General features: G+C 48.9%; 58 protein-coding genes, 3 pseudogenes and 1 other annotated feature (2 of these 62 only partly in view). Of the genes and pseudogenes, 27 read left to right on the top strand and 34 right to left on the bottom strand.

The genetic code is table 11. The features are described from left to right. On the top strand, positions 1–853 hold the final stretch of the coding sequence (rnb, locus tag ACJHX4_RS13850) for an exoribonuclease II (RefSeq protein WP_000485012.1). It extends 1082 nt beyond the left edge of the window; 853 of the gene's 1935 nt are visible here — the last part of the coding sequence; its start codon lies beyond the left edge, outside the window; it ends in the stop codon at positions 851–853. 76 nt (positions 854–929) lie between these two features. On the opposite strand, the pseudogene ACJHX4_RS13845 reads toward rnb, so the two are convergent. Further along, positions 930–1033: pseudogene (locus ACJHX4_RS13845) on the bottom strand (hypothetical protein). A gap of 53 nt (positions 1034–1086) precedes the next feature. On the opposite strand from ACJHX4_RS13845, the gene pdeR reads away from it, so the two are divergent. Then, positions 1087–3072, top strand: a complete 1986-nt coding sequence (gene pdeR, locus ACJHX4_RS13840; RefSeq protein WP_000859936.1) for a cyclic di-GMP phosphodiesterase — start codon at positions 1087–1089, stop codon at positions 3070–3072. Here pdeR and ymiD read toward each other — a convergent pair. Further along, positions 3054–3182, bottom strand: coding sequence for a protein YmiD (gene ymiD / locus ACJHX4_RS13835; protein ID WP_023156862.1), 129 nt, complete (start codon positions 3180–3182; stop codon positions 3054–3056). The two genes, pdeR and ymiD, sit on opposite strands and share 19 nt — an antisense overlap. Positions 3183–3219: 37 nt before the next feature. Between ymiD and yciZ the strand changes: the two genes are divergently transcribed. The 3 genes from yciZ to osmB all read left to right on the top strand — a co-directional run bounded on the left by yciZ (position 3220) and on the right by osmB (position 4718). Beyond that, positions 3220–3393: a protein YciZ gene (gene yciZ, locus ACJHX4_RS13830; RefSeq protein WP_001288368.1), complete on the top strand. Its 174-nt coding sequence runs from the start codon at positions 3220–3222 to the stop codon at positions 3391–3393. 88 nt (positions 3394–3481) lie between these two features. Continuing rightward, entirely contained in the window at positions 3482–4231 is a 750-nt protein-coding gene (locus ACJHX4_RS13825; protein ID WP_332279030.1) for a DNA-binding transcriptional regulator YciT, read from the top strand. Positions 4232–4499: 268 nt separating this feature from the next. Beyond that, positions 4500–4718 carry an osmotically-inducible lipoprotein OsmB gene (gene osmB, locus ACJHX4_RS13820; protein ID WP_000498253.1) on the top strand — a complete coding sequence of 73 codons (219 nt, stop codon included), beginning with the start codon at positions 4500–4502 and terminating at the stop codon, positions 4716–4718. Positions 4719–4843: 125 nt separating this feature from the next. Here the strand turns inward: osmB and yciH are convergent, their stop codons facing one another. The 5 genes from yciH to pgpB form a co-directional block, all read right to left on the bottom strand. Next, a complete protein-coding gene (gene yciH / locus ACJHX4_RS13815; protein WP_001443123.1) occupies positions 4844–5170 on the bottom strand; it encodes a stress response translation initiation inhibitor YciH in 327 nt (108 codons plus the stop codon). Beyond that, positions 5170–5907 (bottom strand): orotidine-5'-phosphate decarboxylase, encoded by a 738-nt coding sequence (gene pyrF, locus ACJHX4_RS13810; protein ID WP_000176263.1) that lies wholly within the window; start codon positions 5905–5907, stop codon positions 5170–5172. Before pyrF ends, yciH begins: the two co-directional genes overlap by 1 nt. Before the next feature lie 191 nt (positions 5908–6098). Then, on the bottom strand, positions 6099–7268 hold the full coding sequence (gene lapB, locus ACJHX4_RS13805) for a lipopolysaccharide assembly protein LapB (RefSeq protein ID WP_000891345.1): 1170 nt from the start codon (positions 7266–7268) through the stop codon (positions 6099–6101). A gap of 6 nt (positions 7269–7274) precedes the next feature. Continuing rightward, the gene (gene lapA, locus ACJHX4_RS13800; protein ID WP_000876284.1) at positions 7275–7583 is read right to left on the bottom strand and encodes a lipopolysaccharide assembly protein LapA; all 309 of its coding nucleotides are present in this window, start codon (positions 7581–7583) and stop codon (positions 7275–7277) included. A 148-nt stretch (positions 7584–7731) separates the two neighbouring features. Next, a complete protein-coding gene (gene pgpB, locus ACJHX4_RS13795; RefSeq protein WP_001256547.1) occupies positions 7732–8496 on the bottom strand; it encodes a phosphatidylglycerophosphatase B in 765 nt (254 codons plus the stop codon). 169 nt (positions 8497–8665) lie between these two features. Between pgpB and ribA the strand changes: the two genes are divergently transcribed. Next, on the top strand, positions 8666–9256 hold the full coding sequence (ribA, locus tag ACJHX4_RS13790; protein ID WP_001176294.1) for a GTP cyclohydrolase II: 591 nt from the start codon (positions 8666–8668) through the stop codon (positions 9254–9256). A 63-nt stretch (positions 9257–9319) separates the two neighbouring features. On the opposite strand, the gene acnA is transcribed toward ribA, so the two are convergent. From acnA to topA, 6 genes are all read right to left on the bottom strand, one after another. Next, positions 9320–11995, bottom strand: a complete 2676-nt coding sequence (gene acnA / locus ACJHX4_RS13785) for an aconitate hydratase AcnA (RefSeq protein WP_000099483.1) — start codon at positions 11993–11995, stop codon at positions 9320–9322. Positions 11996–12144: 149 nt separating this feature from the next. After that, positions 12145–12240, bottom strand: a complete 96-nt coding sequence (gene ymiC / locus ACJHX4_RS13780; RefSeq protein ID WP_001310756.1) for a small membrane protein YmiC — start codon at positions 12238–12240, stop codon at positions 12145–12147. Between the two features lie 113 nt (positions 12241–12353). Beyond that, the gene (gene yciX / locus ACJHX4_RS13775; protein ID WP_001296035.1) at positions 12354–12521 is read right to left on the bottom strand and encodes a protein YciX; all 168 of its coding nucleotides are present in this window, start codon (positions 12519–12521) and stop codon (positions 12354–12356) included. Positions 12522–12523: 2 nt separating this feature from the next. Then, the gene (locus ACJHX4_RS13770; protein ID WP_001815854.1) at positions 12524–12664 is read right to left on the bottom strand and encodes a YmiA family putative membrane protein; all 141 of its coding nucleotides are present in this window, start codon (positions 12662–12664) and stop codon (positions 12524–12526) included. A gap of 318 nt (positions 12665–12982) precedes the next feature. Next, entirely contained in the window at positions 12983–13957 is a 975-nt protein-coding gene (gene cysB, locus ACJHX4_RS13765; RefSeq protein WP_000776253.1) for an HTH-type transcriptional regulator CysB, read from the bottom strand. A gap of 209 nt (positions 13958–14166) precedes the next feature. After that, positions 14167–16764, bottom strand: coding sequence for a type I DNA topoisomerase (gene topA, locus ACJHX4_RS13760; protein ID WP_001304419.1), 2598 nt, complete (start codon positions 16762–16764; stop codon positions 14167–14169). 379 nt (positions 16765–17143) lie between these two features. Between topA and ACJHX4_RS13755 the strand changes: the two genes are divergently transcribed. Next, positions 17144–17395 carry a YciN family protein gene (locus ACJHX4_RS13755; RefSeq protein ID WP_001031530.1) on the top strand — a complete coding sequence of 84 codons (252 nt, stop codon included), beginning with the start codon at positions 17144–17146 and terminating at the stop codon, positions 17393–17395. 35 nt (positions 17396–17430) lie between these two features. On the opposite strand, the gene sohB is transcribed toward ACJHX4_RS13755, so the two are convergent. Continuing rightward, on the bottom strand, positions 17431–18480 hold the full coding sequence (sohB, locus tag ACJHX4_RS13750) for a protease SohB (RefSeq protein WP_000422062.1): 1050 nt from the start codon (positions 18478–18480) through the stop codon (positions 17431–17433). Between the two features lie 219 nt (positions 18481–18699). Here sohB and ACJHX4_RS13745 point away from each other — a divergent pair, with 219 nt between their 5' ends. Next, positions 18700–19458: a YciK family oxidoreductase gene (locus ACJHX4_RS13745; protein WP_000559273.1), complete on the top strand. Its 759-nt coding sequence runs from the start codon at positions 18700–18702 to the stop codon at positions 19456–19458. Then, positions 19455–20045, top strand: coding sequence for a cob(I)yrinic acid a,c-diamide adenosyltransferase (cobO, locus tag ACJHX4_RS13740; protein WP_001278898.1), 591 nt, complete (start codon positions 19455–19457; stop codon positions 20043–20045). The genes ACJHX4_RS13745 and cobO overlap by 4 nt, the downstream gene beginning before the upstream one ends. 56 nt (positions 20046–20101) lie before the next feature. Here the strand turns inward: cobO and ACJHX4_RS13735 are convergent, their stop codons facing one another. The 6 genes from ACJHX4_RS13735 to rnm form a co-directional block, all read right to left on the bottom strand. Then, positions 20102–20410, bottom strand: coding sequence for a hypothetical protein (locus tag ACJHX4_RS13735; RefSeq protein ID WP_001000715.1), 309 nt, complete (start codon positions 20408–20410; stop codon positions 20102–20104). A gap of 9 nt (positions 20411–20419) precedes the next feature. Beyond that, positions 20420–21442, bottom strand: a complete 1023-nt coding sequence (locus ACJHX4_RS13730; protein WP_000622024.1) for a hypothetical protein — start codon at positions 21440–21442, stop codon at positions 20420–20422. A gap of 169 nt (positions 21443–21611) precedes the next feature. Continuing rightward, positions 21612–22487, bottom strand: coding sequence for a 23S rRNA pseudouridine(2605) synthase RluB (rluB, locus tag ACJHX4_RS13725; RefSeq protein ID WP_001291206.1), 876 nt, complete (start codon positions 22485–22487; stop codon positions 21612–21614). Between the two features lie 212 nt (positions 22488–22699). Next, a complete protein-coding gene (locus ACJHX4_RS13720) occupies positions 22700–24595 on the bottom strand; it encodes a DUF2207 domain-containing protein (protein WP_001531642.1) in 1896 nt (631 codons plus the stop codon). Positions 24596–24622: 27 nt separating this feature from the next. Then, positions 24623–25243 (bottom strand): L-threonylcarbamoyladenylate synthase, encoded by a 621-nt coding sequence (locus ACJHX4_RS13715; RefSeq protein WP_001295575.1) that lies wholly within the window; start codon positions 25241–25243, stop codon positions 24623–24625. Continuing rightward, the gene (gene rnm / locus ACJHX4_RS13710; protein ID WP_001285702.1) at positions 25240–26121 is read right to left on the bottom strand and encodes an RNase RNM; all 882 of its coding nucleotides are present in this window, start codon (positions 26119–26121) and stop codon (positions 25240–25242) included. Before rnm ends, ACJHX4_RS13715 begins: the two co-directional genes overlap by 4 nt. 137 nt (positions 26122–26258) lie before the next feature. Between rnm and trpL the strand changes: the two genes are divergently transcribed. The 6 genes from trpL (at position 26259) to trpA (ending at position 32925) form a co-directional block, all read left to right on the top strand. Beyond that, positions 26259–26303 (top strand): trp operon leader peptide, encoded by a 45-nt coding sequence (gene trpL / locus ACJHX4_RS13705; RefSeq protein ID WP_001700591.1) that lies wholly within the window; start codon positions 26259–26261, stop codon positions 26301–26303. Then, positions 26280–26373 (top strand) — a sequence feature (Trp leader region). (Overlaps the previous gene by 24 nt.) A gap of 21 nt (positions 26374–26394) precedes the next feature. After that, the gene (gene trpE, locus ACJHX4_RS13700) at positions 26395–27957 is read left to right on the top strand and encodes an anthranilate synthase component I (protein ID WP_001194644.1); all 1563 of its coding nucleotides are present in this window, start codon (positions 26395–26397) and stop codon (positions 27955–27957) included. Continuing rightward, positions 27957–29552, top strand: a complete 1596-nt coding sequence (gene trpD / locus ACJHX4_RS13695) for a bifunctional anthranilate synthase glutamate amidotransferase component TrpG/anthranilate phosphoribosyltransferase TrpD (RefSeq protein WP_000763536.1) — start codon at positions 27957–27959, stop codon at positions 29550–29552. Before trpE ends, trpD begins: the two co-directional genes overlap by 1 nt. A gap of 3 nt (positions 29553–29555) precedes the next feature. Further along, positions 29556–30914 (top strand): bifunctional indole-3-glycerol-phosphate synthase TrpC/phosphoribosylanthranilate isomerase TrpF, encoded by a 1359-nt coding sequence (gene trpCF / locus ACJHX4_RS13690; protein ID WP_001195273.1) that lies wholly within the window; start codon positions 29556–29558, stop codon positions 30912–30914. Positions 30915–30925: 11 nt separating this feature from the next. Beyond that, the gene (gene trpB / locus ACJHX4_RS13685; protein ID WP_000209513.1) at positions 30926–32119 is read left to right on the top strand and encodes a tryptophan synthase subunit beta; all 1194 of its coding nucleotides are present in this window, start codon (positions 30926–30928) and stop codon (positions 32117–32119) included. Continuing rightward, entirely contained in the window at positions 32119–32925 is an 807-nt protein-coding gene (gene trpA / locus ACJHX4_RS13680; protein WP_000443082.1) for a tryptophan synthase subunit alpha, read from the top strand. Before trpB ends, trpA begins: the two co-directional genes overlap by 1 nt. Before the next feature lie 50 nt (positions 32926–32975). On the opposite strand, the gene ompW is transcribed toward trpA, so the two are convergent. Continuing rightward, complete coding sequence (ompW, locus tag ACJHX4_RS13675) at positions 32976–33629, bottom strand: outer membrane protein OmpW (RefSeq protein WP_001531640.1); 654 nt, start codon at positions 33627–33629, stop codon at positions 32976–32978. A 238-nt stretch (positions 33630–33867) separates the two neighbouring features. Here ompW and ACJHX4_RS13670 point away from each other — a divergent pair. The 4 genes and pseudogenes from ACJHX4_RS13670 to yciA form a co-directional block, all read left to right on the top strand. Beyond that, a pseudogene (locus tag ACJHX4_RS13670) lies at positions 33868–33957 on the top strand (YkgJ family cysteine cluster protein); the annotation flags it as partial. A 27-nt stretch (positions 33958–33984) separates the two neighbouring features. Continuing rightward, positions 33985–34728, top strand: a complete 744-nt coding sequence (locus tag ACJHX4_RS13665) for a YciC family protein (protein ID WP_000028546.1) — start codon at positions 33985–33987, stop codon at positions 34726–34728. Positions 34729–34757: 29 nt separating this feature from the next. Continuing rightward, the gene (locus ACJHX4_RS13660) at positions 34758–35297 is read left to right on the top strand and encodes a septation protein A (RefSeq protein ID WP_000808672.1); all 540 of its coding nucleotides are present in this window, start codon (positions 34758–34760) and stop codon (positions 35295–35297) included. A 104-nt stretch (positions 35298–35401) separates the two neighbouring features. Continuing rightward, positions 35402–35800 carry an acyl-CoA thioester hydrolase YciA gene (yciA, locus tag ACJHX4_RS13655; RefSeq protein WP_000100751.1) on the top strand — a complete coding sequence of 133 codons (399 nt, stop codon included), beginning with the start codon at positions 35402–35404 and terminating at the stop codon, positions 35798–35800. A gap of 39 nt (positions 35801–35839) precedes the next feature. Here yciA and tonB read toward each other — a convergent pair whose 3' ends face one another. Beyond that, the gene (tonB, locus tag ACJHX4_RS13650; RefSeq protein WP_001357407.1) at positions 35840–36556 is read right to left on the bottom strand and encodes a TonB system transport protein TonB; all 717 of its coding nucleotides are present in this window, start codon (positions 36554–36556) and stop codon (positions 35840–35842) included. Between the two features lie 223 nt (positions 36557–36779). Between tonB and ACJHX4_RS13645 the strand changes: the two genes are divergently transcribed. Both ACJHX4_RS13645 and kch read left to right on the top strand, forming a co-directional pair. Next, on the top strand, positions 36780–37076 hold the full coding sequence (locus ACJHX4_RS13645) for a YciI family protein (protein ID WP_000967595.1): 297 nt from the start codon (positions 36780–36782) through the stop codon (positions 37074–37076). A 299-nt stretch (positions 37077–37375) separates the two neighbouring features. Next, the gene (kch, locus tag ACJHX4_RS13640) at positions 37376–38629 is read left to right on the top strand and encodes a voltage-gated potassium channel protein (protein WP_001531639.1); all 1254 of its coding nucleotides are present in this window, start codon (positions 37376–37378) and stop codon (positions 38627–38629) included. Between the two features lie 54 nt (positions 38630–38683). Here kch and ACJHX4_RS13635 read toward each other — a convergent pair whose 3' ends face one another. Further along, positions 38684–38857, bottom strand: a complete 174-nt coding sequence (locus ACJHX4_RS13635; RefSeq protein ID WP_001309467.1) for a YciY family protein — start codon at positions 38855–38857, stop codon at positions 38684–38686. Positions 38858–38999: 142 nt separating this feature from the next. Between ACJHX4_RS13635 and cls the strand changes: the two genes are divergently transcribed. After that, positions 39000–40460, top strand: coding sequence for a cardiolipin synthase (gene cls, locus ACJHX4_RS13630; RefSeq protein ID WP_000214516.1), 1461 nt, complete (start codon positions 39000–39002; stop codon positions 40458–40460). A gap of 34 nt (positions 40461–40494) precedes the next feature. Beyond that, positions 40495–40824, top strand: coding sequence for an HI1450 family dsDNA-mimic protein (locus ACJHX4_RS13625; RefSeq protein ID WP_000366959.1), 330 nt, complete (start codon positions 40495–40497; stop codon positions 40822–40824). 52 nt (positions 40825–40876) lie between these two features. Here the strand turns inward: ACJHX4_RS13625 and oppF are convergent, their stop codons facing one another. The 5 genes from oppF to oppA form a co-directional block, all read right to left on the bottom strand. Continuing rightward, positions 40877–41881 (bottom strand): murein tripeptide/oligopeptide ABC transporter ATP-binding protein OppF, encoded by a 1005-nt coding sequence (gene oppF, locus ACJHX4_RS13620; protein WP_000994905.1) that lies wholly within the window; start codon positions 41879–41881, stop codon positions 40877–40879. Continuing rightward, the gene (gene oppD / locus ACJHX4_RS13615; RefSeq protein ID WP_000110940.1) at positions 41878–42891 is read right to left on the bottom strand and encodes a murein tripeptide/oligopeptide ABC transporter ATP-binding protein OppD; all 1014 of its coding nucleotides are present in this window, start codon (positions 42889–42891) and stop codon (positions 41878–41880) included. The genes oppF and oppD overlap by 4 nt, the downstream gene beginning before the upstream one ends. Before the next feature lie 11 nt (positions 42892–42902). After that, positions 42903–43811, bottom strand: coding sequence for an oligopeptide ABC transporter permease OppC (gene oppC / locus ACJHX4_RS13610; protein ID WP_000979659.1), 909 nt, complete (start codon positions 43809–43811; stop codon positions 42903–42905). A 14-nt stretch (positions 43812–43825) separates the two neighbouring features. Continuing rightward, complete coding sequence (gene oppB / locus ACJHX4_RS13605; RefSeq protein WP_000911112.1) at positions 43826–44746, bottom strand: oligopeptide ABC transporter permease OppB; 921 nt, start codon at positions 44744–44746, stop codon at positions 43826–43828. Between the two features lie 85 nt (positions 44747–44831). Then, positions 44832–46463: an oligopeptide ABC transporter substrate-binding protein OppA gene (oppA, locus tag ACJHX4_RS13600; RefSeq protein WP_012896789.1), complete on the bottom strand. Its 1632-nt coding sequence runs from the start codon at positions 46461–46463 to the stop codon at positions 44832–44834. A 418-nt stretch (positions 46464–46881) separates the two neighbouring features. Between oppA and ACJHX4_RS13595 the strand changes: the two genes are divergently transcribed. After that, entirely contained in the window at positions 46882–47043 is a 162-nt protein-coding gene (locus ACJHX4_RS13595; protein ID WP_000051910.1) for a hypothetical protein, read from the top strand. 157 nt (positions 47044–47200) lie between these two features. On the opposite strand, the gene ychE (ACJHX4_RS13590) is transcribed toward ACJHX4_RS13595, so the two are convergent. Continuing rightward, positions 47201–47848 carry an NAAT family transporter YchE gene (ychE, locus tag ACJHX4_RS13590; protein ID WP_000616554.1) on the bottom strand — a complete coding sequence of 216 codons (648 nt, stop codon included), beginning with the start codon at positions 47846–47848 and terminating at the stop codon, positions 47201–47203. Positions 47849–47878: 30 nt separating this feature from the next. Beyond that, complete coding sequence (gene ychE, locus ACJHX4_RS13585; RefSeq protein WP_211180492.1) at positions 47879–47932, bottom strand: protein YchT; 54 nt, start codon at positions 47930–47932, stop codon at positions 47879–47881. Between the two features lie 392 nt (positions 47933–48324). Between ychE (ACJHX4_RS13585) and adhE the strand changes: the two genes are divergently transcribed. Together adhE and ACJHX4_RS13575 are read left to right on the top strand one after the other, a co-directional pair. Further along, the gene (gene adhE, locus ACJHX4_RS13580) at positions 48325–51000 is read left to right on the top strand and encodes a bifunctional acetaldehyde-CoA/alcohol dehydrogenase (RefSeq protein ID WP_000301660.1); all 2676 of its coding nucleotides are present in this window, start codon (positions 48325–48327) and stop codon (positions 50998–51000) included. A gap of 124 nt (positions 51001–51124) precedes the next feature. After that, positions 51125–52172 (top strand): annotated as a pseudogene (locus ACJHX4_RS13575) (IS4 family transposase). Positions 52173–52457: 285 nt separating this feature from the next. Here the strand turns inward: ACJHX4_RS13575 and tdk are convergent. Further along, positions 52458–53075 carry a thymidine kinase gene (gene tdk, locus ACJHX4_RS13570; RefSeq protein ID WP_000068069.1) on the bottom strand — a complete coding sequence of 206 codons (618 nt, stop codon included), beginning with the start codon at positions 53073–53075 and terminating at the stop codon, positions 52458–52460. Between the two features lie 603 nt (positions 53076–53678). Here tdk and hns point away from each other — a divergent pair. Next, positions 53679–54092 (top strand): histone-like nucleoid-structuring protein H-NS, encoded by a 414-nt coding sequence (hns, locus tag ACJHX4_RS13565; RefSeq protein ID WP_001287378.1) that lies wholly within the window; start codon positions 53679–53681, stop codon positions 54090–54092. Positions 54093–54236: 144 nt separating this feature from the next. Here hns and galU read toward each other — a convergent pair whose 3' ends face one another. The 3 genes from galU to rssA form a co-directional block, all read right to left on the bottom strand. Further along, positions 54237–55145, bottom strand: a complete 909-nt coding sequence (gene galU, locus ACJHX4_RS13560) for a UTP--glucose-1-phosphate uridylyltransferase GalU (RefSeq protein WP_000718995.1) — start codon at positions 55143–55145, stop codon at positions 54237–54239. Between the two features lie 201 nt (positions 55146–55346). Beyond that, positions 55347–56360 carry a two-component system response regulator RssB gene (gene rssB, locus ACJHX4_RS13555; protein ID WP_000193451.1) on the bottom strand — a complete coding sequence of 338 codons (1014 nt, stop codon included), beginning with the start codon at positions 56358–56360 and terminating at the stop codon, positions 55347–55349. A 91-nt stretch (positions 56361–56451) separates the two neighbouring features. Beyond that, positions 56452–56462, bottom strand: the 3' end of a protein-coding gene (rssA, locus tag ACJHX4_RS13550; RefSeq protein WP_001226476.1) for a patatin-like phospholipase RssA. 895 nt of this gene lie beyond the right edge of the window; 11 of the gene's 906 nt are visible here — the last part of the coding sequence; the start codon falls outside the window, past its right edge — the gene reads right to left on this strand; the stop codon is at positions 56452–56454.

Here is a 56462-nt window from a genome sequence, read left to right as displayed (position 1 = left end):
CCCGGATTACCGCTTTATTCTCGGTGAAAAAGGTGAAGTGCTGGATATCGTCGCCGAGCCTCGTCGCATTGCCAACCGTATCGTCGAAGAAGCGATGATTGCCGCTAACATTTGTGCGGCCCGCGTACTGCGCGATAAGCTCGGTTTTGGCATCTATAACGTGCATATGGGCTTTGATCCGGCGAATGCCGACGCGCTGGCAGCGTTGCTGAAAACGCACGGTCTGCATGTCGATGCTGAAGAAGTGCTCACGCTGGACGGTTTCTGCAAACTGCGTCGTGAACTGGATGCGCAACCAACTGGTTTCCTCGACAGCCGCATTCGTCGCTTCCAGTCATTTGCTGAAATTAGCACTGAACCCGGTCCTCACTTTGGCCTCGGTCTGGAAGCATACGCCACTTGGACTTCGCCGATCCGTAAATATGGCGACATGATCAACCACCGTCTGCTGAAAGCGGTTATCAAAGGCGAAACTGCGACGCGTCCACAGGATGAAATCACTGTCCAAATGGCCGAGCGTCGCCGTCTCAACCGGATGGCAGAACGTGATGTTGGCGACTGGTTATACGCACGCTTCCTGAAAGACAAAGCCGGGACCGACACCCGTTTCGCGGCGGAAATTGTCGATATCAGCCGTGGCGGCATGCGTGTTCGTTTGGTTGATAACGGCGCTATCGCCTTTATTCCAGCACCTTTCTTACACGCTGTGCGCGATGAACTGGTTTGCAGCCAGGAAAACGGCACTGTACAAATTAAAGGTGAAACGGCTTACAAAGTGACTGACGTTATTGACGTCACCATTGCCGAAGTCCGCATGGAAACCCGCAGCATTATTGCGCGCCCAGTCGCGTAATCTCCTTTCACGGCCCATTCCTCATGGATGGGCCGTTTATTTCCCCGCTCAACCTTCGTCATATCCCGGCAGATTTTTAACTGACTTTCGTTTGAAAACTGGCGTTTTTCCAAAACTGGATTACAAATAAATATATAAAAAAACAATGTGTTTAGCCGCCGTTAATTTCATGTAAGTCATGTTGTTCCTTTTATTTAACTGCGGACTCCGCTGTTAACCGGAGGATATGCATCATGAAAACCGTTAGGGAGTCCACAACGTTGTACAACTTTCTCGGATCGCACAATCCATACTGGCGGTTGACGGAAAGCAGCGATGTTTTGCGCTTTTCTACCACCGAAATCACAGAACCCGATCGTATTTTGCAACTATCTGCCGAACAGGCTGCTCGCATCAGGGAAATGACGGTCATCACCTCCAGCCTGATGATGAGTCTGACCGTCGATGAAAGCGATCTTTCTGTGCATCTGGTAGGACGAAAAATCAATAAACGAGAATGGGGAGGCAACGCGTCTGCATGGCATGACACACCGGCGGTTGCTCGTGATTTATCACATGGGCTTTCCTTTGCTGAGCAGGTAGTTTCTGAAGCACATTCCGCAATAGTGATTCTCGACAGCCGGGGGAATATCCAGCGCTTTAATCGGTTATGTGAAGATTACACAGGCTTGAAAGAACACGACGTCATTGGGCAAAGCGTGTTTAAACTGTTTATGAGTCGTCGTGAAGCTGCGGCATCCAGGCGCAATAACCGTGTATTTTTTCGAAGCGGCAATGCATATGAAGTCGAACTGTGGATACCAACACGTAAAGGCCAGCGGCTGTTTCTGTTTCGCAATAAATTTGTCCACAGCGGCAGTGGCAAAAACGAGATTTTTTTAATCTGTTCCGGCACCGACATTACCGAAGAGCGCCGCGCTCAGGAGCGACTGCGTATTCTGGCAAATACCGACAGTATCACCGGACTGCCGAATCGTAACGCAATGCAGGAGTTAATCGATCACGCTATTAATCAGGCAGATAACAATAAAGTTGGGGTTGTGTATCTTGATTTGGATAATTTTAAAAAGGTCAACGACGCCTATGGGCATTTGTTTGGTGACCAGTTATTACGCGACGTGTCATTGGCTATTTTAAGCTGTCTCGAACATGACCAGGTATTGGCGCGTCCAGGTGGCGATGAGTTTCTGGTACTGGCATCCAATACCTCACAAAGCGCGCTGGAAGCAATGGCATCACGAATTTTGACCCGCTTACGGCTCCCCTTTCGCATTGGTTTAATTGAAGTTTATACCAGCTGTTCAGTAGGTATTTCACTCTCTCCCGAACATGGTTCGGACAGCGCGGCTATTATTCGTCACGCCGACACAGCAATGTACACAGCGAAGGAAGGCGGACGAGGACAATTTTGCGTTTTTACCCCAGAAATGAATCAGAGGGTATTTGAATATCTCTGGCTGGATACCAACTTGCGTAAAGCACTGGAAAACGATCAGTTGGTTATTCACTATCAACCGAAAATCACCTGGCGTGGTGAAGTGCGCAGTCTGGAAGCACTAGTACGTTGGCAGTCACCTGAACGTGGGTTGATTCCACCGTTGGACTTCATTTCCTACGCCGAAGAATCAGGGCTAATTGTGCCTTTAGGCCGTTGGGTGATTCTCGATGTCGTACGCCAGGTAGCGAAGTGGCGGGATAAAGGCATTAACCTGCGAGTAGCGGTAAATATTTCTGCACGTCAGCTCGCCGATCAAACCATTTTCACCGCCCTGAAACAGGTTCTCCAGGAACTCAATTTTGAATACTGCCCTATAGATGTTGAACTGACGGAGAGCTGCCTGATTGAGAATGATGAACTGGCACTGTCTGTTATTCAACAATTTAGCCGATTAGGTGCGCAAGTTCATCTGGACGATTTTGGTACCGGCTACTCTTCACTTTCGCAACTGGCGCGCTTTCCGATCGATGCCATCAAACTTGACCAGGTTTTTGTTCGGGATATTCACAAACAGCCTGTCTCGCAATCACTGGTCCGGGCGATCGTCGCTGTGGCCCAGGCATTGAATCTTCAGGTGATCGCCGAAGGTGTAGAAAGTGCAAAGGAAGATGCTTTTTTAACCAAGAACGGGATCAATGAGCGACAAGGATTTTTGTTTGCCAAACCGATGCCCGCCGTCGCCTTCGAACGCTGGTATAAACGCTATCTGAAGCGCGCATAAGTAGATGAATATATATACTTAGCGCTATATTCCGTCATTATATATCGTATTCCCGGATGATAATTAGCCGTTGCTGTTAAACCCTTCTCTTTTAGCGGCAATTTTTGCATTATTCATTTTCCCCCTTTTGCTATAAGGATGTCCTTGATGTCTGAATTTGATGCCCAGCGCGTTGCCGAACGTATTGATATTGTGTTAGATATCCTTGTGGCAGGCGATTACCACTCTGCGATCCATAATCTCGAGATACTTAAAGCAGAACTCTTGCGCCAGGTTGCTGAATCTACGCCAGACATCCCGAAGGCACCGTGGGAGATTTAACAATCGTGCCTTCAGGTTTTCCTATTTGAGGATGCCGGCGCGTCAGTATTTTTTTATTTAGTATTATAACGTTATAAGAATTACAGCGATGAATTCCCGACAACAAACTATTCTACAGATGGTCATTGACCAGGGTCAGGTTAGCGTAACCGATCTGGCAAAAGCCACTGGAGTTTCTGAAGTTACCATTCGCCAGGATCTCAACACCCTCGAAAAACTGAGTTACCTCCGACGTGCACATGGTTTTGCAGTTTCGCTTGATAGTGATGACGTCGAAACCCGTATGATGAGCAACTATACGCTGAAGCGTGAACTCGCCGAGTTTGCCGCGTCACTGGTTCAACCGGGCGAAACCATCTTTATCGAAAATGGTAGCAGCAATGCCCTGCTCGCCCGGACTCTGGGCGAGCAGAAGAAAAATGTCACTATCATCACGGTCAGCAGCTACATCGCGCATTTGCTGAAAGACGCGCCTTGTGAAGTCATTTTGCTCGGTGGCGTGTACCAGAAAAAAAGCGCAAGTATGGTTGGCCCTTTGACACGCCAGTGCATCCAACAGGTGCATTTCAGCAAAGCATTTATTGGTATTGATGGCTGGCAACCTGAAACTGGGTTTACCGGTCGCGATATGATGCGTACCGATGTGGTCAATGCCGTGCTGGAAAAAGAGTGCGAGGCGATAGTCCTGACCGACAGCTCGAAATTTGGTGCTGTACATTCATACTCCATCGGCCCCGTTGAGCGATTCAATCGCGTGATTACCGATTCGAAAATACGCGCCAGCGATCTGATGCATCTTGAACAAAGTAAACTCACCGTTCACGTCGTTGACATTTAACCATTTCCCTTCTCTACGGATGATTTGCAGTTTGGCAAATCATCCGCTCTAAGATGATTCCTGGTTGATAATTAAGACTATTTACCTGTTATTAACACTCTCAAGATATAAAATTATTATCAGCGATATAACAGGAAGTCATTATCACCTGCGTGATATAACCCTGCGCGCGAGCGGATTTCACGGAATAATTTCACCTGGCTTATTCTTAGCTATTATAGTTATAGAGAGCTTACTTCCGTGAATCATAAATTCAGGAGAGAGTATTATGTTTGTAACGAGCAAAAAAATGACCGCGGCTGTTCTGGCAATTACCCTGGCAATGTCTCTGAGTGCCTGTTCTAACTGGTCTAAACGGGACCGCAACACCGCAATCGGCGCAGGTGCAGGGGCATTAGGCGGTGCAGTACTGACCGATGGCAGTACGTTGGGTACATTAGGTGGTGCAGCCGTCGGTGGTGTTATTGGTCACCAGGTCGGTAAATAATCGTAAATAAATGTCGATTATCGACTCGCAATTATAATACGCTTGATTCTGTTCAGTACGAAATAACTGAATAATACACACAGTAAAATATTCGAAAGCCACGGATATATCCGTGGCTTTTTATGTTAGCCGCCTGCAAGTTTTACCTTCATCCCTTTCGCTTCAAGCATTGATTTTAATAAATCACGCTTATCGCCCTGGATTTCAATAATTCCATCTTTTACTGCTCCGCCGCAGCCGCATTTTTTCTTCAGTTCAGCTGCCAGTTTCGTCAGTTCGGCATCATCGAGATCGACACCGGTAATCAGGCAAACGCCCTTACCTTTGCGTCCACTGGTCTGACGCTGAATACGCACCACACCGTCGCCTTTAGGGCGTACAGGGGCCGCTTTTGGCTCATCAATACGTCCGGTTTCCGTTGAGTAGACCAGACGGCTGTTGGAATCACTCATCATGCACTCCGCTGTAAAGAGGCGTTGATCGCTTTCAGCGTCTGCGCTGGATCTACCGATTGCGTTACCGGGCGACCAATCACCATATAATCAACACCAGCCGCCAACGCCTGTTCTGGCGTCATAATGCGGCGCTGGTCGCCAGCATCACTCCCCTGCGGACGAATGCCCGGCGTAACCAGTTTGAACTCCTGACCGAATACCTGTTTAAAGCGCACAGCTTCCTGAGCAGAACACACCACACCATCAAGGCCACATTTTTGCGTCAGTGCCGCCAGACGTTCTGCATAATCTGCAGGTGACAGTGTCACGCCAAGATCGGCCAGGTCGCAGGCTTCCATGCTGGTCAACACTGTCACAGCAATCAAAAGCGGTGCATCTTTGCCAAACGGAACCAGTGCCTCACGCGCTGCGGCCATCATACGCGCCCCACCGGAGGCATGAACATTCACCATCCACACGCCTAAGTCAGCCGCAGCAGCGACAGCGTGCGCTGCAGTGTTGGGAATATCGTGGAATTTCAGGTCAAGAAAGATATCAAAATCACGCTGTTGAAGTTCGCGCACAAACTGTGGCCCAAACAATGTAAACATCTCTTTGCCGACCTTCAGACGACAATCGCGTGGGTCGATCTTGTCGACAAAGGCCAGCGCGGCATCGCGATTATGATAATCAAGGGCAACAACTACAGGAGAATTCGTAACAGCGCGGGAAGAAGATGAAGCAGTTAACGTCATGACCAGACCTTCTTGATGATGGGCACCGGAAGTGGCGCGAAACAGGTAAACGGCGAGCATTCTACCCGTGGAAATAAAAAATTAACAGTTGCGATTTCTCCTCTGGCAGGCTTTTCCGCGCCGTCGGTACCGGAACACAATAGAAGATCAATAATTAGTATGTTGTAACTAAAGTCGGATTTTTTTAAAAATTACAGGCCATCAAGACCGCGAATTGGTTTAATGGTTGACCAGGCCCGACAAGACGGACAATGCCAGTAGAGGGTGTATGCGGTAAAACCACATTTCTGGCAGCGATAACGAGGCTTACTACGTACCTTCTCGCCAACCATGTCACGCAGCACCATCAGACTCTCTTTGGCACGCCCTTCTTCTGCTTCATTTAAGTGGTAATCCATTAATTTATGGAACACACGCATGGTCGGATGACGCTGAAGCTGGCGCGTAATATAGACCTGTGCAGCCTCACTACCGTCGCGCGCTTCGATGATATCCGCAAGCATCAATTCAGCATCGGCACCGGTGTTCTCTTCCACCGCGCGCTGCAGGAATTCTGCCCATTCGGCAGTTTTACCCAACAGCTGATAGCATGTTTGCAGCATTTCCAGCGTTTCGCTGACCAGTTCTCTGTCCTGGGATATGACACGTTGCAAACTTTCGACGGCTTTGGCGTATTCTGCTTTCGCCATAAACACGCGTCCCATCATGATGGATACGCGGGCGCTGTTTTTATCTGCCGCCGCACCTTTTTTTAGCAAAGTCATGGCACGATCGAGATCGTCGCTGGCCATATGCTGCAGAGCTAACTCACAGTAGAAATGGGCAATTTCGACGCGCTGTTTATCTTTACCCAGCTTCACCAGGCGTTCGGCAACATCAATTGCTTTCTGCCACTCGCTGGTAGCCTGGTAAATTTGTAGCAGTTGTTGCAGCGCGCCGATGCGGAAGTCAGTTTCATCTGTCAGCTGATTGAACATGTCTTCCGCGCGGTCGTATAACCCGGCAGCCATGTAATCACGCCCCAGTTGTTGAATCGCCAAAAGCCGCTGTTCATAGGTCAGCGAGGCGCTTTCCATTAGGGTCTGATGGATGCGAATAGCGCGATCAACTTCGCCACGCGAACGGAACAGGTTTCCGAGCGTAAGGTGGGCTTCAACGGTACCTGTATCCTCTTTAAGCATATCGAGAAACAGGTCTACCGCTTTATCCTGTTGATTACTAAGCAGGAAGTTAACCCCCGCTACGTAATCACGCGACAAGCGGTTGGCTTCATCTTGCTTGTTTTGTTGCGCACTTCTGCGGCCCATATACCAGCCATAGGCAGCGGCTACAGGCAAAAGCAGAAACAACAACTCCAGCATAGAAAGTTATTCCTTCGCCGCAGACGAGTGCGGCGCTACAGCCACGTCAGTCGCGGGTGAAAGCTGGTTTTCCAGTCGCTTTATTTTACGTTCAGCGCGCGCCAGGGAAACACGAACTCGCAGCCAGAACAGGCCGCAAATCAACCAACCGATAGCAAACCCCGCAGCAAACAATACCGCCAGCAATGTGGAAATACGGTACTCCCCTTGCGCTAACAGATAATTAAACGTCACCTGTTGATCGTTCTGCGCACCCAACGTGACCGAAATCACGAAGATCGCTAACACCAGTAAGAAAATGAGTAAATATTTCACATTACTTCCCGTTATGTGGTTAGAGCGAATAAATTATGGTCAACTTACCGCAATAGCCCTTTAAAGTACCATTTTCGCGCCGTCTGCGAAATGGCATCCACGCGCATTGTTGATGATTTAAGGGCTAAATTCGGAAAATCAACCAGCGTTAACTTTCTTGTTCTCGTTGCGCTATTTCGCGATTTTCTTCCGCAGGTGGTGTTAATGGCCCACAAATTCGTTGCGCAAGCCACGTTGCCACCGCCACCAGCGCCCACGAAATCAACGTAGCTACAACCAGATCGCGTGGCCAATGCATCCCGAGCAGCAGGCGGCTTCCCATGACTCCCGTTGCCCAGACCAACAAGATAGCAATGGTTAACGTTCGCCGACGCGGCCACAGCAAACCAACGGCCAGCAGTGCCCAACTGGCAGCAAACATCGTGTGACCGGAAGGAAAGGCAAACCCCGTCTCTTTCTGCCAGTGTGAACGCAAATATTGTGGGATATTTTTCTCTTCAGCCAACTGTTCTTTCACCAGATTTCCGCGTTCTGCTCGCTTTAAAGTGTAGAACTCATCAACCGGAATATGATGTGTTTTTTCCAGCCAGATAACAAAAGGTCGTGGTTCCTGGACTTTGTCTTTGATCCAGGATTTAACGCCTTGTCCCATAAGGATTGCTGCCGCCAGAATGGCAAATAACATAATGGCAGCCTTAATGCGAAAACGCAGACACCAGAGAAACCAGCCGAATAAAATCAAATGTGTAATGACGCCCCAGGGCTGGGTGACAGTTTCAGTAACCCAAAAAGCCGCTTTTAGTAACCAACTTTGTTCTCCAGGTTGCCAACGCCAGCCAGAAATCCATACGGCTACTGGCATGACAAGCAATAGTGCAGCTCCCACTGCGGTACGTCTGGCAATCGAACGCATGGCCTCTCCTTTTTGATAAGTCCCACAATCATAACTGAAAATGCCAGTTCCAGGAAAAATTGACAGATTTGTGCCATTCCGTGAACGATCGACGCGTCGTGATTAGGTGAACCCCTTCTCGTTATGGCAAAATAAGCCAATACAGAACCAGCATTATCTGGAGAATTTCATGCAGCTTAAACGTGTGGCAGAAGCCAAACTGCCAACCCCATGGGGCGATTTCCTGATGGTGGGATTTGAAGAACTGGCAACCGGACACGATCATGTCGCGCTAGTCTATGGCGATATTTCCGGGCATACCCCGGTACTTGCGCGCGTCCATTCCGAATGTCTGACCGGTGACGCCCTGTTCAGCTTGCGCTGCGATTGTGGCTTCCAGCTCGAAGCGGCATTGACGCAAATTGCCGAGGAAGGCCGTGGTATTTTGCTGTATCACCGTCAGGAAGGTCGTAACATTGGTCTGCTGAATAAAATCCGCGCTTACGCACTGCAGGATCAAGGTTACGATACTGTAGAGGCTAACCACCAGTTAGGCTTCGCCGCTGATGAGCGCGACTTCACTCTTTGCGCTGATATGTTCAAACTCCTTGGCGTCAATGAAGTCCGCTTGTTAACCAATAACCCGAAAAAAGTCGAAATTCTGACCGAAGCAGGGATTAATATTATTGAACGCGTACCGTTGATTGTAGGTCGCAACCCCAATAACGAACATTATCTCGATACCAAAGCCGAGAAAATGGGTCATTTGCTGAACAAATAACCCTCTTGCATTGTGTAATTAATTTGCTTGCCGGAAGCAAAATAACCGGCAAGCAAATACTCGTTACTTCAACATATTACGAATGACATAATGCAAAATGCCGTCGTTCTGGTAGTAGGTCAACTCCGTCGCGGTGTCGATACGACAATGGCAGGGTACGACTTCCTGGCTACCATCCGCGCGCGTAAGCGTCACCGGAACCGTCGCGCCGGGTTGTAGATTTTGCAGATCACCAATATCAATCTTCTCTTCCCCGGTAAGCTCTAACGTTTTACGCGTCACACCTTGTGGAAATTCCAGCGGCAGGATGCCCATGCCTATTAAATTCGAACGGTGAATTCGTTCAAACGATTCGGCAATCACAACACGAATACCAAGCAGACGCGGACCTTTTGCCGCCCAGTCACGGCTGGAGCCTGATCCATACTCTTTCCCGGCAATCACCGCCAGCGGCGTTTGCTCCTGCTTATAGCGCATTGCGGCATCATAAATAGAGACGACATCGCTGTCAGGTAAATGGCGCGTCATCCCCCCTTCAACGCCAGGCACCATTTCATTACGGATGCGAATATTGGCGAAGGTGCCGCGCATCATCACTTCATGGTTACCACGCCGCGAACCATAGGAGTTAAAGTCTTTCCGCTCAACACCCCGACCTTGTAGATATCGACCCGCCGGGCTGTCGGGCTTAATACTGCCCGCCGGAGAGATATGGTCAGTGGTGACTGAATCCCCCAGCATTGCGAGGATCCGCGCACCGTGAATATCTTCCACAGGTGCTGGTGTTGCCTGCATTTCATCAAAGAAAGGCGATAAGCGAATATAGGTTGAATCCTCCTGCCAACCGTAGGTATCGGATCGTGTGACGTTAATTTCCTTCCACTCGGCTGTGCCTTCAAAAACTTCTGCGTACTCTTTGCGGAACATTTCTGTGGAGACTTGGTCTACCGCACGGGCAATTTCTTGTGCCGATGGCCAGATATCTTTCAGAAATACCGGCTCGCCTTTGCGATCATGGCCGATAGGCTCAGAAGCCAGATTGATATTCATATTTCCCGCCAGCGCATAGGCAACCACCAGCGGCGGCGAGGCCAGCCAGTTGGTTTTAACCAGCGGATGGATACGGCCTTCAAAGTTACGGTTGCCGGACAGCACTGCACCGACGGTTAAATCGCCTTTTTTGATTGCCGTTTCGATAGGATCGGGCAACGGTCCCGAGTTACCAATACAGGTGGTACAACCGTATCCCACAAGGTTAAATCCCAGTTCATCGAGATACGGTGTCAGTTTCGCTTTTGCCAGATAATCAGAAACGACTTTCGAACCCGGTGCCAGCGACGCTTTGACCCATGGTTGCCGCTTGAGGCCCAGAGTTACGGCTTTTTTCGCCAGCAAGCCTGCGGCCATCAGCACACTTGGGTTAGAGGTGTTGGTGCACGACGTTATCGCAGCAATGACCACAGCGCCATCAGGTAACTGATACTGATGTCCGTTCATAACATAATCGACCGGCAGGCGATCTTTATGCGTGGCATTCACTTCCAGTTCGCTACTGGCAGCAAATGCTTTTGGTACATCGGGCAGTGCAACGCGATCCTGCGGGCGTTTTGGCCCTGCCAGGCTCGCTTCAACGTCATTCATATCCAGTTCTAACACACTGGTAAAAATTGGTTCATCGCCCGGATTACGCCACATGCCCTGCGCTTTGGCATATTTTTCGACCAACTCGACCTGATCTTCACTGCGCCCGCTTAAACGCATGTAATCGAGGGTGACAGCATCGATTGGGAAGAAGCCACAGGTGGCACCATATTCTGGCGACATATTGGCAATGGTGGCGCGATCCGCCAGCGGTAGTGAATCCAGCCCATCACCATAAAATTCGACGAATTTCCCCACCACGCCATGTTTGCGCAACATTTGGGTAACAGTGAGAACCAGGTCTGTGGCGGTAATACCTTCACGTAATTTTCCGGTAAGTTTAAAGCCCACTACGTCCGGGATAAGCATGGAAACCGGCTGGCCTAACATTGCGGCTTCTGCTTCGATGCCACCAACGCCCCACCCCAGCACGCCAAGGCCGTTGATCATGGTGGTGTGCGAGTCAGTACCAACGAGTGTATCCGGATAAGCAATCCATTCACCGTCCTGCAATTCGCTCCACACTGCTTTGCCGAGATATTCGAGGTTAACCTGATGGCAAATGCCTGTGCCTGGCGGCACGACGCTAAACCGACTGAACGCCTGCTTTCCCCATTTCAGGAACACATAACGTTCGTGGTTGCGCTCCATTTCCAGGCGTACGTTTTCTTCAAATGCCTCATCATCACCAAAACGATCGACGGTCACCGAGTGGTCAATGACCAGGTCGACCGGTGAGAGCGGATTAACCTTTGCAGTATCGCCGCCGAGGCGTTTAACCGCTTCGCGCATTGCCGCCAGATCAACAACGGCAGGTACGCCGGTAAAGTCCTGCATCAGCACTCTTGCCGGGCGGTAGGCAATTTCACGGTCAGCATGGGCATTTTTCAGCCATCCCGCCAGCGCGTGGATATCCTCTTCGGTAACCGATTTACCATCCTGCCAACGCAGCAGGTTTTCGAGCAAAACTTTGAATGACTTGGGTAGACGGGTGATATCGCCCAGTGATTTGGCAGCAAGCGGCAAGCTGTAGTAGTGGTAAGTTTTATCTTTGGCCTGCAACGTGTCCTTACTGGCTTCTCGTAGGGTTGACGACATAGCTCCTCCTTAATGACAGGGTTGCGAAGCCCTGATTCTCTTCAGGGTGAATATTAAAGATAACACAAACATCGCGTAACGATTTGATAACAACCCAAATTGATAAAAGAGGAGAAACCTTGAGGCAAAGCAAACAGCGGGATCAGGGATCAGTGAGTAATGATCCAGAGGAGTTCGGCCCAGAAGAGCATCGACAGAGAAAATGCGCCCATCCAGGACCAATATTTCATATTTGTGTTGATCATAGGCTACACCCTTAACGGTTATTACTTTGTGTTGAGATAACTCAACCTGTTATTGCTGCGGTGTATTAAAAGCCCTGTAATTCATTAAAAATGGGTAATAAGAATGATGATAATTATTGTTTCGGCTGATCATCTTCAGCAAACAGTTCTATAAAGGCTTGTTGCTGCGATGTTAGTTGCCAGTCGTCTGGAATAACGACGGAACATTCCCGTTTTGCTTCTGGTTCATTGTCACTATGCTGACATAATGGTGACGACTCCAGTTGCTCCTGACCGACCATGGTTATCCCCACAATTTCCAAATAAGCAGTGCGACAACCACCCAGAAAAGTGCAGAACCAAGAAAAACCGCCAGCCAGGCTTTACGTTTTAATTCAGGATTGCGGCGGGGTTCCTGATTTCCAGAAGGCATTGCTAACCTCATATAATCGCCATCACTTATCAGCAAGACGTTGAACGATTGGTGTAATTAATCATACGATGAGACAAATCCTAAAGAAACTTTAGTCAAAAATCCAGCGAATTTACGAATCGTCTCCAGTGAATAATTCAATCTTTTGACCTGAAATAGATATTTGAAAACTGGAGTTTGCGAGGTGTGTAATTAGACACTACTTTACAGGTAATTTACCCTATAAATATGAGGGATAAAAATATTGTGCACCGGATACAAATAAGTAACAAAGGAGAATATATTCCGGCACCTTCGCTACATAAAAGGTGCCGAAAATAACGCAAGAAATTATTTTTCCGGCAGTTTTATATCTTTAAACATGACCTCAATTTCTTCATTAGAGCGCAATGCGACAGCCGCATCAACGACATCACGCGTTAAATGCGGTGCAAAACGCTGAATGAAATCATACATATAACTACGCAAAAAAGTACTACGGCGAAAACCAATTTTGGTTGTACTGTGGCTGAAGATGTCGTGAGCATCAACACGCACAAGGTCGGGATCGGCGACCGGATCCACCGCCATGCTGGCAATGACCCCTACCCCCAGCCCTAACCGGACGTAAGTTTTAATGACGTCAGCATCCGTTGCCGTGAAGACGATACGCGGCGTTAACCCTGCGCGGTTAAAGGCAGTATCCAGTTCTGAACGTCCGGTAAAGCCGAAGGTATATGTCACCAACGGATATTGCGCCAGTTCTTCAATGGTAATGGCTTTTTTACCTGCCAGCGGGTGATCCGGAGTGACTACTATAGCCCGATTCCAGTGGTAGCACGGTAGCATCACTAAATCTTCATACAGATGCAGCGCTTCCGTGGCGATAGCGAAATCGGCATTGCCTTTAGAGACGGCATCAGCAATTTGTGTCGGCGAGCCCTGGTGCATATGCAAAGAAACGCGAGGATAACGCTCAATAAAGCCTTTGATAACGTTTGGTAACGCATAGCGTGCCTGAGTATGCGTGGTGGCGATATACAGCGAGCCTTTATCCGGCCAGGTGTGCTCTCCGGCGACCGATTTTATGGCATCGACTTTCGACAGAACTTCACGAGCGATACGAATTATTTCTTGTCCTGCTGGCGTTACCTGCGTCAGGTGCTTGCCGCTTCGGGAAAAAATTTGAATGCCCAGCTCGTCTTCCAGCATTCTGACTTGTTTACTGATCCCGGGTTGTGATGTGTAAAGTCCTTCCGCCGTTGATGAGACATTCAGGTTATGATTGACCACCTCAACAATATAGCGAAGTTGTTGTAATTTCATGTTAAACCATCCACTTAGACGCCATCAGAACATCGTTTTTTCGCCACACCAGGCGGGTGACTAATACGATTTAATAATAAAAAAGGTGCTAACTATAACCACTATATCATTTATAGCCTTAGTGTATAGGTGTGAAGAAAAAATAATATGCAATAAAAAAGGGCCGCTTTCGCGACCCTTTGTTTATAAAAACCAGACGGAATTAAAGGTTATTTTTTCCCTTCAACCCATTTGCCATCAACATAAAATGCTGACCAACCAGTCGCCTTTCCGTCTTTTTCCGAAGAGACATATTGCTGTTTGGTTTTACGGCTAAAGCGAACCATGGTCTTATTACCTTCCGGATCCTGCTGTGGCGCATCGGCCAGATAACGCAGTTTTTCCGGCAGACGGTCGCGGAAGCGATAAAGCTCCTCCACCAGAGGCGCACGCGTTTCACGCGATTTCGGGAAGGTATTGGCCGCCAGGAACACACCGGCAGCACCGTCACGCAACACGAAATAGGCATCTGATTTTTCGCACGGCAGCTCCGGTAATGGCACCGGATCTTCTTTCGGTGGTGCCACTTCGCCGTTACGTAAAATCTTACGTGTGTTTTTACACTCTTCGTTGGTGCAGGCCATGTATTTACCGAAACGCCCCATTTTCAGGTGCATTTCAGAGCCACATTTTTCACACTCAACGATCGGGCCGTCATAACCTTTAATGCGGAATTCACCCTCTTCGATCTCGTAACCGTCGCAGGTTGGGTTATTACCACAGACATGCAACTTACGTTTCGGATCGATGAGATAGCTGTCCATCGCCGTGCCACATTTCGGGCAACGACGTTTTGCGCGCAACGCATTGGTTTCAGCGTCTTCACCTTCCAGCACGTTCAGCACTTCGTTTTCCGGCACCAGGTTAATGGTGGTTTTGCAACGCTCTTTCGGCGGCAGCGCATAGCCAGAACAGCCAAGGAATACCCCGGTGCTCGCTGTGCGAATCCCCATTTTGCGACCACAAGTCGGGCAGTCAATGCTGGTCAGAACCATCTGGTTCGGGCGCATACCACCCTCTTCCGGATCTTTTTCAGCTTTATCTAACTGCTGGGTGAAATCCGAGAAGAAGTGATCCAGTACAGCTTTCCACTCTGCTTCGTGATTTGCCACCTGGTCGAGGCTGTTTTCCATCTGCGCGGTGAAGTCGTAGTTCATTAACTCGCGGAAATTCTCTTCCAGGCGATCGGTGACGATTTCGCCCATTTTTTCCGCATAGAAACGACGATTTTCTACTCGCACATAGCCACGATCCTGAATGGTCGAAATGATCGACGCATAGGTAGAAGGACGACCGATACCGCGTTTTTCCAGCTCTTTGACCAGCGATGCTTCACTGAAACGGGCTGGAGGCTTGGTAAAGTGCTGGGCTGGTGTCAGTTCAACGAGCGTCAGAGCATCGCCTTTATCGACTGCCGGTAAGATACGATCTTCATCGCCTTTACGCAGTGCAGGCATCACTTTCGTCCAGCCATCAAAGCGCAAAATACGACCGCGTGCTTTCAGGCGGAAATCGCCCGCACCAACGGTCAGCGTCGTGGAGTCATATTTCGCTGGGGTCATCTGGCAGGCTACGAACTGACGCCAGATTAACTGGTACAGTTTCTGCGCATCTGCTTCCATATCCTTCAACGATTCCGCCATCACATTGACGTCAGAAGGACGAATCGCTTCGTGCGCTTCCTGTGAGTTTTCTTTGCTGGCGTACTGATTCGGACTTTCCGGCAGATATTTCTTACCAAAATTATCGCTGATATAACCGCGAACCATATTTACCGCGTCCTGACTCAGGTTGGTGGAGTCGGTACGCATGTAAGTGATATAGCCTGCTTCATACAAACGCTGCGCCATCATCATGGTTTTTTTCACGCCAAAACCAAGACGGGTGCTGGCAGCTTGTTGCAGCGTAGAGGTAATAAAAGGAGCGCCAGGTTTACTGGTTGTCGGTTTGTCTTCACGTTCCAGCACGCTGTAGCGCGCTTTTTCCAGCAGACTTACCGCAGCCTGAGTTTGTTCTTTGTTGACCGGACGGAACGGTTTGTCGTTCTGATGAGTCACCTGCAACGCCAACGCTTCACCAGATGGCGTGGTCGTGCTGGCATCGACTTCCCAGAACTCTTCCGGTACGAACGCTTTAATTTCACGCTCACGCTCGACCACCAGGCGGACCGCCACCGACTGCACACGACCGGCAGACAGACCACGAGCGATCTTTTTCCATAGAAGCGGCGAAACCATATACCCCACCACGCGGTCCATAAAGCGACGCGCCTGCTGGGCATTAACACGATCAATATTCAGCTCACCCGGTTTGTTAAATGCCTGGCGGATCGCGTTTTTAGTAATTTCGTTAAACACCACTCGGCTATAGCGCGCATCATCACCACCAATCACTTCCCGCAGGTGCCATGCAATGGCTTCCCCTTCGCGGTCAAGGTCGGTTGCGAGATAGATGTGGTCGGCTTTTTCAGCCAGTTGTTTCAGTTCAGAGACGACCTTCTCTTTACCAGGCAACACTTCATAGTGCGCCTCCCAATTGTGCCACGGGTCAACCCCCATACGGTTGACGAGAGCGCCACGTTCATCCTTTTTAGGCTTTTTAGCCGTCTTGGTGGAGGTAGAGTCGGCACTCTTTTTGGCAGTTGAGCCACTGGTCGGCAAATCGCGGATGTGACCGACGCTGGATTTCACCACGTAGTCACTACCCAGATACTTGTTGATCGTTTTGGCTTTTGCCGGGGACTCAACGATGACAAGAGCTTTACCCATATTCACCTTACCTAATTTGATTCTTCCAGGAATGCGTCGCACGTTGATAAACCTTCCACTGGCAACGAGTTACCGATATGGACTCGCTCTCTGCGGATATCAACCCCTTGTCGTGACTCTGCTCACGAAAATTCAGGTGACTGAGTTAACAGGTCTTGGCCTACAGGCGCTATAGCACGACGGAATTTTGGTCGAATGTCAAGCAAATCTATTGCCAGATTGACGAAAGCGTCACACTGTACCTGATAAAATCCGATACGCAACTTTATTAGCATGCAAAATCCAAAGTTGCCAGTAAGGCGCTCTTGCCACCAGCGTGGTATATTTGTCTGCAAGCCATGCCTGGCGTAGACTAATGTCCTTGTTTAAGGAGTAAATAATGAACAAAGAGACTCAACCCATCGACCGCGAAACGCTGTTGAAAGAGGCCAACAAAATCATTCGTGAGCATGAGGATACGCTCGCAGGGATTGAAGCCACCGGCGTCACGCAGCGTAATGGCGTGCTGGTATTTACCGGCGACTACTTTTTAGATGAACAAGGATTACCAACTGCCAAAAGCACCGCGGTGTTTAATATGTTCAAACACCTGGCCCATGTGCTTTCAGAAAAATATCACCTGGTTGATTAAAGCAAAACGCGAGGTCTTATCCTCGCGTTTGTCTTTTACATCAACGGCTTTTGCCCACGCTGCCACCAGCGTAACAACAATCGATCGGCGCTCTCTGCCGCGCTGCCGGTGAATCGGTCAATGAGTCGTTTACGCTGCATATAGCGTACATTGACCACTTCCCGGCCTTCCATCAGGCTAAGAATAACTTCATCACTGGTGTTGATTTCATCAACCAGGCCTTTCTCTACTGCCTGTTGTCCGTACCAGTGTTCACCCGTTGCCACCTGTTCAATATCCAGAGACGGACGCATACGCTTCACAAAATCTTTAAATAACTGATGCGTTTCGTTCAACTCTTCGCGGAATTTCTCCCGCCCTTCTTCGGTATTTTCACCCAGCAACGTCAGCGTGCGCTTATACTGCCCGGCGGTGTGCAGTTCGATATCAATATCTTTGCTTTTCAGGAAGCGGTTAAAGTTGGGCATTTGCGCCACCACCCCAATGGAACCCACAATAGCAAACGGTGCGGAAACAATTTTGTCCGCCACACAGGCCATCATGTAACCGCCGCTGGCAGCGACTTTGTCTACCGTAACAGTTAAAGGAATGTTTTTATCACGCAGACGCTGCAACTGCGAAGCCGCCAACCCGTAACCATGCACCATGCCACCTGGGCTTTCCAGACGGAGCACAACCTGATCCTGCGGTTTGAATGCTGCGAGTACCGCCGTTATCTCTTCACGTAGAGAGTTCACTTCATGGGCGTCCATGCTGCCTTTAAAATCCAGCACCCAGACGCGGGGTTTACTGTCAGTTACCACCTCGCCCAGTTTAGCTTTCGCTTTTGCGGCTTTCGCTTCTTGCTTGTGCTTTTTCTTCTGCGCTTTGTGCCACTGTTTTTGCTGATGAGTGTCCATCAGCGCCGCGGCCAGTTCTTCTTTCATCTCCTTATACTGTTCGCTGAGATTGTTGACTCGTAACTCGCCACGCTGGCGTTTATTACGTTGAGCAACATTGACAATAATGGCGGCAATCGCCGCAATCGCTAGCACAACGGTAACGATTTTCGCCAAAAACAAACCATATTCAGACAACAATTCCACGAGTCCCCACCTTGGTTAAACAACGCTTTGGCTCACAGTTTACAACAGGCATGTTTAGCCGTCTCGCAGAGATGTTATTGCAGCGAAAGTATGACAAAGTATCCATTTTGCGGTGTTATCGCCCCAGGCTGATTGAAATGCCCTTCTGTTTCAGGCATAAAGCCCCAAAGTCATAAAGTACACTGGCAGCGCGACAGACAACGTCGTTGAGGAGTAGCCATGCATTACCAGCCAAAACAAGATTTACTCAATGATCGCATTATTCTGGTGACGGGAGCCAGCGATGGAATTGGTCGTGAAGCAGCGATGACGTATGCACGCTATGGTGCGACAGTGATTCTTTTGGGCCGTAATGAAGAAAAATTACGTCAGGTAGCCAGCCACATAAACGAAGAAACTGGACGTCAGCCACAGTGGTTTATTCTCGATTTGCTAACCTGCACGTCCGAAGATTGCCAACAACTGGCACAGCGCATTGCCGTTAATTATCCGCGTCTGGATGGTGTTTTGCATAATGCCGGATTGCTCGGCGATGTTTGCCCAATGAGCGAACAAGATCCGCAAGTCTGGCAGGACGTCATGCAGGTCAACGTTAATGCCACCTTTATGCTCACCCAGGCACTGCTTCCTTTATTACTCAAATCGGACGCCGGTTCACTGGTCTTTACCTCATCAAGCGTTGGACGTCAGGGGCGTGCAAACTGGGGCGCATATGCAGCGTCGAAATTTGCCACCGAAGGGATGATGCAGGTACTGGCCGATGAATATCAGCAGCGCCTGCGTGTCAACTGCATTAACCCAGGCGGTACGCGCACCGCAATGCGGGCCAGTGCCTTCCCGACCGAAGATCCACAGAAACTTAAAACCCCCGCTGATATCATGCCGCTCTACCTCTGGCTGATGGGCGATGACAGCCGCCGTAAAACCGGCATGACCTTTGACGCCCAACCGGGCCGTAAACCAGGAATTTCCCAATGAGTGATGAACGCTACCAACAGCGTCAGCAGCGAGTGAAAGAAAAAGTAGATGCTCGTGTGGCCCAGGCCCAGGATGAACGCGGTATTATCATCGTCTTTACCGGCAATGGAAAAGGCAAAACCACCGCGGCATTTGGTACGGCAACACGCGCAGTTGGTCACGGAAAAAAAGTGGGCGTCGTGCAGTTTATTAAAGGCACCTGGCCTAATGGTGAACGAAATCTGCTGGAGCCACACGGCGTTGAGTTTCAGGTAATGGCAACGGGCTTTACCTGGGATACACAAAACCGAGAGTCCGATACCGCCGCCTGCCGCGAAGTCTGGCAACATGCAAAGCGGATGCTGGCTGATTCCTCACTGGATATGGTTTTGCTCGATGAACTGACATATATGGTAGCGTATGACTATTTGCCACTGGAAGACGTGATTCAGGCGTTAAATGAACGTCCACATCAACAGACGGTGATTATCACGGGTCGAGGCTGTCATCGGGATATTCTTGAACTGGCGGATACGGTAAGTGAGCTGCGCCCCATCAAACATGCGTTTGATGCCGGTGTAAAAGCGCAGATAGGGATTGATTACTAAGTGAAAGCACCTCAAAAGTTCGCCTCTTGAGGTGCTAATTTTAGATACTGAATGGCTTAATTAGCCACGGCAAAATTAAGAAGAGCTTGAATTTTATTCAAGTGTGCGGGATATTCCATATCATTATCCGCATTGACGTCTTCAATAAACAGTATTAATTCAGTGATCAAATCATTAGCATCTTCATAACTAATACCCGTCAGTTCTGGTGACGTTTGCGAGCCATAATTAATTGTCAGATTATTCATTACTGACAAAACCAGAATAAAATATTTGTGACATATATCGCAGGTTGTTCGGTTTCCTAAGGCATAGTACAGCATATTGAGCAATGCCAGTATTCGTCGATTTTGCACATCGTTCATAATGACCTCCTATAACATAACTCCGCTGGCAATAAGAAGTTTTGCCAGCTCCTCTGACGCCTGTAGACCACTAATAACTTGAGAACGAAGGATCTCATTTCTACGCTCTAAATCCGCTTTTGAAAGAGATTTATTAGAGTATAAATCTTGTAGATGATTTCCTTTATCCATGAAGGCATTAATAGCTTGTATTGCTGGAGCCGCCGGATCAGATGAACGCAATCTGCTTTCATTAAGATTAATTACTGCACTCAAAAATTCCTGCCTGCTCTTTAATGTCTTAAACTCTATATTTTTAGTATTTGCCTGGGCCTTATTGTAGTAATAAAAATTATTACTGATGTTCGCATAATTATTCCGATCCATTTGCTGCTGTTTCGTTGCTATATCATCGAGTAAATCTTGTAAATTTCTTTGAAGTCGAGGCCAGTCACTACCTACCGTTTTACCAACATTTTCTGATTTAATCTTCTCTTTGTATAATCCATTGAAATATTGAACTAAATCTTTAACAGCCACAACTGACTTAGTCAATTCTTCACCTTCTGAAAGGCCAAGTAGTTTTTGGGCGTTGTTTGCGTGATCGAGCGCCTGATTAAGTAATATAATTTGTTTACTATCCTCAACATCCATACCCACCGTCAACAACTCCACATAGGAACTCATACTGTTAACGACCTCAAGTGAAGCCAGTAGTTTTTGTTTTTCTGTTGTTGCCAATTGAATTTTAGTAATGTCTTTATACGATGTTTTGCCCCCTTTCTCTGATTGCAAACATAAGGACTCTTTATTAGTATTATTTTCCATAATCGTTTCGTAATCAGGTCGCAATGCACAATCCGGATTAGTCGCATAAAAATTAACAAGAAAGTTTTCACGAGAAGCATAGTATTGTTTAAAGAAACTTGCATTCGCCGCAACCGCCTTGTTACCCGCAGTAATAACAGTTTCAGCTTGTTCATTCTTCAATGCTTCGGTTGCACAACCTGAAAGCATTAACAGCGATAGAAATATTCCACTATATCTAATCATAACCCACCTCTTGACGTTGAGTTTATCTCAGATAATTAAATAGTAATGTGGCTATTCCCTGGCATTATTCATAAGCAAGTATGAAATTAAATTAAAATACTGCGACTATTTATCATACTTCAAATGAAGAAAAGGCCCCGCAGGGCCTTTATTTAATACTTAACTTAAATTAACCGTTATTATTACGTCCGCCAGAACGACGACCGCCGCTCACCTGACTGTGACGTTTCACCGCACGACGAATCTGATTCGCCTTCATACGACGACGGTCTTTTTCTACAGCGACTTTAGAGCTGGTTTCTGGCGGTAGTTCCACCAGTTCGCGCAGATAGTTAGTCTGGGCGAGGTCCAGCTCCGTCCAGCCACCGCGTGGCAGACCTTTTGGCAGTGGGATATCACCGTAACGAACGCGAATCAGGCGGCTCACCTGCACACCAACCGCTTCCCACAGACGACGAACTTCACGGTTACGGCCTTCGGTCAGAGTAACGTTGTACCACTGGTTGATCCCTTCGCCGCCGCTGAACTTGATGGTTTTAAAGGCTGCCGGACCATCTTCCAGCTGCACGCCACGACTCAAATCACGCAGTTTCGCGTCGTCAACCTGACCAAATACACGCACGGCATATTCACGTTCAACTTCACGGCTTGGATGCATTAAACGGTTTGCCAGTTCACCGTCGGTGGTGAACAACAACAGACCACAGGTGTTAACGTCCAGACGACCTACGGCAATCCAGCGTGCGCCACGCAGCTTTGGCAGACGGTCAAACACCGTTGGACGCCCTTCCGGATCGTTACGGGTACACAACTCACCTTCCGGTTTGTAATAGGCCAGAACGCGACAAATTTGTTCAGCGGACTCACGTACCGAAATCAGGTGACCATCGATACGGATTTTCAGTCCAGGGGTAATTTCAACGCGATCGCCGAGTTTAGCAATTTTGCCATCAACACTCACACGACCGGCTTCAATAATAGATTCGATTTCACGGCGAGAACCGTGGCCGGCACGCGCCAGCACTTTCTGTAGCTTTTCGCTCATAGAGCTTCCTTTTGGTGTCGCCTTCCCAGGCGTCTGATATGCTTTTGTGCAACAATGAGTCAGAACTTACATCTGACTCACTGATAGTAAAGTCTGTTTGAACTCTTCAGGCCTTAAGTAAACGACTCGACGTTTTAACTGGCCTGGCTTTGAGGCGCAACATACTACACTATCTTTATGGTTAAAGCTTGTTTCGATTAACATCAGCTTTATTACCAGCCACCACCGCCTCCGCCACCCGCACCGCCGCCAGCACCACCACCGGAATAACTTCGCCCCAACAAACTGGTATTGGCCCCCAGACTCAGATGCATCTGTAATGAGAACAAAACGCCACTACGGGCAATTTCCGGGGCGCGGACAGCCGCTGTGAGTGATGGGGTGATACGTGCAGCCCATTCTCTGCCAAGGTTTGCCGAGACCGCCCAACCTAACAAAGCGTAATCCAGTTTCCGTGCTTCCCCTTTCCTCCGCCGCCCACTGTGTGTTGCTGCCTCTTTACGCGCAAGATAGTTAACGATAGCTTCACCGTGGGCATAACGTTGCTGCCCAGTTTGGGTAAACTTTGGCAGAAAAATATACCCCATGCCAGTGAGATAACCGGTCAGGAAAACAGCGCTAAAATAACCCGCTGGCATATACCAGTAAAAGAATACATCTCCGACATTGATGTAGAGAGAATAGAAGGCCACGCCTGAACAAATCAGTGGTAAAAACAAAGTGATGATTACACGATTAACGCAAGGCTTGTCATCATCGCGGGCAAACAAAAGCTCAAGGGAACAAAATAAGAAAGGAAGAAGCCAGCAGATCATAATAAACATATCGCCTACCAGACTCATTCCTGCCCAACCTACGGGACTCAGGTTACCGTAGAGAATGACCGCCAATATCGCCATCCCGCCCCATTGCAAAAACGCATCAGGTCGGTAAAACGAAGACTTTTTACGCGGCAGATAAAATTTCTGCATCCGTAAAAATGCCTTGCGTAAGACTCTGTTGTGTCTCCCCGTAAGAACGACCTTATCGCCTTTACGAAATAACGCTTCCAGTAATAACTGCTCTGCGGGCAGTAATACCGCATTATTTCTGGTCGCGCCTTCATTAACACGAATCAGGATTTGCTGGTTCTTGTCATAATGAGCTTCCAGATGAATTTTTCCTTTCACAATCAGATTTACGATATCGGCGCAAAAACCTTTATCGTCATAAACCAGCTTCGCATCGAGACGTAACATGCCGGGCGTGTAATCTGGCGGAATGACATCGGTTTCAATCACATCTACCGGCGTAAATTGCGGCCTGCGCTTCCAGAGATATAACCATCCACACGCCAGGAACAGGCACGGAAACCAAATTAACAACGATGACGTAGAGGGTAAAAGAAGATGGCTGAAAATATTCGTCGTTTGTGGTGCCGGGGCATTACCAAGTAAAGCGTGAGGCCAGCGGTAGAGGACCGTGAAATCTTCACGATAAAACGGATCGCGAGATTCAATTCTTCCGTCCTCAAGGATGCGGCCATTTCGATATGTGTCGCCCTCATCTCCGGTAAAGAGATCGATTTCGCTAAATGGATTACCCGCAATATCAGGCAACTTGAGTGAAAATAGGGTCTTATATATTTCAAACGGCCAGTGGTTACCGGTCACGTTCCAGATTAGCAGATCAGAATCCCCCTCACGCAGGAAAGCATTTTTAACCTGATAATGAATTTGATAATGATAGTCGCCTTGAGGCAAGAAACGTTGTTTATCGCCCACGACAATACTCATTAACCCGATATGCCAGTCAAGATGCCAGGGTTCAGAAATACCATCACGGGTGACGCCAACAATATGATAGTTCAGCAGTGCAGCGTCCCCATCAGGCTGCATCCAGAGTCGCGGTAAATCACGATAAAATCCGTGCTTAATCTGCTGATTTCGCGCCTGAAAATGAATGTTCTCTTTGATGTCGAGCACCCCATTCGGTTGCAGAGTGGCTTCAACATCAAAGAGCGAGATCCCTTCTTCATAAGAAGGGATCTCCGTGTTTTTCGCATAACTCAACGAAGAGAAAAAAAGCCCAACTATCAATAGCAAAATGCAGCGATATATCCCTGCCATAATCTTCCATCCGTGGAACGCAATTTGTTATAAGAAAGGCTTCACATCACCTACGCCTTCACGCACCACGACCGGCGTATCATCGGTGAGATCAATAACCGTTGTTGGTTTCTGCCCGAGATAGCCGCCGTGAATAATCAAATCCACCTGTTTTTCCAGACGGTCTTTAATTTCTTCCGGATCGGATTCGGTAAATTCACTGCCTGGCAGCATTAGCGAAGTGGAAAGCATCGGTTCGCCCAATGCTTCAAGCAGCGCCTGCGCAATCGGGTTAGACGGCACGCGCATACCGATGGTTTTGCGTTTTTCCTGCAACAGACGGCGTGGCACCTCCTTAGTCCCCTTCAGGATGAAGGTATAGTTGCCTGGCGTGTTGTTTTTCATCAAACGAAACGCAACGTTATCGACAAATGAATAGGTCGAGAGTTCAGAAAGATCGCGACACATCAGGGTAAAGTTGTGACCGTCCGGCAGCTGGCGAATACGACAAATACGCTCCATCGCGTTTTTATCTTCAATTTTACAGCCGAGCGCATAGCCGGAATCAGTTGGATAAACAATCACCCCGCCTTTACGCACGATCTCCACCGCCTGGTTGATCAGGCGTTGCTGCGGGTTATCAGGATGAATATAAAAAAACTGGCTCATAATTCCCTCTCTGTGGTGTTCTGCGGCTGTTCCCATAGCTGCCAGACGCCTTCAACGCCTGCGGGCAGCCAGAGTTTACGACCCAGTTCGATCCACGGGCATGGTTGATGAAAATCAGATCCTTGTGATGCCCATAAATGATGCTGACGCGCAAGTGTCGCCAGCTGGGTGCGTTCATTGGGCGATTGCTGGCACTGCGCGACTTCCATCGCGTCGCCGTGGTGTTCGGCAAAATGCGCAACCAATCTTTTCAGCCATTTAGCACTAAGATTGTACCGCCCTGGATGAGCTAGCACCGCCTTACCGCCAGAATGATGAATGACATCAATAGCTTGTTCTATTGTACACCACTGTGGCGGAACGTATCCGGTTTTCCCGCGCGCCAGATACTTTTTAAAGACATCCGCCATTGAACTGGCTTTTCCGCACTCCACAAGGAAACGCGCAAAATGACCGCGCGTCACCGCACCGCCCTGCGCCAGTTGTTGCGCGCCTTCCAGTGCCCCAGGTATTTGTGCTTTTTCAAGTCTTTCGGCAATCAGCTGCGCCCGCTGATTGCGCCGTTCTGTCTGCTGCGCGAGGAACTCACACATTAGCGGATGAGTAATATCAATATTCAGCCCGACAATATGAATTTCATGATTTTCCCAGACCGTGGAAATTTCCACACCAGGAATAAGATTCAGCGCCAGTCCCGAACGTGAAATTTCCTCTCTTGCTGGTGCAATTGCAGCTGTGGTGTCATGGTCGGTGATCGCCAGGGTGCCGACGCGCATCTCGACTGCACGGTGCACCAATGCTTCTGGCGTCAGGCAGCCATCGGAAGCTGTGGTATGGCTGTGCAGGTCGTAAATCACTGAGTAATTCGTGTCGCTCAAGGCGCACTCCCGTTCTGGATAATGTTTTTTGCGCCGACATCATAACGGTTCTGGCAAATATTCTGAAATGAGCTGTTGACAATTAATCATCGAACTAGTTAACTAGTACGCAAGTTCACGTAAAAAGGGTATCGACAATGAAAGCAATTTTCGTACTGAAAGGTTGGTGGCGCACTTCCTGAAACGGGCAGTGTATTCACCATGCGTAAAGCAATCAGATACCCAGCCCGCCTAATGAGCGGGCTTTTTTTTGAACAAAATTAGAGAATAACAATGCAAACACAAAAACCGACTCTCGAACTGCTAACCTGCGTAGGCGCTTATCGCGACAACCCAACCGCGCTTTTTCACCAGTTGTGTGGGGATCGTCCGGCAACGCTGCTGCTGGAATCCGCAGATATCGACAGCAAAGATGATTTAAAAAGCCTGCTACTGGTAGACAGTGCGCTGCGCATTACAGCATTAGGTGACACCGTCACAATCCAGGCACTTTCCGGCAATGGCGAAGCCCTGCTGGCACTACTGGATAACGCCCTGCCTGCGGGTGTGGAAAATGAACAATCACCAAACTGCCGCGTACTGCGCTTCCCGCCTGTCAGTCCACTGCTGGATGAAGACGCCCGCTTATGCTCCCTTTCGGTTTTTGACGCATTCCGCTTATTACAGAATCTGTTGAATGTACCGAAGGAAGAACGAGAAGCAATGTTCTTCGGCGGCCTGTTCTCTTATGACCTTGTGGCGGGATTTGAAGATTTACCGCAACTGTCAGCGGAAAATAACTGCCCTGATTTCTGTTTTTATCTCGCTGAAACGCTGATGGTGATTGACCATCAGAAAAAAAGCACCCGTATTCAGGCCAGCCTGTTTGCTCCGAATGAAGAAGAAAAACAACGTCTCACTGCTCGCCTTAACGAACTACGTCAGCAACTGACCGAAGCCGCGCCGCCGCTGCCGGTGGTTTCCGTGCCGCATATGCGTTGTGAATGTAACCAGAGCGATGAAGAGTTCGGTGGCGTAGTGCGTTTGTTGCAAAAAGCGATTCGCGCCGGAGAAATTTTCCAGGTGGTGCCATCTCGCCGTTTCTCTCTGCCCTGCCCGTCACCGCTGGCGGCCTATTACGTGCTGAAAAAGAGTAATCCCAGCCCGTACATGTTTTTTATGCAGGATAATGATTTCACCCTGTTTGGCGCGTCGCCGGAAAGTTCGCTCAAGTATGACGCCACCAGCCGCCAGATTGAGATTTACCCGATTGCCGGAACACGTCCACGCGGTCGTCGTGCCGATGGTTCACTGGATAGAGACCTCGACAGCCGCATCGAACTGGAGATGCGTACCGATCATAAAGAGCTTTCTGAACATCTGATGCTGGTGGATCTCGCCCGTAATGACCTGGCGCGTATTTGCACCCCCGGCAGCCGCTACGTCGCCGATCTCACCAAAGTTGACCGTTACTCTTACGTGATGCACCTGGTCTCCCGCGTTGTTGGTGAGCTGCGCCACGATCTCGACGCCCTGCACGCTTACCGCGCCTGTATGAATATGGGGACGTTAAGCGGTGCGCCGAAAGTACGCGCTATGCAGTTAATTGCCGAAGCAGAAGGTCGTCGCCGCGGCAGCTACGGCGGCGCGGTAGGTTATTTTACCGCGCATGGCGATCTCGACACCTGCATTGTGATCCGCTCGGCGCTGGTAGAGAACGGAGTCGCCACCGTGCAAGCCGGTGCTGGCGTGGTACTTGATTCTGTTCCGCAGTCGGAAGCCGACGAAACCCGTAATAAAGCCCGCGCTGTACTGCGCGCTATTGCCACCGCGCATCATGCACAGGAGACGTTCTAATGGCTGACATTCTGCTGCTCGATAATATCGACTCTTTTACTTACAACCTGGCAGATCAGTTGCGCAGCAATGGTCATAACGTGGTGATTTACCGCAACCATATTCCGGCGCAGACCTTAATTGAACGCCTGGCGACGATGAGCAATCCGGTGCTGATGCTTTCTCCTGGCCCCGGTGTGCCGAGCGAAGCCGGTTGTATGCCGGAACTCCTCACCCGCTTGCGTGGCAAGCTGCCAATTATTGGCATTTGCCTCGGACATCAGGCGATTGTCGAAGCTTACGGGGGCTATGTCGGTCAGGCGGGCGAAATTCTTCACGGTAAAGCGTCGAGCATTGAACATGACGGTCAGGCGATGTTTGCCGGATTAACAAACCCGCTGCCAGTGGCGCGTTATCACTCGCTGGTTGGCAGTAATATTCCGGCCGGTTTAACCATCAACGCCCATTTTAATGGCATGGTGATGGCGGTGCGCCACGATGCGGATCGCGTTTGTGGATTCCAGTTCCATCCGGAATCCATTCTTACTACCCAGGGCGCTCGCCTGCTGGAACAAACGCTGGCCTGGGCGCAGCAGAAACTAGAGCAAACCAACACGCTGCAACCGATTCTGGAAAAACTGTATCAGGCACAGACGCTTAGCCAACAAGAAAGCCACCAGCTGTTTTCAGCGGTGGTACGTGGCGAGCTGAAGCCGGAACAACTGGCGGCGGCGCTGGTGAGCATGAAAATTCGCGGTGAGCACCCGAACGAGATCGCCGGGGCAGCAACCGCGCTACTGGAAAACGCCGCGCCGTTCCCGCGCCCGGATTATCTGTTTGCCGATATCGTCGGTACTGGCGGTGACGGCAGCAACAGCATCAATATTTCTACCGCCAGTGCGTTTGTCGCCGCGGCCTGCGGGCTGAAAGTGGCGAAACACGGCAACCGTAGCGTCTCCAGTAAATCCGGCTCGTCGGATCTGCTGGCGGCGTTCGGTATTAATCTTGATATGAACGCCGATAAATCGCGCCAGGCGCTGGATGAATTAGGCGTCTGTTTCCTCTTTGCACCGAAATATCACACCGGATTCCGCCATGCAATGCCGGTTCGCCAGCAACTGAAAACCCGCACACTGTTCAATGTGCTGGGGCCATTAATTAACCCGGCGCATCCTCCGCTGGCGTTAATTGGTGTCTACAGCCCGGAGCTGGTGCTGCCGATTGCCGAAACCTTGCGCGTGCTGGGGTATCAACGCGCGGCAGTGGTGCACAGCGGCGGGATGGATGAAGTTTCATTACACGCGCCGACAATCGTTGCCGAACTGCATGACGGCGAAATTAAGAGCTATCAATTGACCGCTGAAGATTTTGGCCTGACACCCTACCACCAGGAGCAACTGGCAGGCGGAACACCGGAAGAAAACCGTGACATTTTAACACGCTTGTTACAAGGTAAAGGCGACGCCGCTCACGAAGCAGCCGTCGCGGCGAATGTCGCCATGTTAATGCGCCTGCATGGCCATGAAGATCTGCAAGCCAATGCGCAAACCGTTCTTGAGGTACTGCGCAGTGGTTCCGCTTACGACAGAGTCACCGCACTGGCGGCACGAGGGTAAATAATGCAAACCGTTTTAGCGAAAATCGTCGCAGACAAGGCGATTTGGGTAGAAGCCCGCAAACAGCAGCAACCGCTGGCCAGTTTTCAGAATGAGATTCAGCCGAGCACGCGACATTTTTATGATGCGCTACAGGGTGCACGCACGGCGTTTATTCTGGAGTGCAAAAAAGCGTCGCCGTCAAAAGGCGTGATCCGTGATGATTTCGATCCGGCACGCATTGCTGCCATTTATAAACATTACGCTTCGGCAATTTCAGTGCTGACTGATGAGAAATATTTTCAGGGGAGCTTTGATTTCCTCCCCATCGTCAGCCAAATCGCCCCGCAGCCGATTTTATGTAAAGACTTCATTATCGATCCTTACCAGATCTATCTGGCGCGCTATTACCAGGCCGATGCCTGCTTATTAATGCTTTCAGTACTGGATGACGAACAATATCGCCAGCTTGCAGCCGTCGCCCACAGTCTGGAGATGGGTGTGCTGACCGAAGTCAGTAATGAAGAGGAACTGGAGCGCGCCATTGCATTGGGGGCAAAGGTCGTTGGCATCAACAACCGCGATCTGCGCGATTTGTCGATTGATCTCAACCGTACCCGCGAGCTTGCACCGAAACTGGGGCACAACGTGACGGTAATCAGCGAATCCGGCATCAATACTTACGCTCAGGTGCGCGAGTTAAGCCACTTCGCTAACGGCTTTCTGATTGGTTCGGCGTTGATGGCCCATGACGATTTGAACGCCGCTGTGCGTCGGGTGTTGCTGGGTGAGAATAAAGTATGTGGCCTGACACGTGGGCAAGATGCTAAAGCAGCTTATGACGCGGGCGCGATTTACGGTGGGTTGATTTTTGTTGCGACATCACCGCGTTGCGTCAACGTTGAACAGGCGCAGGAAGTGATGGCTGCGGCACCGTTGCAGTATGTTGGCGTGTTCCGCAATCACGATATTGCCGATGTGGTGGACAAAGCTAAGGTGTTATCGCTGGCGGCAGTGCAACTGCATGGTAATGAAGATCAGCTGTATATCGACACTCTGCGTGAGGCTCTGCCAGCACACGTCGCCATCTGGAAGGCTTTAAGTGTCGGTGAAACTCTTCCCGCGCGCGATTTTCAGCACATCGATAAATATGTATTCGACAACGGTCAGGGCGGGAGCGGACAACGTTTCGACTGGTCACTATTAAATGGTCAATCGCTTGGCAACGTTCTGCTGGCGGGGGGCTTAGGCGCAGATAACTGCGTGGAAGCGGCACAAACCGGCTGCGCCGGGCTTGATTTTAATTCTGCTGTAGAGTCGCAACCGGGTATCAAAGACGCACGTCTTTTGGCCTCGGTTTTCCAGACGCTGCGCGCATATTAAGGAAAGGAACAATGACAACATTACTTAACCCCTATTTTGGTGAGTTTGGCGGCATGTACGTGCCACAAATCCTGATGCCCGCTCTGCGCCAGCTGGAAGAAGCTTTTGTCAGCGCGCAAAAAGATCCTGAATTTCAGGCTCAGTTCAACGACCTGCTGAAAAACTATGCCGGGCGTCCAACCGCGCTGACCAAATGCCAGAACATTACAGCCGGGACGAACACCACGCTGTATCTGAAGCGCGAAGATTTGCTGCACGGCGGCGCGCATAAAACTAACCAGGTACTCGGTCAGGCTTTACTGGCGAAGCGGATGGGTAAAACTGAAATTATTGCCGAAACCGGTGCCGGTCAGCATGGCGTGGCGTCGGCCCTTGCCAGCGCCCTGCTCGGCCTGAAATGCCGTATTTATATGGGTGCCAAAGACGTTGAACGCCAGTCGCCTAACGTTTTCCGGATGCGCTTAATGGGTGCGGAAGTGATCCCGGTGCATAGCGGTTCCGCGACCCTGAAAGATGCCTGTAATGAGGCGCTACGCGACTGGTCCGGCAGTTATGAAACCGCGCACTATATGCTGGGTACCGCAGCTGGCCCGCATCCTTACCCGACCATTGTGCGTGAGTTTCAGCGGATGATTGGCGAAGAAACGAAAGCGCAGATTCTGGAAAGAGAAGGTCGCCTGCCGGATGCCGTTATCGCCTGTGTTGGCGGTGGTTCGAATGCCATCGGTATGTTTGCAGATTTCATCAACGAAACCGACGTCGGCCTGATTGGTGTGGAGCCTGGCGGTCACGGTATCGAAACTGGCGAGCACGGCGCACCGTTAAAACATGGTCGCGTGGGCATCTATTTCGGTATGAAAGCGCCGATGATGCAAACCGAAGACGGGCAAATTGAAGAGTCTTACTCCATTTCTGCCGGGCTGGATTTCCCGTCCGTCGGCCCGCAACATGCGTATCTCAACAGCACTGGACGCGCTGATTACGTGTCTATTACCGACGATGAAGCCCTGGAAGCCTTTAAAACGCTTTGCCTGCATGAAGGGATCATCCCGGCGCTGGAATCCTCCCACGCCCTGGCCCATGCGCTGAAAATGATGCGCGAAAATCCGGAAAAAGAGCAGCTACTGGTGGTTAACCTTTCCGGTCGCGGCGATAAAGACATCTTCACCGTTCACGATATTTTGAAAGCACGAGGGGAAATCTGATGGAACGCTACGAATCTCTGTTTGCCCAGTTGAAGGAGCGCAAAGAAGGCGCATTCGTTCCTTTCGTCACCCTCGGTGATCCGGGCATTGAGCAGTCGCTGAAAATTATCGATACGCTAATTGAAGCCGGTGCTGACGCGCTGGAGTTAGGCATCCCCTTCTCCGACCCACTGGCGGATGGCCCGACGATTCAAAACGCCACACTGCGTGCCTTTGCGGCGGGTGTGACCCCGGCGCAGTGCTTTGAGATGCTGGCACTGATTCGTCAAAAACATCCGACCATTCCTGTTGGCCTGCTGATGTACGCCAACCTGGTGTTTAACAAAGGCATTGATGAGTTTTACGCCCAGTGCGAGAAAGTCGGCGTCGATTCGGTGCTGGTTGCCGATGTGCCAGTTGAAGAGTCCGCGCCCTTCCGCCAGGCCGCGTTGCGTCATAATGTCGCACCTATCTTTATTTGCCCGCCGAATGCCGACGATGATTTGCTGCGCCAGATAGCCTCCTACGGTCGTGGATACACCTATTTATTGTCACGTGCGGGCGTGACCGGCGCAGAAAACCGCGCCGCGTTACCCCTCAATCATCTGGTTGCGAAGCTGAAAGAGTACAACGCTGCACCTCCATTGCAGGGATTTGGTATTTCCGCCCCTGATCAGGTAAAAGCAGCGATTGATGCAGGAGCTGCGGGCGCGATTTCTGGTTCGGCCATCGTTAAAATCATCGAGCAACATATTAATGAGCCAGAGAAAATGCTGGCGGCACTGAAAGCTTTTGTACAACCGATGAAAGCCACTACACGACGTTAATTTGAGACAAACCGCCAGAAAACATCTGGCGGTTTATTGATGGTAAAAAATTAGAAGCGGTAACCTGCAGAGAACATAAATACCCACGGGTCAAGGCGTACGTTGTCAGAATAACGCCCTGCAGGCAGCACTGCGCCGTTGGATTTATATTTCACTTCGGTATCGATATCCATGTACCAGACCGACATATTCAGCAACCAGTCACGGTTGATGAGATAATCCAGGCCTACTTGCCCCGCCACGCCCCATGAATCCTTCAGACTAAGGTCAGATAAACCAAGACCTTCACCGGTGTCATTGAAGTCATTATTAAAAAAGGTGGTGTAGTTAATACCCGCACCAATGTAAGGACGGAATTTACTGCCAGAATCGCCAAAATACCATTGTGCCATCAGTGTTGGCGGTAAATGATGGACTGTCGCAATATCCCCGGTTGTGGCTGTGCCAACTTTATGACGAAACGGCGATGCCGCCAGTAATTCCACACCAATGTTGTCGGTCGCCATATAAGTAAACGTCAGGCCCAGTTGAGTGTTATTGGTCACGCTGAATCCACCCAAACTTCCTAACGTACCACCAGCACCTTCTGTTGGACGTACGGTTGCAGAACCAGCACGCATAAAAAATTCGCCTGCTTCATGCGCAAAGGCACTGCCAGAGAGAAGAGTTGTTACTGCCAAAGCCGCCACTGTTAACTTTTTCATATCCGCTCCGTCGTTATGGTTATAAAAACGTGACGAATATACCCACATTGGGGTAACAAATGATCCTACACAGATCACATTACATATGGTAATTCACCCTTTATTGATCTGGATTAATTTAGAAGTTGCATTGAAAATCCTGGTTAATGTGATTTAAATCAATTTTTATATATTTCGCTACGCAAATATTAACTCGCTCGCCACTTGCAGCGGTTTACCCACGCCTGAAGGCCAGCAATTACCTCCGCTTTACAAAGATATGCTTTTCCATACAAGACCTGATGCTGCCACCCGGGGCTTAACCAGGGTACAATTGCCCGCTAATTAACACCTGCATAAAACTCAAGGAGAGTGCATGTCTATCACGGCGCAGTCCGTATACCGTGACACCGGAAATTTCTTCCGTAATCAATTTATGACCATTCTGTTGGTATCGTTGCTATGTGCGTTTATCACAGTGGTGTTAGGGCATGTTTTCTCACCCAGTGATGCACAGCTTGCGCAGCTCAATGACGGCGTACCCGTTAGCGGCAGTAGTGGGTTGTTCGACCTGGTTCAGAATATGTCACCGGAACAGCAACAAATTTTGCTGCAGGCTTCAGCGGCGTCCACTTTTTCAGGATTAATCGGTAACGCCATTCTCGCCGGGGGCGTAATATTAATTATCCAGCTGGTGTCTGCGGGTCAGAGAGTCAGTGCGCTGCGAGCTATTGGTGCCAGTGCGCCGATATTGCCAAAGTTATTTATTCTGATTTTTCTGACTACCCTTTTAGTACAGATTGGCATCATGCTGGTGGTCGTTCCGGGAATTATCATGGCCATTTTACTGGCTCTGGCACCGGTGATGCTGGTACAGGACAAAATGGGCGTTTTTGCCTCGATGCGTAGCAGTATGCGGCTGACATGGGCGAATATGCGTCTGGTGGCACCCGCAGTACTGAGCTGGTTGCTGGCAAAAACACTGTTGCTGCTTTTTGCCTCTTCTTTTGCCGCATTAACCCCGGAAATTGGTGCCGTACTGGCGAACACCTTGAGCAACCTGATTTCAGCCGTATTGCTCATCTATCTGTTCCGCCTGTATATGTTGATTCGCCAATAACCTTAAGCATTTGATTACGGAATCATAAAATGAAGCAGTTTCTTGATTTTTTACCGCTGGTTGTCTTTTTCGCGTTTTACAAGATTTATGACATCTATGCGGCTACTGCGGCGCTGATCGTCGCCACGGCGATTGTGCTTATCTATAGCTGGGTTCGCTTTCGTAAGGTTGAGAAGATGGCCCTGATCACTTTTGTTCTGGTGGTCGTCTTCGGTGGCTTGACGCTGTTCTTTCACAATGATGAGTTTATTAAATGGAAGGTTACTGTCATTTATGCCCTGTTTGCGGGTGCCCTGTTAGTCAGTCAATGGGTGATGAAAAAGCCGCTAATTCAGCGGATGCTGGGTAAAGAACTCACCCTGCCGCAATCGGTATGGTCGAAGCTGAATCTGGCCTGGGCTGTTTTCTTTATCCTTTGCGGCCTGGCAAACATCTACATCGCATTCTGGCTGCCGCAAAATATTTGGGTCAACTTTAAAGTCTTTGGCCTGACCGCCCTTACCTTAATCTTCACATTGTTAAGCGGTATCTATATCTACCGCCACATGCCGCAGGAAGATAAATCCTAACCAGACTGCCAGTCCTTCGGGGCTGGCGCTGTATCTCCTCTGTTCTCCTCAGGAAAATCATAGTAGCATCGCGCCTGTGATTTTCCTTTTAAGTCGGTTTTACCATGTCTACAGCACATAACGTCCCTCAGGGCGATCTTGTTTTACGTACTTTAGCCATGCCCGCCGATACCAATGCCAATGGTGACATCTTTGGTGGTTGGTTAATGTCACAAATGGATATTGGCGGCGCTATTCTGGCGAAAGAAATTGCCCACGGTCGTGTAGTGACCGTGCGGGTTGAAGGAATGACTTTCTTACGGCCGGTTGCGGTCGGCGATGTGGTGTGCTGCTATGCACGCTGTGTCCAGAAAGGGACGACATCAGTCAGCATTAATATTGAAGTGTGGGTGAAAAAAGTGGCGTCAGAACCAATCGGGCAACGCTATAAAGCAACAGAAGCATTATTTAAGTATGTCGCGGTTGATCCCGAAGGAAAACCTCGCGCCTTACCCGTTGAGTAATAATCAAAAGCCTCCGGTCGGAGGCTTTTGACTTTATGCTTACTGAATTTCGGTAGTGCCGTTAATTTTAAACAGGATATTCACCACAATCCCACTGCCTGGCTTACCCGGCTCATAACGCCATCTGCGCATCGCATTTTTCACTTCACGCTCAAACATGTTCGCAGGCTTGGCTGAGAGGATTTGTACGTTATCCACGCGACCATCTGGCGTGACATCAAATTTAACTTTAACCTGCCCTTCAATGCGCAATGCCTGTGCTCGTGCCGGATACTGCGGCTGATTACGGCTTAATGCGCGTGGTCCTGAAGCCACACTGGTAACCGGCTTGCTGGTTGCAGCCGTTGCCGTACTTGATGTCGGGCGCGCGGGTGCCGTATTTTCAAACGGTGATGCCGGACGCGACTCTACGGGTTTGACATCGCGTTTTGGCTGCTCCACCTTTTTCACCGGCTTCGGTTTTGGCTTTGGTTTCGGCTTCGGCTTTTCAATGACCACCGGAGCTTCTTTTGGCGGTTCAGGGATCGGCTCAGGTTCCGGTTCTGGCTCTACCACCGGCTCCGGTGGTGGTTGAACGGCTTGTGGCGGTTCAAGATCAGCAGGCGCAACCATCGTGACAGAAATCGGCTGCGCAGGCGCAGGTAGTTCAATAACCTGATGTACCGAGGTATAGAGCAAACCCGCCACAACAGCACCATGAATGCAGACCGAAAGTAACGTCGGCCAGGGGAAGCGGCGAGGTAAATCAAGGGTCATTGAAGTCATAATCATTTCAGTAGAAAAACCAGGCCCCGATTTTAAATGCAAATAGCAATCATATTCAATAAGGCAAGACGATCAGGATCAGTGAAAATGTCATTTTTGGCGTAATTGACCTTACTTTATGCATGGTCTTAACAAAGACATCATCTTTCCGTTGCAGATCTTCGCCCTTTCAAATAACGTACTTTACAACTTTCCCGAACAAGGAGTTGTGCCTGTGTTGTATGTTATTTACGCTCAAGACAAAGCTGATAGCCTCGAAAAACGCCTTTCCGTTCGTCCGGCACATCTAGCACGTTTACAGTTACTGCATGATGAAGGTCGTTTGTTGACCGCCGGTCCAATGCCAGCGGTAGACAGTAACGATCCAGGGGCTGCGGGATTTACTGGCTCAACCGTTATTGCTGAATTTGAGTCGCTGGAAGCAGCTCAGGCCTGGGCCGATGCTGACCCGTACGTAGCGGCAGGAGTCTATGAACACGTTTCAGTGAAACCATTTAAGAAAGTGTTCTGAATAGAAATTCAATATTTAAGGGCACGGTTTTTGCAACCGTGTTCTTGTTTGGCCTTTCCTTATAGGTCGGTCAGTGCATTCACCACCACAAGCAGATAATAACTTTATCTGTATTTCTTTATATGATGTGAACATATTCAGGAAAATGCCCTTTCCTGACGCAGAGTTGCTCACTCAAAACCTTTGATTACTGCGGATAAAGTCATCTACTATTGTTTAACACATTCACGAGCTGCATGTATGTTCAGAAAATGTGCACGTTGAGATAATTAAACAAAATTGTGGTTACAGAGGTATCAGTGAGTCACTGGACTACATTCAAACAAACAGCAACAAAGTTATGGGTGACCCTACGGCACGACATTCTCGCGCTGGCCGTCTTTTTAAATGGATTGCTTATTTTTAAAACAATCTATGGTATGTCGGTCAATTTGCTTGATATTTTCCATATCAAAGCATTTTCAGAGCTGGATCTCTCCTTGCTGGCAAACGCCCCACTATTTATGCTCGGCGTATTTCTTGTCCTGAACTCCATTGGCTTACTGTTCCGGGCAAAGCTCGCATGGGCAATCAGTATCATTTTGTTGTTGATAGCGCTAATTTACACTCTGCATTTTTATCCCTGGCTGAAATTTAGTATTGGATTTTGCATTTTTACGCTGGTGTTTTTGCTGATACTGAGCAAAGACTTCTCCCACAGTAGCGCAGCAGCCGGGACAATTTTCGCATTTATTAGTTTCACGACGTTACTGTTTTACTCCACTTACGGTGCGCTTTATTTAAGCGAAGGTTTTAATCCGCGAATAGAAAGTTTGATGACCGCGTTCTATTTTTCGATAGAAACCATGTCAACCGTCGGCTATGGCGATATTGTCCCTGTTTCTGAATCAGCACGATTGTTCACTATTTCGGTCATTATTTCCGGCATTACCGTTTTTGCCACATCTATGACCTCAATTTTTGGTCCGCTTATCCGCGGGGGATTCAACAAACTTGTAAAAGGAAACAATCATACAATGCATCGTAAAGATCATTTTATTGTTTGCGGACATTCGATTCTCGCCATCAATACGATTCTGCAACTGAATCAACGCGGACAAAACGTAACGGTTATCAGCAACTTGCCTGAAGATGATATCAAGCAACTTGAGCAACGCTTAGGCGATAACGCCGATGTTATCCCCGGTGACAGTAATGACAGTTCAGTGTTAAAGAAAGCGGGAATCGATCGTTGCCGGGCCATTCTGGCGCTGAGTGATAACGATGCAGATAACGCGTTTGTTGTACTCTCGGCAAAAGATATGAGCAGTGATGTCAAAACAGTTCTTGCCGTCAGTGATAGCAAAAACCTGAATAAGATTAAGATGGTACATCCGGATATCATTCTCTCACCACAACTGTTTGGCAGCGAAATTCTGGCGCGAGTTTTAAATGGTGAAGAGATTAATAATGATATGCTCGTTTCAATGTTGTTGAACTCCGGTCATGGCATTTTCAGCGATAACGATGAACAAGAAACGAAAGCTGACAGTAAAGAATCGGCGCAAAAATAGAGTTTAAAGACGGAAGAGTAAACTTATTGGGCACCGCAATGGTGCCCAGTACATTTAGATATTGTAGATCGCAAACAATAACGAGTTACGCTGTTTGTTTAGAATGCACTTCCTGATGCTGTGGATACGCATATTTCGGCGCGACTGCCCCTCAAGCCAACGCGATTTACGTCGGCTAGCCTGACGCTGCATGCGCCAGCGCCCCACTTCCGTTCTACTCCGCTTCATGTTAACTACTCTATGCAACAACAGAATGGTCATTATACCCCCGCCCCTGACGCTGACCAGTGCTTTTCCCTCGTTTTTATTTGCCAGATGAATCCATATGCGTAAACTCATAACAATGCGCTTTCAAAAGGATTTCTAATCTATGACAACCGTTTATACGTTGGTGAGTTGGTTGGCCATTCTGGGATACTGGTTGCTCATTGCAGGCGTAACTTTACGCATTCTAATGAAACGACGCGCAGTTCCCTCCGCGATGGCCTGGCTGTTGATTATTTACATTCTGCCGTTAGTCGGAATTATTGCCTATCTTGCCGTTGGCGAGCTCCATTTAGGCAAACGCCGCGCTGAGCGCGCCAGAGCGATGTGGCCTTCCACCGCAAAATGGCTTAACGACCTTAAAGCCTGTAAGCATATCTTCGCCGAAGAAAATAGCAGTGTCGCTGCGCCATTATTCAAGCTTTGCGAGCGTCGTCAGGGGATCGCTGGGGTCAAAGGGAATCAGCTACAACTGATGACCGAGTCAGATGATGTGATGCAGGCGTTAATCCGCGACATCCAGCTCGCGCGCCATAATATTGAGATGGTGTTTTATATCTGGCAGCCCGGCGGCATGGCGGACCAGGTGGCTGAATCATTAATGGCCGCTGCACGGCGCGGTATTCATTGCCGATTGATGCTCGACTCCGCCGGGAGTGTGGCTTTTTTCCGCAGCCCGTGGCCCGAGCTAATGCGTAATGCCGGTATTGAAGTTGTCGAAGCCTTAAAGGTCAATCTGATGCGTGTGTTTTTACGCCGTATGGACCTGCGCCAACATCGCAAGATGATCATGATCGATAATTACATCGCGTACACCGGCAGCATGAATATGGTCGACCCTCGCTACTTCAAACAAGATGCGGGTGTAGGGCAATGGATTGATCTGATGGCGCGTATGGAAGGCCCCATCGCCACCGCGATGGGGATTATTTATTCCTGCGACTGGGAGATTGAAACCGGGAAACGTATTCTGCCGCCGCCACCAGATGTCAATATTATGCCGTTTGAGCAGGCCAGTGGTCACACCATTCACACAATTGCTTCTGGCCCCGGCTTTCCGGAAGATCTCATTCACCAGGCATTATTGACTGCTGCTTATTCGGCTCGTGAATATTTGATCATGACAACGCCCTATTTTGTGCCAAGCGATGATTTACTTCATGCGATTTGCACGGCGGCGCAGCGCGGGGTGGATGTCAGTATTATCCTTCCGCGAAAAAATGACTCGATGCTGGTCGGCTGGGCCAGTCGCGCATTCTTTACAGAACTGCTGGCTGCTGGGGTTAAAATTTATCAGTTTGAAGGCGGGTTACTGCATACCAAGAGCGTGCTGGTCGATGGAGAACTAAGTCTGGTTGGCACCGTTAACCTTGATATGCGTAGTCTGTGGCTAAATTTCGAGATTACCCTGGCAATCGACGATAAAGGTTTTGGTGCAGACCTCGCCGCCGTTCAGGACGATTATATTTCGCGTTCTCGTCTGCTCGATGCCCGTTTATGGCTAAAACGTCCATTATGGCAACGTGTCGCCGAGCGACTGTTTTACTTCTTCAGCCCGTTGCTGTAAAACGTCGCCAACAGAGGTTAAACAGGTAGTGACTATGGATATGGATCTAAACAATCGCCTGACTGAAGATGAAACGCTTGAGCAGGCCTACGATATTTTTCTCGAACTGGCTGCCGACAATCTCGATCCAGCTGATGTTCTGCTGTTCAATCTTCAGTTTGAAGAGCGCGGCGGCGCGGAGTTATTCGATCCGGCGGAAGACTGGCAGGAACATGTTGATTTCGATTTGAACCCGGACTTTTTTGCCGAAGTGGTGATTGGTCTGGCGGACAGTGAAGATGGTGAAATCAACGATGTTTTCGCGCGCATTCTGTTATGCCGCGAAAAAGATCACAAACTTTGCCATATCATCTGGCGGGAATAAATAATCGCTTTTGGCGTGAATAAGGGCTGACAACTGTCAGCCCTTATTGCTTTTAAAGCGGATCGACTTTCAGGCAAGAAACGGCGTGTCTGAAACTCCCTTCCAGCACAGGACGTGTTTTGGCGCACTCCGGACCTGCAATCGGACAACGGGTACGGAAAACACAACCGGAAGGCGGGTTGATCGGCGACGGTAATTCCCCTTCCAGTAACTGGATGGTTTTGTTCTTCTCCAGATCCGGATCAGGTATGGGGACTGCCGACATCAATGCCCTGGTGTAAGGATGTAGCGGATTGTGGTAGACCTCATCATAGGTCCCCAGTTCTACCGCATGGCCGAGATACATCACCAGCACACGATCGGAAATGTGTTTTACCACGGCCAGGTCGTGAGCGATAAAAATTAATGACAATCCCATCTCACGTTGCAACTGCTGGAGCAGGTTGACCACCTGCGCCTGAATTGACACGTCCAGCGCCGACACCGGCTCATCACAGATAATCAGCTTCGGTTCAAGAATAAGAGCGCGAGCAATCCCGATACGCTGGCACTGCCCACCGGAGAACTCATGCGGATAGCGGTTAATCAGGTTAGGCAACAAACCGACTTTCAGCATCATCGCCTTCACGCGCTCGCGAACTTCCTGGCGTGACATTTTCGGATGATAAGTACGCAGTGGTTCAGCGATGATCTCGCCGATGGTCATACGCGGGTTCAGCGATGCCAACGGATCCTGGAAAATCATCTGAATATCACTGCGTACGGCACGCCATTCATCGGGCTTCATGCCCAGCAACTCTTTACCTAACCAGGCAACATGACCGTCGGTCGCTTTAACCAGGCCAATGATGGCGCGAGCAAAGGTGGACTTACCGCATCCCGATTCCCCTACCACACCTAATGTTTCCCCTTCATACAGGCGAAGAGTTACACCATCGACGGCTTTGAGCGTTTTCGGCGGTTGCCAGAACCACTGTTTGCCATCTTTGATTTCAAAGTGCACTTTCAGATCGGCGATTTCGAGGAGGACTTTTCTTCCTTCGGTTACAGCATTCATAACAGTTCCTCCACCGGTTTAAAGCAAGCACGCAGACGGCCAGGCGTAAACTCTTCCAGCGGCGGTGCGCTACTACAAATATCCATCGCATGCGGACAACGTGGCTGGAACGGGCAACCTTTCGGTAATCGCAGCAGGTTTGGCGGATTACCCGGAATAGTCAACATTGTTTCACCTTCCGCATCGAGACGCGGCACCGCGTTGAGCAAACCGATAGAATAAGGATGTACGGGTTGATAAAAGACATCGCGCGCGTTGCCATATTCCATCGTGCGCCCGGCGTACATTACCAGCACTTTGTCGCAGATCCCCGCCACCACGCCAAGATCGTGGGTAATCATAATGATGGCGGTATTAAATTCCCGCTTCAGTTCATTCAATAGCGTCATGATCTGCGCCTGTACGGTGACGTCCAGCGCAGTAGTGGGTTCATCCGCAATCAGCAGCTTAGGTCGACATAGCAATGCCATCGCAATCATGACTCGCTGACGCATGCCGCCAGAAAATTCGTGCGGGTACATTTTCATGCGTTTACGCGCTTCCGGCATTTTTACCGCATCGAGCATCCGCACCGATTCTTCAAACGCCTCAGCTTTGCTCATGTTCTTATGCAGCATCAGCACTTCCATCAACTGCTCACCGACGCGCATATAGGGATTCAACGAAGTCATTGGGTCCTGAAAAATCATTGAGATTTGTTCAGCTCGCAGTTTATTGAGTTCATGCTCTGGCAAATTGAGGATTTCACGCCCATTGAAGGTTGCCGATCCGCCAATACGTCCGTTGGCAGCTAACAGGCCCATCAACGCGAATGCGGTTTGCGATTTGCCCGAACCAGACTCACCTACGATGCCCAGCGTTTCTCCGGCACGTAGCGAAAAATTCAAATCATTGACCGCCGTGACGTCGCCATCCGGGGTACTAAAGGTGACACGCAAATCTTTCACGTTCAGCAGTGCGTCAGCCTGTTGTTGTGCGAGCGGCACAGTTGCAGTTTCAATTACGCTCATGGCTGCACTCCTTAACGATCTTTCGGGTCGAGGGCATCACGCAAGCCATCGCCGATAAAGTTGAAACAAAACAGCGTTACCACGAGGAATCCCGCTGGGAACAACAGTAACCATGGAGAGACTTCCATCGAGTTCGCGCCATCACTCAGCAATGCACCCCAGCTGCTTAACGGCTCTTGTGTACCTAATCCCAGGAAGCTAAGGAAAGATTCAAAGAGGATCATGCTGGGCACCAGAAGCGACGCATAGACCACCACCACACCGAGTACGTTCGGCACAATGTGGCGAATAACAATGCCCGGCGTCGATACACCGCCAACTTGTGCCGCCTCAATAAACTCTTTGCGCTTCAGACTCAGGGTTTGCCCACGCACAATACGAGCCATATCCAGCCAGGAAACCATGCCAATCGCCACGAAAATCAGCAGGATGTTTTGACCGAAAAAGGTCACCAGCAAAATGACGAAGAACATGAATGGGAAGGAGTTGAGGATTTCCAGCAGACGCATCATTACCGAATCCACTTTACCGCCCAGATAACCGGAAAGCGAACCATAAAGTGTCCCCACGACCACTGCCACCAGTGCCGCAGCAACACCGACCATGAGTGAGATACGCCCGCCAATCGCAACGCGCACAAGCAGGTCGCGACCGGATGAGTCAGTACCAAAGTAGTGACCGGACTCCATATCCGGGGCGCTGGACATCATCGCCCAGTCAGTATCGTCATAGGCAAACTGCGAAAGCATCGGTGCCAGGATTACAAATAACGCGATCAGCACCAGCACTATCAGACTGGCAACCGCCGCACGGTTATGCATAAAACGTCGACGTGCGTCCTGCCACAAGCTGCGCCCTTCGACCTCCAGCTTTTCACTGAAATTTTCCAGCGTCTCGCTGTTTTTCTTACTTAACATCATCGCGAGCTCCAGTATCAGTAACGGATTTTCGGGTCGATAACCGCATATAGCACATCGACAATGGCATTAAACAAAATGGTTAACGCGCCAACCAGAATGGTCAGACTTAACACTAAGGAATAGTCACGGTTCAATGCGCCATTAACGAACAATTGCCCAATCCCCGGTAAACCATAAATGGTTTCGATGACCATCGAACCGGTAATAATGCCGACAAATGCGGGCCCCATATAGGAGAGCACGGGTAACAGAGCAGGTTTTAATGCGTGGCGTAAAATGATCCGCCGCATAGGTAACCCTTTCGCCCGGGCAGTACGAATAAAGTTGGAGTGTAAAACCTCAATCATAGAGCCACGGGTAATACGCGCAATACTGGCGATATAGGCGAGTGATAACGCCACCATTGGCAATATCATGAATTTAAGCGCTCCACCATTCCAGCCACCGCCCGGCAGCCAATGCAAAATGATCGCAAATATCATGACTAATAATGGCGCAACCACAAAACTGGGGATAACAACCCCGGTCATTGCCAGCCCCATCACGGTATAGTCCCATTTGGTGTTTTGCTTTAATGCGGCAATAACGCCAGCACTAACACCCAGTATTACCGCAAGAAAAAATGCTGCAGCTCCCAGTTTGGCAGAAACGGGAAAACTGGATGCAACCAGGTCATTGACCGAATAATCTTTATATTTAAACGATGGACCGAAATCGCCATGCGCCAGTTGTTTCAGGTAGCTGAAATACTGTGTCATGATCGGATCATTAAGATGATATTTCGCTTCGATATTGGCCATCACTTCCGGTGGTAAAGTACGTTCGCCGGTAAAAGGACTGCCCGGCGCGAGGCGCATCATAAAGAACGAAATAGTAATAAGAATAAATAGCGTCGGAATCGCTTCCAGACAGCGACGTAGAATAAATTTTAACATTGCCCTACCTTCTGGCCTGTGCCTTCTGTAATGCGATAAAAATCAGACACCGTGGAGCAGGACACTCCTGCCCCACGTATTGCCATTAGTGCTTCACAATGTACATATTCCGGGTGTAGGTATTATCCAGCGGATCTTTGCCGGTATAGCCACCAACCCACGGTTTCACCAAACGCGCATTCACGTAGTAATAAACAGGAACAATGGCCGAATCCTTATCCAGCTGTTGTTCTGCTTTAGTGTACAGAGCTGCACGCTGCGCCTCGTCAGTCACTTTCAGCGTTTCCGCCATAATGCTGTCAAAGGCCGGGCTCTTATAATGCGCGGTATTCATTGAGCTGTTCGACAGCATGGTGTTCAGGAAGGAAGTTGGTTCGTTGTAGTCTGCACACCAGCCTGCACGGGCCACATCAAAAGTGCCCTGGTGACGGGTGTCGAGGAACGTTTTCCACTCCTGGTTAACCAGTTTGACGTTTACACCAATGTTTTTCTTCCACAATGAAGAGGCAGCAATCGCCAGCTTTTTATGCAGATCGGAGGTGTTATACAACAGGTTGATGGTCAACGGTTTGTCTGCGGTATAACCCGCTTCAGCCAGCAGTTTTTTCGCTTCTTCGTTACGTTTTTCCTGGCTCCAGCCAAACCATTCCGGCTGAGTCAATTTTGCGCCATCAGTATACGGTGGAGTGTAACCATAGGCGGGCATGTCGCCCTGCGCTTTCACTTTATTAACAATGATATCGCGGTCCATACCCAATTTCAGTGCGGTACGCACACGCACGTCATTAAATGGCGGTTTCTGGTTGTTAATTTCGTAATAGTAAGTGCACAGGTATGGATCAACGTGAACTTCGTCCGGGATCTCTTTTTTCAGCTTCTGGAACAATTCGATCGGCATGTTGTTATAAGTCATGTCGATTTCACCACTACGGTAGCGGTTGACATCGGTAACTTCAGAAGCAATAGGCAAATAGGTTACCTGGTTAATAACGGTTTTCGCGTTGTTCCAGTAGGTCGGGCTGCGTTCAAGAACGATTCGTTCGTTTACGACCCAATCTTTTAAGGTATAGGCACCGTTGGTGACGATATTACCAGGCTGGGTCCATTTTTCGCCGAATTTCTCGATAGCGGCTTTTGGCACCGGTGAAGTTGATGGATGAACAAGTAATTTATAGAAGTACGGAACAGGTTCACTTAAGGTGACTTCTAATGTGTGGTCATCAATAGCTTTCACGCCGAGATCGGTAATCGGTTTTTTCCCTTCAAGAATTTCATCAATACCGGCGATATGCCCATATTGCAGATAACTGGCATACGGAGAAGCAGTGTTTGGATCAACAGAACGTTGCCAGCTATACACAAAGTCTTGTGCTGTGACTGGCGTGCCATCAGACCATTTCGCATCTTTACGCAAATGGAAGGTCCAGACTTTCGCGTCTTTATTATCCCAGGATTCAGCGACGCCAGGTGCCGGATGGCCGTCAAGATCGCTAACCAGTAAGCCTTCAAACAGGTCTCGGCTGATATTAGACTCCGGAACACCTTCAATTTTGTGCGGATCTAATGACTGAACTTCTGAACCATTGTTACGTACCAGCGTTTGTTTTTCCGCCAGTGTGACACCTGCGGGTACATCAGCTGCCAGCGCGACATTCCCTGCCATAAGCGCAGCCAAAACGCCAGCTGCTACTAAACTTCTCTTGGTGATGTTGGTCATTGTTTTTTGGACTCCCTCATTATAATTACTGGTATTAACCAGCATGTGTAATCCCGGATTGGGACCCTGCACAGGCTCGGAGACTTTCTGCTGTCAGGTTACTTTATCGTTACGTATTACTATCACCGACTTTATTTATTCTGGTGATTCAGACGATCACCTTATGTCGATTCGTACTGTGTCTCCCCTGTCGAGACACATTATTCTTTCGCGACGGTCTTTAATTGTTAATTATTCTCATTACCAATAAAGAATCGCCTGGCGGTTGCCCGGAAAGTACCAAATGCGGTTCTTACTCGCCAATACATTTTGCAAAATTGTTAAGCAATTCTCTTTTATTGACCGTACCAGAATCTATAGCTTGCATCCATGCCTTAACAAACATCTTTCAATTCAATCAAATAGAGGTTAGTTAAGCATGTCTCTCTTTTCTGATTACAGTTCCAGTAGTGAAATGCACAATAATTTAACAATTGATTATTATTTAGCACTTTCCTCTACCAAAGGCAGTGGAATTACTAATATCATTTCAATTATTCTTCAGCAAGCCCAGGATTATGATGTGGCGAAAATAACATGATGGTGAGGAGAAGCAGTTAAGGAAATCCTTATAACTAACTGTAATTTGAGAAGAATATTTTTACCTATTCCTTTTGCTTTTGATAACTGCGCAGGAACAAAGTAAAAATAATGACGAAGTAAACGGAGCATGGCAGCTCCGTTTCATTTGAAAGGAATTAATTAAGCAGGCCGGGGAAAATCCCCTTAATACCAGTAACGATAAATTCAATCCCCAACGCCATCAGCAATAGCCCCATAATACGCGTAATCACGTTGATGCCGGTCTGGCGTAAAACTCGTACCAGCCACGGTGCCATGCGAAACAATCCCCAGCAACATAAAGCGAACAATGCAATAGCCACAAAGAAACCAAACAGATAGCTAATGCTGTGATAACGCGTACCCCAGACGATGGTAGAACTGATCGCCCCTGGCCCCGCCATCAACGGCAACGCCAATGGCACCACACCAATGCTTTCACGCACCGCGGTTTCTGATTTTTCTTGCTTGTTCTGTTTATCCTCACCAAGCTTGCCGCTGATCATCGACATCGCTATTGTCACCACCAGGATGCCACCGGCGATACGGAATGAATCAATTGATATACCAAAAAGTTGTAGAATCGTGTCGCCGAGAAAAAGCGAGATCCACAAGATAATGGCCACAGACAGGTTGGCTGTAAGGTTAGTTTTGTTTCGCGCTGCCGCTGTCTGATAACTGGTCATGCTGATAAAGACGGGAATAATCCCTACCGGGTTGACCAGCGCAAATAACCCGATGAAAAATTTGAAGTAAACGGGAAAATCAAAAAAGGTCTGAATCACGGTTAGCTCCGAAGCAAAAGCCGGATAATGTTAGCCATAAATAAGGTTGAAAAGACGCGCTGACAATACGCCTTTTGACAGCATTTTTCACCTCCTAACTACTTAAAATTGCTATCATTCGTTATTGTTATCTAGTTGTGCAAAACATGCTAATGTAGCCAACAAATCATACTACAATTTGTTAACTGTTAGCTATAATGGCGAAAAGCCATGCTGAAAGGTGTCAGCTTTGCAAAAATTTGATCTTGATCACGTAATCAGTACCCAGAAGTGAGTAATCTTGCTTACGCCACCTGGAAGTGACGCATTAGAGATAATAACTCTAATGTTTAAACTCTTTTAGTAAATCACAGTGAGTGTGAGCGCGAGTAAGCTTTTGATTTCCATCGGTTAAGCAAATCATCACCGCACTGACTATACTCTCGTATTCGAGCAGATGATTTACTAAAAAAGTTTAACATTATCAGGAGAGCATTATGGCTGTTACTAATGTCGCTGAACTTAACGCACTCGTAGAGCGTGTAAAAAAAGCCCAGCGTGAATATGCCAGTTTCACTCAAGAGCAAGTAGACAAAATCTTCCGCGCCGCCGCTCTGGCTGCTGCAGATGCTCGAATCCCACTCGCGAAAATGGCCGTTGCCGAATCCGGCATGGGTATCGTCGAAGATAAAGTGATCAAAAACCACTTTGCTTCTGAATATATCTACAACGCCTATAAAGATGAAAAAACCTGTGGTGTTCTGTCTGAAGACGACACTTTTGGTACCATTACTATCGCTGAACCCATCGGTATTATTTGCGGCATCGTTCCGACCACTAACCCGACTTCAACTGCTATCTTCAAATCACTGATCAGCCTGAAGACCCGTAACGCCATTATCTTCTCCCCGCACCCGCGTGCAAAAGATGCAACCAACAAAGCGGCTGATATCGTTCTGCAGGCTGCTATCGCTGCCGGTGCTCCGAAAGATCTGATCGGCTGGATCGATCAACCTTCTGTTGAGCTGTCTAACGCACTGATGCACCACCCAGACATCAACCTGATCCTCGCGACTGGTGGTCCGGGCATGGTTAAAGCCGCATACAGCTCCGGTAAACCAGCTATCGGCGTAGGCGCGGGCAACACTCCAGTTGTTATCGATGAAACTGCTGATATCAAACGTGCAGTTGCATCTGTACTGATGTCCAAAACCTTCGACAACGGCGTAATCTGTGCTTCTGAACAGTCTGTTGTTGTTGTTGACTCTGTTTATGACGCAGTACGTGAACGTTTCGCAACCCACGGTGGCTATCTGTTGCAGGGTAAAGAGCTGAAAGCTGTTCAGGACGTTATCCTGAAAAACGGTGCGCTGAACGCGGCTATCGTTGGTCAGCCAGCCTATAAAATTGCTGAACTGGCAGGCTTCTCTGTACCAGAAAACACCAAGATTCTGATCGGTGAAGTAACCGTTGTTGATGAAAGCGAACCGTTCGCACATGAAAAACTGTCCCCGACTTTGGCAATGTACCGTGCTAAGGATTTCGAAGACGCGGTAGAAAAAGCAGAAAAACTGGTTGCTATGGGCGGTATCGGTCATACCTCTTGCCTGTACACTGACCAGGATAACCAACCGGCTCGCGTTTCTTACTTCGGTCAGAAAATGAAAACGGCTCGTATCCTGATTAACACCCCGGCTTCTCAGGGTGGTATCGGTGACCTGTATAACTTCAAACTCGCACCTTCCCTGACTCTGGGTTGTGGTTCCTGGGGTGGTAACTCCATCTCTGAAAACGTTGGTCCGAAACACCTGATCAACAAGAAAACCGTTGCTAAGCGAGCTGAAAACATGTTGTGGCACAAACTTCCGAAATCTATCTACTTCCGCCGTGGCTCCCTGCCAATCGCGCTGGATGAAGTGATTACTGATGGCCACAAACGTGCGCTCATCGTGACTGACCGCTTCCTGTTCAACAATGGCTATGCTGATCAGATCACTTCCGTATTGAAAGCAGCAGGCGTTGAAACTGAAGTCTTCTTCGAAGTAGAAGCTGACCCGACCCTGAGCATCGTTCGTAAAGGTGCAGAACTGGCAAACTCCTTCAAACCAGACGTGATTATCGCGCTGGGTGGTGGTTCCCCGATGGACGCTGCGAAGATCATGTGGGTTATGTACGAACATCCGGAAACTCACTTCGAAGAACTGGCGCTGCGCTTTATGGATATCCGTAAACGTATCTACAAGTTCCCGAAAATGGGTGTGAAAGCGAAAATGATCGCTGTCACCACCACTTCTGGTACAGGTTCTGAAGTCACTCCGTTTGCGGTTGTAACTGACGATACTACTGGTCAGAAATATCCGCTGGCAGACTATGCACTGACCCCGGATATGGCGATTGTCGACGCCAACCTTGTTATGGACATGCCGAAGTCCCTGTGTGCTTTCGGTGGTCTGGACGCAGTAACTCACGCCATGGAAGCTTATGTTTCTGTACTGGCATCTGAGTTCTCTGATGGTCAGGCTCTGCAGGCACTGAAACTACTGAAAGAATATCTGCCAGCGTCCTACCACGAAGGGTCTAAAAATCCGGTAGCGCGTGAACGTGTTCACAGTGCAGCGACTATCGCGGGTATCGCGTTTGCGAACGCCTTCCTGGGTGTATGTCACTCAATGGCGCACAAACTGGGTTCCCAGTTCCATATTCCGCACGGTCTGGCAAACGCCCTGCTGATTTGTAACGTTATTCGCTACAACGCGAATGACAACCCGACCAAGCAGACTGCATTCAGCCAGTATGACCGTCCGCAGGCTCGCCGTCGTTATGCTGAAATTGCTGACCACCTGGGTCTGAGCGCACCGGGCGACCGTACTGCTGCTAAGATCGAGAAACTGCTGGCATGGCTGGAAACACTGAAAGCTGAACTGGGTATTCCGAAATCTATCCGTGAAGCTGGCGTTCAGGAAGCAGACTTCCTGGCGAACGTGGATAAACTGTCTGAAGATGCATTCGATGACCAGTGCACCGGCGCTAACCCGCGTTACCCGCTGATCTCCGAGCTGAAACAGATTCTGCTGGATACTTACTACGGTCGTGATTATGTAGAAGGCGAAACTGCAGCGAAGAAAGAAGCCGCTCCGGCTAAAGCTGAGAAAAAAGCGAAAAAATCCGCTTAATCAGTAGCGCTGTCTGGCAACATAACGGCCCCTTCTGGGGTAATGCCAGTCAGTTAAGGATCAGTTGACCGATCCAGTGGCTGTGTAAGAATCCGGAAACGCTCACTCGTTTCCGGATTTTTTTATGCTCATTGGACAGGCCCTTGATTTGGTATCCCGTTACGATTCTCTGCGTAACCCACTGACTTCTCTGGGGGATTACCTCGACCCCGAACTCATCTCTCGTTGCCTTGCCGAATCAGGTACTGTAACGCTACGCAAGCGCCGTCTTCCCCTCGAAATGATGGTCTGGTGTATTGTTGGCATGGCGCTTGAGCGTAAAGAACCTCTTCACCAGATTGTGAATCGCCTGGATATCATGCTGCCGGGCAATCGCCCCTTCGTTGCCCCCAGTGCCGTTATTCAGACCCGCCAGCGTCTGGGAATTGAGGCTGTCCGCCGCGTGTTCACGAAAACAGCGCAGCTCTGGCATAACACCACGCCGCATCCGCACTGGTGCGGCCTGACCCTGCTGGCCATCGATGGTGTGTTCTGGCGCACACCGGATACACCAGAGAACGATGCAGCCTTCCCCCGCCAGACACATGCCGGGAACCCGGCGCTCTACCTGCAGGTCAAAATGGTCTGCCAGATGGAACTGACCAGCCATCTGCTGACGGCTGCAGCCTTCGGCACGATGAAGAACAGCGAAAATGAGCTTGCTGAGCAACTTATAGAACAAACCGGCGATAACACCCTGACGTTAATGGATAAAGGTTATTACTCACTGGGACTGTTAAATACCTGGAGCCTGGCGGGAGAACACCGCCACTGGATGATCCCTCTCAGAAAGGGAGCGCAATATGAAGAGATCAGAAAACTGGGTAAAGGCGATCATCTGGTGAAGCTGAACACCAGCCCGCAGGCACGAAAAAAGTGGCCGGGACTGGGAAATGAGGTGACAGTCCGCCTGCTGACCGTGACGCGCAAAGGAAAAGTCTGCCATCTGCTGACGTCGATGACGGACGCCATGCGCTTCCCCGGGACGTATACCGGAGCTGATGCGCGATCTTGCAAGTATGGGACAACTAGTGAAATTACCGACAAGAAGAGAAAGGGCCTTCCCGAGAGTGATAAAGGAGAGGCCCTGGAAATACTCCACAGCCCCGAAAAAGAGCCAGTCAGTTGCTTAACTGACTGGCATTACCCCTTCTGGGGCCGTTTTTTATTTTCCCAAAGCAACTTTTCCATAAACCGGCAGCATTGTCCTTCATCATATTTGCGACGATGTATAACGCCTACACACAGCGATATTGTACTTTACAGGTTACAAGTCAATGTCGGTGTATAAGCGCTCTGTGAGGCGTATAACGGCGTTAAAAAACTGCCGAGAAGGGTGTATAGCCCGGAAGAAGTGCGTAAAACGAACTGACAGGGATAAAAGCGCCCTGCTCACCCTGTCAGTAAAGAAATTCTTATTAATCGTGGCGATGCCTTTCCTGAATAGCCGTTAATGAGCCGACTTCTAACGCCTCTTTATAGTGTTTACGGCATACAGAAACGTAGCGTTCATTACCACCAATAACCACCTGCTCACCTTCGTTATAAGGTCTGCCTGCTTGATCAAGACGCAGCACCATGCTTGCTTTACGGCCACAAAAACAGATGGTTTTTAATTCAACCAGTTTGTCGGACCATGCCAGTAAGTATTGACTGCCAATAAATAATTCACCTCGAAAATCGGTACGTAGACCATAACAAAGTACGGGTATATCGAGTTGATCGACAACCTCCGATAATTCATATGCTTGTTGTCTGGTTAAAAACTGGCATTCATCAACCAGTACGCAATGAATTGCCTGCTGTTCATGTTCCGCACGAATCTCATCAAATAATGATGAATTTTGGTTAAATAATTTTGCAGGTGATGACAAACCTATACGCGAACTGACTTTCCCGGCACCAAAGCGATCATCAATTTCTGCCGTATATACGACAGTGCGCATGCCGCGTTCCTGGTAATTGTATGAAGATTGCAACAATGCTGTAGACTTACCCGCATTCATTGCGGAATAGTAGAAATATAGCTGTGCCATCAGCCACAGGCCCTCAATGATATGAAATAAAGTTGGCTGGAGTTTATCATAATTCGTCAGTTTTTCAGCTCAACAGTATGCACAGAAGTGGTATATGCGTTCTCCCTTACGAAGCCTTGCATAATCCTTCTGAGCTATCATTACAACTGCCTCGCTTGTTATAAGCGGGTAAATGACTGCCGGTAACTATTCACAATCTTTAACCTGTTGCGCATGTAATAGCCCTCTGTTGACCTCCAGGAGATAGTGCAATACTAAGTCCCTGCTCTTATTGCGACTGTTCTACTTTTCATCATTCGCTTAATAGGGAATTCTCGTAAACACGACTAATACAGAAGACTGAAAGGTCGTCAGCCTACGATTATCTCCCCATAAAATGTGACATGAATCAGGAAGTTTTAACCTCACGTGCTGCGAAATCATCGGTGCAAATAGGGCTATATGCCGCGTCTTTTCTGGCTAATTTTATGAAAAGATATTTATTGGCGGCACAAAATAAAGAACAATTTTGAATTCCTTACATTCCTGGCTATTGCACAACTGAATTTAAGGCTCTATTATTACCTCAACAAACCACCCCAATATAAGTTTGAGATTACTACAATGAGCGAAGCACTTAAAATTCTGAACAACATCCGTACTCTTCGTGCGCAGGCAAGAGAATGTACACTTGAAACGCTGGAAGAAATGCTGGAAAAATTAGAAGTTGTTGTTAACGAACGTCGCGAAGAAGAAAGCGCGGCTGCTGCTGAAGTTGAAGAGCGCACTCGTAAACTGCAGCAATATCGCGAAATGCTGATCGCTGACGGTATTGACCCGAACGAACTGCTGAATAGCCTTGCTGCCGTTAAATCTGGCACCAAAGCTAAGCGTGCTCAGCGTCCGGCAAAATATAGCTACGTTGACGAAAACGGCGAAACTAAAACCTGGACTGGCCAGGGCCGTACTCCAGCTGTAATCAAAAAAGCAATGGATGAGCAAGGTAAATCCCTCGACGATTTCCTGATCAAGCAATAATCTTTTGTAGATTGCACATGCTAAAAATCCCGCCATCGGCGGGATTTTTTATTGTCCGGTTTAAGACAATTTAATAAGAATAAGCTATAAAAAAAACGGCGTCGATTGCTCAACACCGTTTCGTGGAAAACACCGATACGGATGTTACTTCTTAATGCCCATCTCTTCTTCAAGCCAGGCTTTAAATTCCGTGCCAAGGGTGTTATGACGAATACCGTATTCAACGAAGGCCTGCATGTAACCTAATTTATTACCGCAGTCATGGCTCTTCCCTTTCATATGATAGGCTTCAACCGTTTCTTTTTCGATCAGCATATCAATTGCGTCGGTGAGCTGAATTTCATCACCAGCTCCAGGAGGGGTTTTTGCCAGCAACGGCCAAATATCCGCGCTAAGTACGTAACGACCCACAATAGCGAGATTAGACGGCGCAACATCCGCTTTTGGTTTTTCAACCACGCCAACCATCGGTACGCTTTCACCCGGCGCTAATTCAACGCCTTTGCAATCCACAACGCCATATGCGGTCACATCAGCAACCGGTTCAACCATGATCTGGCTATGACCCGTTTCATCAAAGCGGCGGATCATCTCTGCCAGGTTATCCTGTGATAAATCGGATTCATATTCATCCAGAATAACGTCAGGCAAAATAACAGCCACAGGTTCATCACCCACTACCGGGTGAGCACACAATACCGCGTGTCCCAGGCCTTTCGCCAGCCCCTGACGAACTTGCATAATAGTCACGTGCGGCGGACAAATAGACTGCACTTCATCAAGCAGTTGACGTTTTACACGTTTTTCCAGCATTGCTTCCAGTTCAAAACTGGTATCAAAGTGGTTTTCAATAGAGTTTTTAGATGAGTGAGTAACCAGCACAATTTCAGTAATGCCAGCCGCAATACATTCATTCACGACGTATTGAATTAATGGCTTATCGACAAGTGGCAGCATCTCTTTCGGGATGGCTTTCGTCGCCGGCAACATCCTGGTTCCTAATCCCGCTACGGGGATAACGGCTTTTTTGACTTTCGTATTAATGGCAGCCATTTAAATTCTCCTGGACTGTTCGTGTTTTGAACGTGTTCATATTTCTGTATCGCATCCCAGTATATCAGCACCCCGAAGGGGCTAAGTTCTGAAAAGGAGGCGAGTTAGCATAATTAAGACAATTACTTATACGAATAGCGACGATAGTACCACCAGCCGACATTAGCAGGTAATGCAAATTTAGCCCGTGTTATCGTTTGCTCATTCTGCAGACAACATCAAGCGCAGCCGACCACCGGTTCCCCATATTTGGCATTGCCAGGCATCGCATCGCTGGCTCAATTGATTCAAATAAGCGTTACCTAAAGTGCCTAACGGAACACCATTACTGATTTGCACCTGATGTTCGCCGGTATTTAACGTCGCATTCAGACCCGCAGAAACCAGAATGAGATTTTTCAGTTCGCGATGATAATAGCCAACTAATAGCGGAAACTGCCCCGGCAGATTGGCCTGACGGAGTAAATGGTTTACCTGCTTCAATAACGCGCCCAACTCTGGCAACCGTTGATTTTGGTGTGCAAGCTGTTCCTGTAATAATCCGTTAAACAATGCGCGTAATAACAAGGCAGCAAGTACGCCATTATGTCCAGCTCGGGTGACATCAAGGCAATAAAATGCCAGATCGTTTTCCGAAAGTGCGGCAATATCAAGCACCAGGCCGGGTTTGTCCGCGGCAACTAATTGACGATAATTAACCCGGCATTGGGAAATCACCTGCTGAACCGGCGGTTGTAGTTCCTGTAATAATTTCGCCGCTGCAGCAGGGTTATCAACCATTGCATCCCAGTCGCGAAAAAGCCTTTCCTCTTCCTCAACGCGGGAATTAAACATGCTGGGATAGAGACAGGCAAAAACCATCTCGCGCAAGCGATTCAGATCTTTAACCGGTTTCAGCAAAACATCTTCAACGCCCAGACGTAACGCTTTGGCAATATCTGCCATATTTTCAGTGGCAGATATCACCAGAACTGGTGTCTGGTCACCTCTGTTGCGTATATGTTCCAGCAGTTTAAGCCCGTTCATTCGTGGCATCGCGATATCACATATCATCAGGTCTGGAGTGAAACCTCCCAGCAACTCAAGGGCATCCACCCCATCAGCCGCCAGTACCGTTGTCGCTCCCAATGAGGAAAACCACGAATCCAGAAGCGAGCGAAATACCTGCTCATCTTCAACAATGAGAATCTGTTTTCCGACCAATGGCTGCGTCATGTTCTCTCCCCTGACTGGCTTTACTCAATAGTGGCATGCTATTGCCACCTACGCCTGTCAGAATTAACTTAAGTGTAGATAAAAATTCTGGTCAAATGTTGG

The organism is Escherichia sp. WS2035 (assembly GCF_046487065.1).
In the GTDB taxonomy this organism is placed as follows: Bacteria; Pseudomonadota; Gammaproteobacteria; order Enterobacterales; family Enterobacteriaceae; genus Escherichia; species Escherichia coli.
This window is presented reverse-complemented; position numbering and strand designations above follow the sequence as displayed.

What these genes read in the sequence shown, in the direction of transcription:
- pdeR (WP_000859936.1), top strand. Translation starts at nt 1,087, where the DNA reads ATGAAAACCGTTAGGGAGTCCACAACGTTGTACAACTTTCTCGGATCG.
- ymiD (WP_023156862.1), bottom strand. Translation starts at nt 3,182, where the DNA reads ATGCAAAAATTGCCGCTAAAAGAGAAGGGTTTAACAGCAACGGCTAAT.
- yciZ (WP_001288368.1), top strand. Translation starts at nt 3,220, where the DNA reads ATGTCTGAATTTGATGCCCAGCGCGTTGCCGAACGTATTGATATTGTG.
- ACJHX4_RS13825 (WP_332279030.1), top strand. Translation starts at nt 3,482, where the DNA reads ATGAATTCCCGACAACAAACTATTCTACAGATGGTCATTGACCAGGGT.
- osmB (WP_000498253.1), top strand. Translation starts at nt 4,500, where the DNA reads ATGTTTGTAACGAGCAAAAAAATGACCGCGGCTGTTCTGGCAATTACC.
- yciH (WP_001443123.1), bottom strand. Translation starts at nt 5,170, where the DNA reads ATGAGTGATTCCAACAGCCGTCTGGTCTACTCAACGGAAACCGGACGT.
- pyrF (WP_000176263.1), bottom strand. Translation starts at nt 5,907, where the DNA reads ATGACGTTAACTGCTTCATCTTCTTCCCGCGCTGTTACGAATTCTCCT.
- lapB (WP_000891345.1), bottom strand. Translation starts at nt 7,268, where the DNA reads ATGCTGGAGTTGTTGTTTCTGCTTTTGCCTGTAGCCGCTGCCTATGGC.
- pgpB (WP_001256547.1), bottom strand. Translation starts at nt 8,496, where the DNA reads ATGCGTTCGATTGCCAGACGTACCGCAGTGGGAGCTGCACTATTGCTT.
- ribA (WP_001176294.1), top strand. Translation starts at nt 8,666, where the DNA reads ATGCAGCTTAAACGTGTGGCAGAAGCCAAACTGCCAACCCCATGGGGC.
- acnA (WP_000099483.1), bottom strand. Translation starts at nt 11,995, where the DNA reads ATGTCGTCAACCCTACGAGAAGCCAGTAAGGACACGTTGCAGGCCAAA.
- ymiC (WP_001310756.1), bottom strand. Translation starts at nt 12,240, where the DNA reads ATGATCAACACAAATATGAAATATTGGTCCTGGATGGGCGCATTTTCT.
- yciX (WP_001296035.1), bottom strand. Translation starts at nt 12,521, where the DNA reads ATGGTCGGTCAGGAGCAACTGGAGTCGTCACCATTATGTCAGCATAGT.
- ACJHX4_RS13770 (WP_001815854.1), bottom strand. Translation starts at nt 12,664, where the DNA reads ATGAGGTTAGCAATGCCTTCTGGAAATCAGGAACCCCGCCGCAATCCT.
- cysB (WP_000776253.1), bottom strand. Translation starts at nt 13,957, where the DNA reads ATGAAATTACAACAACTTCGCTATATTGTTGAGGTGGTCAATCATAAC.
- topA (WP_001304419.1), bottom strand. Translation starts at nt 16,764, where the DNA reads ATGGGTAAAGCTCTTGTCATCGTTGAGTCCCCGGCAAAAGCCAAAACG.
- ACJHX4_RS13755 (WP_001031530.1), top strand. Translation starts at nt 17,144, where the DNA reads ATGAACAAAGAGACTCAACCCATCGACCGCGAAACGCTGTTGAAAGAG.
- ACJHX4_RS13745 (WP_000559273.1), top strand. Translation starts at nt 18,700, where the DNA reads ATGCATTACCAGCCAAAACAAGATTTACTCAATGATCGCATTATTCTG.
- cobO (WP_001278898.1), top strand. Translation starts at nt 19,455, where the DNA reads ATGAGTGATGAACGCTACCAACAGCGTCAGCAGCGAGTGAAAGAAAAA.
- ACJHX4_RS13735 (WP_001000715.1), bottom strand. Translation starts at nt 20,410, where the DNA reads ATGAACGATGTGCAAAATCGACGAATACTGGCATTGCTCAATATGCTG.
- ACJHX4_RS13730 (WP_000622024.1), bottom strand. Translation starts at nt 21,442, where the DNA reads ATGATTAGATATAGTGGAATATTTCTATCGCTGTTAATGCTTTCAGGT.
- rluB (WP_001291206.1), bottom strand. Translation starts at nt 22,487, where the DNA reads ATGAGCGAAAAGCTACAGAAAGTGCTGGCGCGTGCCGGCCACGGTTCT.
- ACJHX4_RS13720 (WP_001531642.1), bottom strand. Translation starts at nt 24,595, where the DNA reads ATGGCAGGGATATATCGCTGCATTTTGCTATTGATAGTTGGGCTTTTT.
- ACJHX4_RS13715 (WP_001295575.1), bottom strand. Translation starts at nt 25,243, where the DNA reads ATGAGCCAGTTTTTTTATATTCATCCTGATAACCCGCAGCAACGCCTG.
- trpE (WP_001194644.1), top strand. Translation starts at nt 26,395, where the DNA reads ATGCAAACACAAAAACCGACTCTCGAACTGCTAACCTGCGTAGGCGCT.
- trpD (WP_000763536.1), top strand. Translation starts at nt 27,957, where the DNA reads ATGGCTGACATTCTGCTGCTCGATAATATCGACTCTTTTACTTACAAC.
- trpCF (WP_001195273.1), top strand. Translation starts at nt 29,556, where the DNA reads ATGCAAACCGTTTTAGCGAAAATCGTCGCAGACAAGGCGATTTGGGTA.
- trpB (WP_000209513.1), top strand. Translation starts at nt 30,926, where the DNA reads ATGACAACATTACTTAACCCCTATTTTGGTGAGTTTGGCGGCATGTAC.
- trpA (WP_000443082.1), top strand. Translation starts at nt 32,119, where the DNA reads ATGGAACGCTACGAATCTCTGTTTGCCCAGTTGAAGGAGCGCAAAGAA.
- ompW (WP_001531640.1), bottom strand. Translation starts at nt 33,629, where the DNA reads ATGAAAAAGTTAACAGTGGCGGCTTTGGCAGTAACAACTCTTCTCTCT.
- ACJHX4_RS13665 (WP_000028546.1), top strand. Translation starts at nt 33,985, where the DNA reads ATGTCTATCACGGCGCAGTCCGTATACCGTGACACCGGAAATTTCTTC.
- ACJHX4_RS13660 (WP_000808672.1), top strand. Translation starts at nt 34,758, where the DNA reads ATGAAGCAGTTTCTTGATTTTTTACCGCTGGTTGTCTTTTTCGCGTTT.
- yciA (WP_000100751.1), top strand. Translation starts at nt 35,402, where the DNA reads ATGTCTACAGCACATAACGTCCCTCAGGGCGATCTTGTTTTACGTACT.
- tonB (WP_001357407.1), bottom strand. Translation starts at nt 36,556, where the DNA reads ATGACCCTTGATTTACCTCGCCGCTTCCCCTGGCCGACGTTACTTTCG.
- ACJHX4_RS13635 (WP_001309467.1), bottom strand. Translation starts at nt 38,857, where the DNA reads ATGAAGCGGAGTAGAACGGAAGTGGGGCGCTGGCGCATGCAGCGTCAG.
- cls (WP_000214516.1), top strand. Translation starts at nt 39,000, where the DNA reads ATGACAACCGTTTATACGTTGGTGAGTTGGTTGGCCATTCTGGGATAC.
- ACJHX4_RS13625 (WP_000366959.1), top strand. Translation starts at nt 40,495, where the DNA reads ATGGATATGGATCTAAACAATCGCCTGACTGAAGATGAAACGCTTGAG.
- oppF (WP_000994905.1), bottom strand. Translation starts at nt 41,881, where the DNA reads ATGAATGCTGTAACCGAAGGAAGAAAAGTCCTCCTCGAAATCGCCGAT.
- oppD (WP_000110940.1), bottom strand. Translation starts at nt 42,891, where the DNA reads ATGAGCGTAATTGAAACTGCAACTGTGCCGCTCGCACAACAACAGGCT.
- oppC (WP_000979659.1), bottom strand. Translation starts at nt 43,811, where the DNA reads ATGATGTTAAGTAAGAAAAACAGCGAGACGCTGGAAAATTTCAGTGAA.
- oppB (WP_000911112.1), bottom strand. Translation starts at nt 44,746, where the DNA reads ATGTTAAAATTTATTCTACGTCGCTGTCTGGAAGCGATTCCGACGCTA.
- oppA (WP_012896789.1), bottom strand. Translation starts at nt 46,463, where the DNA reads ATGACCAACATCACCAAGAGAAGTTTAGTAGCAGCTGGCGTTTTGGCT.
- ACJHX4_RS13595 (WP_000051910.1), top strand. Translation starts at nt 46,882, where the DNA reads ATGTCTCTCTTTTCTGATTACAGTTCCAGTAGTGAAATGCACAATAAT.
- adhE (WP_000301660.1), top strand. Translation starts at nt 48,325, where the DNA reads ATGGCTGTTACTAATGTCGCTGAACTTAACGCACTCGTAGAGCGTGTA.
- tdk (WP_000068069.1), bottom strand. Translation starts at nt 53,075, where the DNA reads ATGGCACAGCTATATTTCTACTATTCCGCAATGAATGCGGGTAAGTCT.
- hns (WP_001287378.1), top strand. Translation starts at nt 53,679, where the DNA reads ATGAGCGAAGCACTTAAAATTCTGAACAACATCCGTACTCTTCGTGCG.
- galU (WP_000718995.1), bottom strand. Translation starts at nt 55,145, where the DNA reads ATGGCTGCCATTAATACGAAAGTCAAAAAAGCCGTTATCCCCGTAGCG.
- rssB (WP_000193451.1), bottom strand. Translation starts at nt 56,360, where the DNA reads ATGACGCAGCCATTGGTCGGAAAACAGATTCTCATTGTTGAAGATGAG.